Genomic DNA, 55,076 nt, shown 5'->3' with positions numbered 1-55,076 from the left:
CGTCGCGACCGCGATCTTCGTCTTCGTCGCACCCCTGGACTGGACCGTCGTGCTCCTGCTCGGGGCCGGGTCCGTCGGCGGCGGCTACGTCGGGTCGATCATCGGTCGACGCCTGCCCGACCTGGTCCTGCGTGCGCTCGTCGTGGCATCCGGCGTCACCGTGGCCGCCCTGATGCTGCGGGGCTGACCTGCGGCGCGTCGTGGTCCGTCAGGCGCGGGCGCCTGGACCCGGGACCCTCGAGGCGGCCTGTGAGGGACGCTCCTCGGTGTCGGGGGTGGTGGCGACGAAGCGGTAGCCGACGTTGCGCACGGTGCCGATGAGCGTCTCGTGCTCGGTGCCCAGCTTGGCGCGGAGTCGACGCACGTGGACGTCGACCGTGCGCGTGCCGCCGAAGTAGTCGTAGCCCCACACCTCCTGCAGCAGCTGCTGGCGGGTGAACACCCGGCCGGGGTGCTGGGCGAGGAACTTGAGCAGCTCGAACTCCTTGAAGGTGAGGTCGAGCGTGCGGTTCTCGAGCTTGGCGGTGTAGGTGGCCTCGTCGACGACCAGGCCGCTGGAGGCGATGAGGTGGGAGTCGTCGTCGCCGTCCTGGCCGGCGGCCACGCGTCCCATGGCGAGGCGGAGGCGTGCCTCCAGCTCGGCAGGTCCTGCCGTGGTGAGGATGACGTCGTCCATGCCCCAGTCCGAGGCGGCGACCGCGAGGCCGCCCTCGGTGAGGATCAGCACGAGCGGGCACTCGATGCCGGTCGTGCGGATGACTCGGGTGAGGCTGCGCACCTGGGCGAGGTCGTGGCGACCGTCGACGAGGACCGCGTCGGACGGTGGCGCGTCGATCAGCGCGCTCGCCTCGGCGGGGAGGATCTTGACGTGGTGGGGCAGCAGCGCGAGCGCGGGCAGCACCTCCACCGAGGACTGGGTGCTCTTGGTCAGGAGCAAGAGGTGCGACACGAGGTCCCTCCGTCGTTCCGCCGCGGGCGCGGTGCCCGCCGCTCGCAGGTGGTACCGGTCCGGAGCGTCACCCCGAGGGGACCGCCTGCGTCAGTGCTTCTGTGCTGTTGCTGTTGCTGGTGCTGCGTGCGTGCTGGTGGTGCTGGTTATGACAAGAGGCCAGGTGATGTCACCGTGGCCTCGTCGCATGGTCGAGAATAGTGCATGTGTCGGACGAATCACCAGAAGGTGTCGCGGAAGAGAACGACGTCACACTCGCCGCTGCGAGCGGTCGTGACGGCGTCACGGTGCGCTACTGGGCTGCCGCGCGTGCCGCCGCGGGCGTCGAGACGGAGACCGTCGTCGGCGCCACGCTGGCCGAGGTCGAGGCCGCCGTGGTGCGACGACGACCGGGGGACCGGCGCTTCTCCGACGTCCTGGGCATCTGCTCCGTGCTCGTCGGCGAGGTACCGGTCGGGGGTCGCGACCACGCCGACGTCGCGCTCGAGCCGGGGTCGCTGGTCGAGTTCCTGCCCCCCTTCGCCGGTGGCTGAACCGGCCGCGGGGCACCGGCCGGTTTGGCATCATGCTGTGGTGCCCCGCCTCGTGTCGTCGCTGCTGTCGACCGCGCTCGCGGGGCTGCTCGCTCTCGCCGTGACCACGGGCGAGCTGTGGCTGGTCGCCGCCGGCGTCCTGCTCGTCCAGGTCCTGGTGGCCGCGGCCCCACCCTCGGCGGGCCTGGAGCAGGTCCGTTCGGGCTCGTTCGTGCCGGTCGCGGCCGGCAGCCTGGTGGCCACCGGTCTGGCCCTCGACCCGAGCCTGCTCGCCGGGACCTCCGGCACGCGGGCGGCCCGCGACGCGCTCCTGTCGTCCGGCGTCCTCGCGGGCGTCCTCGCCGGGGTGGCGGTCGTGGTGGCCCTCGCCTGGTTCACCCAGATGCTGCGCCGCGACGGCCGGGAGCACCTCGTCCGCTCCGCCGCCGCGACGGTGACGCTCGGCGTCCTGGCCACGCTGGCTGCCGGCTGGGTGGCCGCAGCGCGGGCGTCCCTGTCGACCGACGTGGTCCTCATGGCCGGCGTCGGGCTGTCGGTCGCCGTGCTCGTCTGGGCCGCGCCGGGCGACCGCGTGGTGCTCGCGTCGGTGGCCGTCCTGGCCGGGGCCGGTGCGGGAGCGGCCGTCCCCCTCGTCGTCGACGGGTCCGGCACGTGGGTCCTCGGCACGGCCGTCGGCGCGGGTGCGGCGCTGTGCGCCCTGCTGGGCCAGGTGGTCGGCCGTGCCTGGACCGCCGGTGGGACGACCTCGGGGCCGGAGCTGTGGGTGTTCCCGGCGGCGCTCTCGGTGGCCCTGGCGGCTCCGGTGGCGCACCTGGGCGCCCAGCTCGCGGTCCTCGTGGTCTGATCCGGACGTGGTCCGTCCACGTAGCCTGGGCGGGTGACCGGTGCCCTCGTCCTCGTCGCCGCCCTGGTGGCCACGGCCCTGCTCGCCCTCGTGATGCAGCGGCGCAACGGCCGGTTCACGAGCCGTCCCGCGGCCGCCACGGAGGGCACCGCCGACCCGGTCGAGCCCGGTGGGTCGGGCGAGCTCGCGGACGTCCCGCGCGTCACGGCCGACGAGATCGGTGCGGCGCTGGGCGACCGGCTCACGCTCGTCCAGTTCTCCAGCGCCTTCTGCAGCCCGTGCCGTGCCACCCGGGCCCTGCTCACCGACGTCGTCTCGACCCGGGCCGACGTCGCGCACGTGGAGGTCGACGCGGAGTCCCACCTCGACCTGGTCCGACGGCTGAACATCCTGCGCACGCCCACCGTGCTCGTCGTCGATGCCGACGGCGTGGTGCTGAGCCGCGCGTCCGGTCTCCCGCGTCGGGACCAGGTGGTGGCGGTCCTCGACGCCTGAGGCGCCTCGCGCCGGCGGGACCCACGTCCCTCGGCAGGCTTGTCCATTCTGTGAGACGACTGTCCGTCATGCGAGACAGAAAGCAGGGTTGCAGCCGCTCGCGGCCTACGCTGGTCCCATGACCGGCTCGACGAACCTGACGCGGCGCCTCGCGGTGGACCACTGCCGCACGCGCTCCGCGCTCTGTCGTCCTCGCTGATCGACCGCGAGCACACACCCGCGGTCACGAGCCGACCTGTCCCGGCCGACGTCGACCTCTGCGGTCGCGCGCGCCAACCTCCTCCAGGAGTTCCTGATGTCACGTCCCACGCACGTGGACCCGCGCGGCCAACGCTTCGCCGCGGCGATCACGTCGGTCGTGCTGGCGCTGGCCCTGGTCCTGCCGACCTCGGCCGCCGTCGTCCTGCTCGCCGCACAGGGCCTCGTGTTCGCGATCGGCGCGAGCGGTCACCTGCACCGTTCGCCGTACGCGGTCGCCTTCGCACGGCTCGTCCGACCGCGCATCGGCCCGCCGGCCGAGCCCGAGGACGCCCGCCCTCCGCGGTTCGCGCAGACGGTCGGCCTCGCGTTCGTGGCCGTCGCCCTCGTGGGCTTCGTCTCCGGAGCGGACGCCGTGGGCTACGCGGCCACGGCTCTCGCCCTCGTGGCCGCGCTCCTCAACGCCGCCGTCGGCTTCTGCCTCGGCTGCGAGCTCTACCTGCTCGCGCGTCGCGCCACCGCGTCGCGCCAGCCCGCCTGACCACCACCCACCCCGACCACACAGCCCCATCCCCACGCCCAGTGGGTCAACACACGGAGGTATCACCATGAGCCGCGACACCGCGCTCGTCACCGCAGACTGGGTCGAGGAGCACCTCGACGACCCCAAGGTCGTCCTCATCGAGGTCGACGAGGACGCCGAGGCCTACGACAAGGGCCACATCCCCGGCGCCATCAAGCTGGACTGGAAGAAGGACCTCCAGGACGGCGTGCGCCACGACTTCATCTCCAAGGAGAAGCTCGAGGAGCTGCTCTCGAGGAAGGGCGTCGCCAACGACGACACCGTCGTCTTCTACGGCGGCAACAACAACTGGTTCGCCGCGTACGCCTACTGGTACCTGACCTACTACGGCCACGAGAACCTCCGTCTGCTCGACGGTGGCCGCAAGAAGTGGGAGCTCGACAGCCGCGAGCTGAGCGCCGACGTCCCGGACCGCCCGGCCACCACGTACACCGCACAGGAGCCGGACGAGTCCGTGCGCGCCTACCGCGACGAGGTCATCGAGGCGATCGGCACGAAGAACCTCATCGACGTCCGCAGCCCCGACGAGTTCGCCGGACGCCTGCTCGCCCCGGCGCACCTGCCGCAGGAGGCCGCGCAGATCGCCGGTCACATCCCCACGGCCGGCAACGTCCCGTGGAGCAAGGCCGCCAACGACGACGGCACCTTCAAGAAGGACGAGGAGCTCAAGGAGCTCTACGCCCAGGCCGGCCTCGACGAGGGCAAGGACACCATCGCGTACTGCCGCATCGGTGAGCGCAGCTCGCACACGTGGTTCGTGCTCAACGAGATCCTCGGCTACCCGAACGTCAAGAACTACGACGGCTCGTGGAGCGAGTACGGCTCGTTGCGGGGCGTCCCCGTGGCGATCGGCGACGAGCGCGGGGAGGCCTGACATGTGCGGAGCGATCAAGGGCGGACCCAGCCTCGAGGGTGTCGACGTCGCGAACCAGGCCGTCATCCAGGGCGTCGTCGTCCGCGGTGACGAGCCGGTCGGCAACGCCTACGTGCGTCTTCTCGACCGCACCGGCGAGTTCACCGCCGAGGTCCCGACCTCGGCGACCGGCCAGTTCCGGTTCTTCGCCGGCCCCGGCGAGTGGACGCTGCGCACGCTCGCGCCGCGCTCGGAGGCCGTCGATCTCGCGGTCGCGGCCGCGGTCGGCGTGGTCGCCGACGTGGTCGTCGACATCGACCGGGTGCCCGTGCACGTCTGAGTCACGCACCACGGCTCGACCCGAGAGACCCCGGACCTGCCGGTCCGGGGTTTTTCGCGTCCTCGGGCGTGACCTTCCGGCACCGAGCGTCGTTCTACCGTCGAGCACGCTCCTCCACGGGGCCGCGTGCGCGTGGGATCCGTCACCGCCTGGGAGTGTCATGAAGAAGATCGTCGCGACTCTGGTCGCCTCCGCGCTGGCCGCGTTCGCCCTCGTGGCAGCGGTCCCTCCCGCCTCGGCGGCCGGCCTCGCCTCGGCCGACGCGCCCTACCCGCCCACCGTCTGCGACCTGCAGCTGTCGAAGACGCGGGTCGCCCCCGGTGAGACGTTCACCGCGACGGTCACGGCGGACCAGCCCACGATCATCACGGTCAGCTACGAGGACCAGTCGTTCAGCGAGGACGACACGACGAAGCTCGTGGCGACCTTCACGGCACCGGCCGCCTCCAGCACCCGGAGCACCCAGGTCGTCGCGACGTGCGGCGACCTCGGCGCCGTGAGCGCCGAGGTGCTCGTCGTGGTCGGTGGTGGCGACGACGGCGACGCCGCGGCCGACGCGGACGCCGACGCCGGCGACGCGGCCGGCATCCTGCCCGGCACCGGTGGCACCGACCTCTGGCTGCTGGTGCTCGGTGCACTGCTCGTGCTCGCCGGCATCGGCGCCGTGGTCCAACGCCGCCGCAGCAGCTGACCCGTCGTGGCGTCGCCACGCTTCCTGCCCGAGCGGTACGACCGGGCAGGGTGGGTCCGGCTGGGTCTGGCCGTGACGGGAGCGGTGCTCACGGTCTGCGTCGTGGTCCTGGCCTGGCAGGGGGTGCGCGCAGCGATCCTGCTGTCGCGGGCGAGCGACCAGTCCCAGCTGCTCCTGGCCCAGGTGGCGCAGGGCGACGCGGACGGTGCGCGGCAGACGTCGGCGGTCCTGACCGACGTCGCGGGCCGCGCGCACGCCTCGACGGATGGTCCGTTGTGGGCGGTGTTCTCCCACGTCCCGATCGTCGGTGACGACGTCGACGCCGTGCGCGTGGTCGCGCGCGAGGTCGACCGGGTCGCCACCCAGGCCGTGCCCACTATCGTCGACGTCACCGCCCAGGTGGGGCTCGACGCGTTCTCGCCGCGCGACGGACGGGTCGACATCGCGAACCTCGAGGCCGTGGCACCGCGCCTGGCCGGCCCGCGCGAGGCCCTCGAGCGCGCTGCACGCGGCGTGGGCGAGATCGAGCCGCAGAAGGTCGCGGGCCGGCTCCAGGCGCCGGTCCGCCGCCTGCAGGGCTCCCTGACCAGCGCCGCGTCGGCCGCACGCGTCGCGGACACCGCGGCCGCGCTGCTGCCGGAGATGCTGGGCGGGAGCGAGCGCCGCCGCTACCTCCTGCTCATCCAGAACAACGCCGAGATCCGCTCGCTCGGCGGCATCCCGGGATCGTTCGCCGTCATCGAGGCCGATCGCGGCAAGGTGCGCATGCGCACGCAGGGCTCGGCCATCGACGTGCCACCGAACGACAGGCCGCGTCTGACGGTGCCGGAGGACCAGCTCGGTGCCGTGCCGGTGACCGCCGCGACGGACCTGCGCAACACGACCGCCGTGCCCGACTTCCCCGAGGCCGCGGCCTTCGCGAGCTCCCTCGTGGGCGAGGAGCTCGACACGCGCTTCGACGGCGTCGTGTCCGTCGACCCGGTGACGCTGGGCTACCTCCTGCAGGGGCTCGGGCCGGTGACGCTCGAGGACGGCACGCGGCTCACGGCCGAGAACGCCGTCGACGAGCTGCTCAACGGCGTCTACCGCCGCTACGCCACCGACCTGCTCGGGCAGGACGCCGTGTTCGAGGACGCCGCCCGCCGCATCTTCGACGCGTTCGTGGACGGGCAGGGCGCCACCCAGCCCGTGCTCGAGGCCCTCGTGCAGGCCAGCGTCGACAACCGGGTCCTCGTGTGGTCGGCCGACGAGTCCGAGCAGCGCCGCATCCGTTCCACGGGCGTCGCGGGTGCGCTCCCGCAGACGCGGGACCGGGCCCACGTGGGCGTGTACGTCGACGACAGCAAGGGCGCGAAGCTGCAGTACTACCTCGACGCGTCGTCCACGCTGCGCTCCGTGCGGTGCGTCGACGACCGGGCGCAGGTGCTCACGCTGCGCACCACGCTCACCTCCACGGTCCCCGACACCGCGCTCCCGATCTCCATCACGGGGCTCGAGCTCCCGGGACTGCGTCCGGGGGACCAGCGGCTCTCCGTGCGGGTCGTGGCACCGGCCGGCGGCGTGTTCGAGCGCGTGCGGCTGGCCGACGTCGAGCGGACACCGTCGGGCGGGCGGATCGGCGACCGTCGGGTGACGGTCGTCCCCGTGACCCTGCGACCCGGGGAGTCGGTCGACCTGGAGGTCCAGGTGCGCACGGGCGAGGGGCAGACGAGCGACGCGGTGCTCACGACCACGCCCGGCATCGAGGCCGGCGCGAACGACGTCCGGGTCCGCTCGGCCTGCGGCTGAGCCGGCGCGTCAGCCGATCTGGTCCTCGTCGGCGAGCTGGTCGTCGGGGTACTTCTCCAGGTACTCGTCCATGCGGTCCTCGCGCAGCGCGGTGAACAGCTCGGCGTTCTTGGCCTCGTCGAGCCTGACGATGCTGCCGACGACCGGGATGGTCTCGGTGGTGGCCACCGGAGCCGTGAGGAACGTGACGTCGTCGGACCCGGTGCCGCGCAGCGAGAGCGCGAGCGCACGCATGTCGCCCGGGTCCCAGCCGGCGTCGACGGTGAGGTTCTTGGTGACCGCGGTGAGGGTGCGGGTCAGCTTGATGGGGTTGCTCATGGTGTCGCGCGCGAGCATCTTCTTCATGAGCGACCGCAGGAAGTTCTGCTGGCGGGCGATGCGGTCGAAGTCGCCGCGGAGCAGGCCGTAGCGCGTGCGCACGTAGGCGAGGGCCTTCTTGCCCTCGAGGGTCTGCTCGCCGGCCTCCCACTGGACCTTCTGCTTGGGGTCGTAGAACGGCCGGGGGATGTAGACGGGCACGCCGCCGACGGCCTTGGAGAGGCTCTTGAAGCCGTCCCAGTCGATGATCGCGAGGTGCCGCATGCGCAGGTCGGTGAGGTTCTCGACGGTCGAGATCGCACCGTTCGGGCCGAACTCCGCGAAGGCGTCGTTGATCTTCTGCGTCGACTGCTTGGTGCCGGTCTCGTCGTAGATGTCGGTGTAGGTGTCACGCGGGATCGAGACGAGGTAGACCTTCTTCCGGTCCGACGTGATGTGCGCGATCATCAACGTGTCGCTGCGGTACTTGCCGGCCGGCCACGACCCGGAGGCGGCGTCCTCGGCCAGCGTCGTGTCCTCGGCGCCCTCGACCTTCTTGCCCTTGTCGGAGCCCAGCAGCAGGATGTTGAGCGCCTTGCCCTTGTCGGGATCGGGGCGGTCGGCTTCCTTCAGCTTGTTCTCGACCCGACCGACGTTGCCCAGCTGGGCGTTGAGGTAGTAGGCGTACGCGGTGCCCGTGCCGAGGACGAGGACGAGGGCGCCGACGACACCCACGACCAGCTTGCGGTGCCGGCGGTGGAAGGGGACGCCGCCGGCGCGACGCTTGCCCTTGACTTCGCGGCGCGCTCGCTTCTCGCGACGCGACATGGCACTCCCGTTCGATGTTCTGGTGGGGTCAGGACGACGGCGCCGGGGCACGTTCGCCGACGCCGATTCGAGAATCCTACGTCCTTCACCTGAAAGGACGGTCAGAATGCGAAGGCGCTACAGCTCGAGCAGGACGGTGAACGGCCCGTCGTTGACCGAGCGGACCTGCATGTCGGCACCGAAGCGGCCGGTGGGGACCGTCGTGCCCAGGGCCCGCAGGGCGGCACAGAACTCGTCGTACAGCGGCTCGGCCACGGCGCCCGGTGCGGCGGCCGTCCACGTGGGACGCCGCCCCTTGCGCGCGTCGCCGTAGAGCGTGAACTGGCTGACGACGAGGACCGCGCCGCCGGTGTCGGCGACCGAGACCTCGTCGTGCAGGATGCGCAGGCCGTGCACCTTCCGCGCGAGCGCGTCGGCCTTCTGCACGGTGTCGTCGTGGGTGACGCCGAGCAGCACGAGGAGATGGTCGGCGTCCGCGTCGGTGCCGCCCACGGAGCCGACGACCTCGCCGTCGACGACGACCGAGGCCTCGCTCACCCGCTGGACGACCGCACGCACGTCGGCAGGTTAGCGCGCGTCGATACGATGGACCCCATGGCCTTCGAGATCCCCGCCGACCTCCACCCCGACGTCGCGCCCCTGGCCTGGTTGCTCGGAACCTGGCACGGCAACGGGCGTGGCGACTACCCGACGATCGAGCCCTACTCCTTCGAGCAGGACGTCGTGCTCGCCCACGACACCCGGCCCTTCCTGCACTACTTCAGCCGGTCGTGGGTCACCGACGAGTCCGGCGAGCGCATCGGCCCCGGCGACCTCGAGACCGGCTTCCTGAGGCCTGCCGGTCTCGTGGAGGGCGGCAAGGGCATCAACGTCGAGCTGGTCCTCGCCCACCCCACCGGGTACGCCGAGGTCTGGTACGGCGTCGCCGAGGGACCCCGCATCACGCTCGCGACCGACATCGTCGCCCGCACCCAGTCGGCGGCGGAGTACACCGCCGGCCAGCGCATGTACGGCCTGGTCGACGGCTCGCTCATGTACGCGATCGACAAGGCCGCCGAGGGCCAGACCATGCAGTCGCACCTGTGGGGGAAGCTCGCCCGTGTCTGAGCCGCAGCCCGACCCCGCCGCCGCGGACGACCTCGCCCCGGCGCGGCGCCGCAGCCCCCTGCTCGACCTCGAGGGTGCCGTCGAGGCCGACCGCCCCGACCACGGCGTCGCGGCCCACTACGGCGAGCTCACCGTCGAGCAACGTCGTCTCGAGAAGGGCGACGGCTTCGTCGACCTCTCGCACCGGGACGTGCTGACGGTCACCGGCCCCGACCGGCTCACCTGGCTGCACTCGCTCACGACCCAGCACCTCGAGCGGCTCGAGCCCGGGCTGGCCACCGAGGGGCTCGTGCTCACCCCTCAGGGCCGCATCGAGCACGCGTTCGAGGGCGTCGACGACGGCACCACCTTCTGGGCGCACACCGAGCCCGGCGCCGGCGCGGCGCTCGTCACGTTCCTGGACCGCATGCGGTTCATGACGCGGGTCGAGGTCGCCGACGTCACCGCCACCCACGCCGTCGTGGGGCTGCACGCCGCCGAGCAGGACGGCGGGGGCGCGCGATGGGCCATCGAGCCGCGCGACACGGTGGCCTCGTGGCCCCAGCGGTACGGCCGCCCGGCAGGCACGTGGGCCTGGGAGGCCCTGCGCATCGCATCCGGGACGCCACGCTTTGGCGTCGACACCGACGACCGCACGATCCCCAACGAGGTCGGGCTGCTCGAGCGGGCCGTCCACCTCGACAAGGGTTGCTACCGGGGCCAGGAGACCGTCGCCCGCGTGCACAACCTGGGCCGGCCGCCGCGTCGGCTGGTCCTGCTGCACCTCGACGGCTCGCCCGACCGGCTGCCCGCACCCGGCAGCGCCGTGGAGCGCTCCGACGAGCCGGGCAAGGCGGTCGGCGTGCTCGGGTCGCGCGCCCTGCACCACGAGCTCGGTCCCATCGGTCTGGCCCTCGTCAAGCGCTCGGTCCCGGTCGACGCCGCGCTGGTCGTCGACGGTGTGGCCGCAGGACAGGAGCCCGTGGTCGACCCCGAGGTGGGGCTGCACGTCCGACCGCGGTCGGGCCCCTGAGGTGGGCGCCCGTCCCGAGCGCAGTCGGTGGAGCATCCTCGCGGTGTGCACGGCCAACGTGTGTCGTTCGCCCCTCATGGAGCTGCTCCTGAAGGAACGACTCGACCCGTCCACCTTCGAGGTCGCCAGCGCCGGGGTGATGGGCTGGCGCGACGCGCCCGTCGACAGCATGGTGCGCCTCGAGCTCGCCCGGCTCGAGATCGACGGCTCCGACTTCCGTTCGCAGCCGCTGGAGGTGCGCCACGTCCGGGGCGCCGACCTCGTGCTGACCGCCACCAAGGAGCACCGGTCCGCCGTGCTGGAGCTCGACCCCGGTGCCCTGCGCAAGACCTTCACGCTGCTCGAGTTCGCGGCGCTCGTCGAGGGGCACGAGGCGACGCAGCTGCCCGAGCTCGTCGCCGACGCGGCCCGCCGCCGCAGCACGGGACCGGCGCGCGCCGACGTGCCGGACCCCTTCCGGCGCTCACCGGCGGTGCACCGCAGCACGGCCGACCTGATCGACGACGCGACGGCGTCGATCGCGCGCACGCTGTCGCTGCTGCAGCCGGCCTGACGCCGGCGACATAGTCAGCGCCGACGTCGGCGCGAGGACTTCCCCTGGGCGTACTCGTACCCGTAGCCGTAGCGGCCGGCGGCCCGGCGGGGCGTCATGGAGAGCACGCTGCCGAACAGCTTCGCGCCGACCGTGTCGAGCCGGTCGACCGCGGCTCGCACCTGGTCGTGCCCGGTGCGTCCGTGGCGCACCACGAGCAGCGCGCCGTCGGCGAGCAGCGACAGGATCGCGGCGTCGGCGACCGGCAGGAGGGGCGGTGCGTCGATCAGCACGACGTCGTAGCGCTGGCGCAGGTCGGCGACGAGGCGCTCCATGGCACCGGTCTGCACGATCTCGGCCGGGTTCGGCGGACGGGCGCCGCTCGCGAGGACGTCGAGCCCGGGGACCTCGGTCTCCTGCAAGGCCTCGTCGAGGTCGACACGGCCCACCAGCACCGTCGTCAGGCCGACGGTGCTCTCCAGGCCGAACGACTCCGCGAGCTGGGGCCGGCGCAGGTCGCCCTCGACCAGCGCGACCCGCAGGCCCGACTGCGCGAGGGCGATGGCGAGGTTGCAGGCGGTGGTCGTCTTGCCCTCGGCCTCGACGGCACTGGTGACGGCCACGACGGTGCGGTCGTGGTCGACGTCGACGAACTGCAGGTTGGTGCGCAGGATGCGCACCGCCTCGGCGCGAGGGTGCTGAGGGGACAGCGAGGTGAGCAGGGGGGAGTCGTGCGCGGCCCGGTCGTGCGCGATCGCGCCCAGCACGGGTGAGCCGGTGGCCGCCTCGAGGTCGTCGGTGGTGGCGATGCCCCGGTCGGTCGACTGGCGCCACCGAGCCACGGCGAGGCCGATCAGCAGGCCCGCGAGCAGCCCGCCGAGCAGGTAGGGCCACCGCGTCGGCTCCACGGGCGAGGCGGAGCCCGAGCCCGGGTCGATCACGAGCGTGGTCTCGCGCTGTGCGGCGTCGAGGTCCTCCTGCTTCGTGGCGAGCCAGGTGGTGAACTCCTCGGCGACCTGTCCGGCGGCCTCGCGTGCGTCGGCCAGGCTGTCGTCGCGCACGGTGACCTTCAGGATCGTGCTGTCGCCGACCACGCCGGAGGTGACGTCGTCGCGGGGGATCGGCGTGGTGCCGAGCGCCTCGCCGGCGCGGCCCACGAGCGCGGGTCCGCCCAGGATCCGGCCGTACGACTCGAGCGTCCGGGCCGAGAGCGTGCGGGCGGGCACCTCCTCGGTGCCGACGGGCGGCTCGACGAGGACCTCGGCCGAGGCCTCGTAGCGCGGTGTGATGCCGGACACGAGCAGCTGCCCCGCCACGGCACCGAGCACGCCGAGGACCACGACCAGGATCCACCGCGAGCCGAGGGAACGGCGGGTGGTCGGCGTCGGCATCGCGCACCGTCTCCTTGCTGGCTGGGGGATGGGCGGGCCTGCTGAGGGTCCTTCTCGGGTCGCCGGGATTGGTCTCGGGGGCACCGGTACGGAACACTATCGCTTGCACCCTGCGTCACGACGGGGTTCCCCCGTCTCGCAGTCAGCACCAGGAGTCCCATGAACGACGACGTACCCGCGCCCGCGACCCCCGACGACACCGTCCCCGGCGAGCCTGCTCCCGGCGGCACCGGTCCCGTCGAGGCCGGCCCTGTCGAGGCGAGCCCTGTCGAGACCAGCCCTGCGGACACCGTGGTCGAGTCGGCCCCCGACCAGCCGGTCGCGCCGACTCGGCCGTTCTCCGACCTCGGTCTCGACGACGAGCTCGTGCAGGTCCTCGAGCGCCTCGGCTACGAGACCCCCACCCCGATCCAGGAGGCGGCCGTGCCGGCCCTCCTGGCCGGTCGTGACGTCGTCGGTCTCGCCCAGACCGGTACCGGCAAGACGGCCGCGTTCGCCCTGCCGATCCTGCAGAAGATCGACCCCGACCGTGCTTCCACCCAGGCGCTGGTGCTGGCTCCCACCCGTGAGCTCGCGCTCCAGGTGTGCGAGGCCATGACGTCGTACACGCCCAAGGGGCGTCGGATCCGGGTGCTGCCCGTGTACGGCGGCCAGGGCTACGGCGCCCAGCTGGCGGGCCTCGAGCGCGGCGCCCACGTCGTCGTCGGCACGCCCGGCCGCGTGATGGACCACCTCGACCGCGGCAGCCTCGACCTCACCGGTCTCGACCACCTCGTCCTCGACGAGGCCGACGAGATGCTGGCGATGGGGTTCGCCGAGGACGTGGAGCGGATCCTCGCCGACACCCCCGAGTACAAGCAGGTGGCACTGTTCTCGGCCACGATGCCGCCGGCGATCCGACGCCTGGCCAAGCGCTACCTCCACGACCCGGCCGACATCGCGACGCCGCAGGCGCGCTCCTCCACAAGCACGGTGCGCCAGCGCTGGATCCCGGTCTCGCACCACGCGAAGCTCGACGCGCTCACGCGCCTGCTGGAGGTCGAGAGCGGCGACGGGATGATCATCTTCGTCCGCACCAAGTCGGCCACCGAGGAGCTCGCCGAGCGCCTGCGGACGCGCGGCTTCTCGGCTGCCGCCATCAACGGCGACCTCGCCCAGGCCCAGCGCGAGCGCACGGTCAACGCCCTCAAGTCGGGTGCGCTCGACATCCTGGTGGCCACCGACGTCGCGGCCCGCGGGCTCGACGTCGACCGCATCACCCACGTGGTCAACTACGACATCCCGCACGACCCCGAGGCCTACGTGCACCGGGTCGGCCGCACCGGGCGCGCCGGACGCAGCGGCGAGGCGATCCTCTTCGTCACCCCCCGTGAGCGCCGTCTGCTGTCGGCCATCGAGAAGGTCTCGGGTCGCGCCGTCGAGGAGACGGGCGTGCCGAGCGTCGACGAGGTGAACGCCCGCCGGACGGCCAAGTTCGCCCAGGCCATCACCGACAGCATGGGCTCGCCCCAGTTCCACGCGTTCCGCGGCCTGGTCGAGGACTACGTGCGCGAGCACGACGTCGAGATGCTCGACGTCGCCGCCGCCCTGGCCGTCATGAGCACCGACGACAAGGAGTTCTTCCTGCGCCCCGACCCGCCCAAGGCGGCGCGGCGCGAGCGCCCCGAGCGTCCGGCACGCGACACGAGCGACCGCGGACCGCGTCCCTCGAAGGACGGGTGGACGCCGTACCGGATCGCGGTGGGCAAGCGCCACAAGGTCTCGCCCTCGATGATCGTGGGCGCCCTGGCCAACGAGGGAGGGCTGCGGCGCGCCGACTTCGGGAAGATCACGATCGGCGTCGACCACGCCGTCGTCGAGCTCCCGCAGGACCTGCCGGACGCGGTCTTCGAGGCGCTCTCGGACACCCGGATCTCCGGCCGGCGGATCGACCTGAAGCGCGACGGCGGCCCGCAGGGCCGCAGCCACGGCGGCGGGCGCGACGACCGTGCGGGCGGCTACCGCTCGAAGGGCGGACCGCCCGGCAAGGGCGCGAAGGACAAGTACCGCAAGCCTCGCCACCCCAAGGGCTGACGACGGCCACGGCCTTCCGAGAGGACGAGATGCGACGACTCGAGAACCCTGATCGCGACTACGACTGGGGCTCGCCGGAGGCGATCCCTCGTTTCCTCGGTCGGCCGCCGGCCGGGGGCCCGGTGGCCGAGATCTGGATGGGCACCCATCCGCTCAACCCCTCGCGCGTGCAGGGCGCGAAGGGTCCGGTCTCGTTGCGCGAGGTCGCCGGCGAGCTGCCCTTCATGCTGAAGATCCTCGCCGCGGACCGGCCGCTCTCCATCCAGGTCCACCCCAACGCCGTGATGGCCCAGGAGGGCTACCGGGCCGAGGAGGCGGCCGGCGTCCCGCTCGACGCGCCCCACCGCGTCTACAAGGACCCCCACCCCAAGCCGGAGATGGTCTACGCGCTGACGGCGTTCGACACGCTCGTCGGCTTCCGGCCCACGGCCGAGATCCTGCGCGTCCTGGCCGCCATCGACGTCCCGCGGGTCCAGGACCTCGTCGAGAGCCTGCGTCGTCAGCCCGGGTTCCTCGGCATCGTGCGCGTCGTGGAGGACCTGCTGACCGATCCGCCGTCGCCCGAGGAGGTCGCCGAGGTCGTGACGGCGTGCCGCGACGCGGAGCAGCGCGGCATCGACATCAAGCGTGCCTACGCCACGGCGGTCCTGGTCGGCGAGCACCACCCGGGCGACGTCGGTGTCGTGATGTCGCTGCTGCTCAACCGGCTCACCCTCCAGCCCGGCGAGGCGGCCTACCTCGGTGCGGGCATTATCCACGCCCACCTCAGCGGGCTGTGCGTGGAGGTCATGGTGTCCTCCGACAACGTGCTGCGCGGCGGACTCACCGGCAAGCACCTCGACCCGCAGGGCCTGGTGCGGTGCCTCGACCGCGGCATGTCGCGCCTGGCGCGCGTCGAGGCCGACCAGTTCGGCTTCTCCACCGACGTCTACAGCCCCGGCCTGCGTGAGTTCGCGCTGTCGATCACGCAGTGCTCGTCGGCCGAGCCCGACGGTGCACGCCTGCCCGACGACGGTCGGCGGATCGTGGTCTGCCTCGGGGGCGACGTGGAGGTCGTCAACGAGATCGGGGAGCGGGAGAAGCTCGCCCGCGGCGAGGCCCTCTTCGCCGACGAGTCCGACGGCGTGCTGCACGCGGTGGGCACGGGCGAGGTGGCGCAGGCCTACACGCCGGCTCCCGACCTCCCGCCCGCCGAGCTGACCGACCTCGTCTGAGTCTTCGCTCGCTGCTGCGTTGCTGTGGGTGGGTCGTCGTCGTCCTGCTGCTGCGTTGCTCCGGCTGGGTCGTGCCTTGCGGCTGCGTTGCTGTGGGTGCGAGTGGACCTGCGCTCCGAAAGGGCCTCGACCGGCGGATGGGTTGGGGCTCGGGTGGGCTTTCGGAGCGTGGCTGGGGGTGACGCAGGATTCTGCGTTCGTGCGTGAGGGGGCGAAGGATGCTGCGTTCGCTACGGGATCCGGTGCGGAACGCAGCATCGTTCGGGGTTCTGCGCACGAAGGCAGAATCCTGCGTCCGCCGGGGCGCCGGTGCGCGGCGGATGGGCAGAGATTCTTCCTTTGCGTGGCACGGTCCACGCGAAGGAAGAATCGTGCGTGGATCCCGCGCAGATGGAGAATCGTGGCCGCGCCCCGCAGACCCACCCGAGGCGAGACCCACCGCTCCGGTCGAGGCCCTTTCGGAGGCCGACCCAACTCGCAGCCACAGCGACGCGGCAGCGCGCGAAAGCCCACCCACAGCGACGCACCCGCAGGACGAAGGCCAGCCGCCGCAGTCGCGGCCGACCACTCACCCGCCGCCACACGGATGCAGAGGAAGTCAGACCAGGTCGTCGCGTCCGGCTGCCGGCAGCGCGGCCGGGACCTCCTTGACGCGCTGGGCGTGCTCGAGCGTGGTCACGAGCAGTGCGTCGTCGGTCTGCACCACCACGGCGCCGGGGATGCCGACGACCGCGACCGTGACGCCCGGCCGGGCGCGCACCAGCCCGTCGGAGTCGATCCAGACGGTGTGGTCGTCGCGCGAGGTGCCGTCGCTCGAGGGCGCCTGGTCGTGCCCGAGGTCGTGGAGCGCGGCGAAGTCGCCGATGTCGTCCCAGCCGAACCGTCCGGGGACGGTCGCGATGCCGCCGGTGAGGGAGACCGGCTCGGCGACTGCGTGGTCGATCGCGATCTTGGTGAGGGTCGGCCAGACCTCCTCGAGCACGGTCTGACGGTCGGGGCCGGCCCACGCCGCGGCGATGCGCCGCAGACCGTCGTGCAGGGTGGGCTGGAGGCGAGCCAGGTGGTCCAGGAGCACGTCGGCGCGGGTGACGAACATGCCCGCGTTCCAGCTGAAGGTCCCGGCGCGCAGGTAGGCCTTGGCCGTCTCCTCGTCCGGCTTCTCGACGAAGCGCACGACGGTCCGTGCGGTCGGGGCGCCCTCGACGCTCAGGGGCGCTCCGGACTCCACGTAGCCGAACGCCGTGGACGGTGACCGCGGGGCGATGCCGATGGTGGTGACGTGACCGTCGCGAGCGGTGCGCACCGCCTGGACGACGGCGTCGGCGAAGCGGTCGGCCCCGGAGACCACGTGGTCGGCGGCGAAGGACGCGACCACGGCGTCGGGGTGGTCCTGGTGGACGACGGCCGTGGCCAGGCCGATGGCCGGCATCGAGTCACGCGGGGACGGCTCCACGAAGATGCTCGTCAGCGCGGGCAGCTGCTCGCGGACCGCGTCGGCGTGACGGGGCCCGGTGACCACGTGCACGCGCTCCGGCGGCACGAGCTGCGTCACGCGGTCCCACGTCTGCTGCAGCAGCGTGCGGCCGGAGCCCGTGAGGTCGAGCAGGAACTTGGGCCGGCCGGCGCGCGAGAGGGGCCACAGCCGGGTGCCGGCGCCCCCGGCGGGGATGATGACGTGCAGGTCGGCCAGGTCGGCCGGTCCCAGAGGATCGGGGCTCATGCGGTTCGGGTCTCCTGCCGTGGCGGTGGACTCAGCCCGGCGACGGGACGTCGTCGACCGGTGGGACGTCGACGACCGGCGTCGGCTCGCCGACGTCGACCTTCTTGCCCTCGAGCGACAACGTGGCACGCAGGGCGTTGTGGTCCGTCAGCACCGGTGACGCGTAGCTGCTGCCCGACATCCGCACGAGCTGCTTCCAGGCGAGCACCTGGAACTCCTCGGAGGCGAAGATGTGGTCGACGTGGGCGCCGGAGCGCAGAGGACGCGTGGAGAACGTGTGGCCCGTGTTGAACTCGCGGTTCTCGACCTTCTTCGCGACGTCGACGGTGTCGCGCTGTCCGATGCCTCGCATGATGGAGCCGGGGGAGTCGGCGCCGCGGTGGCGACCGGAGTTGAAGTCTCCGGCGTAGACGATCGGCAGGCCGCCGTCGTTGATGGACCGCATGCGCGAGACCAGCGTGTTCATCTCGCTGCGCCGCTTGCCGTCGTTGCCGTGACCGTTCTCCAGGTGCACGTCGACGACGAAGAACTGGCGGCCGGTCTCCTTGACCGTGAACCGGGCCCACGTGGCGTGTCGACCGTGGCCGACGGGGAAGAAGCCGCCGCTCTCCTGGGTGAACAGGGCCGGTCGGTAGAAGATGTAGCGCGCCTTCGCGCCGCCCGTCGCACGCTGGAAGCCACGCTCGCCGCCGGTGAAGATCGCGTTGGTGGTGCCGCCGACCCGCTTGCCGCCCGCTTCCTGCAGGACGAACAGGTCGAGCTTCTCGGCGTTGAGGAAGGCCGCCATCTGCCGGGCCCGTCCGGCGTAGCCCTTGCACTTCTCCGAGCACACGTTCCAGGTGCCGACGTTGAACCGCACGTCCTCGGGGAGCGTCTCGGTGGCGACCGCAGCCCCGAACTCGCCGACCACGTCGCCGTTGACCGGCCGCGCGCGGAACCAGTACGGGCGACCCGGCTCGAGGGCGTCCGTGACCAGCTCGGGCTCGCTGCCCACGGTGCGCACGGACTGGACCAGCTCACCGAAGTCCTTGTCGGTGGCGACCTCCACGTCGTACTGCCGGGCGTTGACGACCGGCTTCCACTCCAGCCGGGCGCCCGTGGTGCCGGTCTTGTCGACCGCCACCTTCGTCATCTCGCCGGGGGGCAGCACGAAGCGACCGGTGCGCGACCGCACGATCTCGCCGTCCTTGACCGCGTCGACGCGGAAGAAGCGGTCGCCGCCGGGCGTGGTGGGCTGCAGGTCCTCGACCAGCACCTGCTTCTTGGTGGAGGTGACCTTGAGGGCGTCCTTCGTCAGGGCGCGGTCGCTGCCGACGTGGACGACGTACTCGTCGACCTCGTCGGTGGACGCCCACGTGAGCTCGACGCTCGTGGGCGACAGGGTCTCCGCCGCGAGGCGGGTCGGCGGTGCGGTGTCGTCGAGCAGCGTGCGCGACGACCACAACCCACCGGCCAGCACCGCGAGGCCCGCGACCAGGGCCACGAGCAGCCCGACGCGACCGAGGCGGGGCCGACGCCGTCCGCTGCGTCCGCCGCGCGCACCGGGACGTCGCCGGGCGCCGCCGCGCGAGGGCGGGCCCGCAGGACGCGTCGCGACACGACGGCCTGCAGGGATGCGGCGACGGGTGACCAACGGAGAGGCTCCAGCACGAGGATGGCGGCGGACTGACGGACTGCGCGAATTCTAACCGGCTCGGCCGCCTGGGGTGGGCCGGTCCGCAGGTTCGTGCTCAGGAACGCTCGCCGGGCCACCCTCTGCGCCGCTGCCCGGCGGCCGACCTCAGGGCTTCTGGGTCTGCCCGGGGATGCCGAGGTAGGCCGTCAGCGGGTTGTGGTCGCTCGCGAACGGCGTGCGGTACCGGTTCGCCGACGCGAGGTCCACGACCACCTTCCAGGTGCGCGACGTGACGTCCGGGGTCGTGTAGATCGCGTCGACGTGGTCGCCGTTCTTGATCGGCACGACCTGGCCCTGGTTGGAGGAGTTGAACAGGACGTTGTAGGCGTGGCCGTCGGCCCGGTCGCCGTTGTCGGCGGCGCGGGCCCGGTCGAAGGAGTCGACGTGGTCGGCGGCGAGGAACGCCTTGCGCACGCCGTCGTAGCCGCCGGCGTACTTCGCGTTGTTCTTGTTGGAGTTCACGTCGCCGGCGTAGACGACGGGCAGGTCGCGGGTGTTGAGCGCCCCGACCAGCGACAGCATCCTGCGCGTCTGGGCGTACCGGCGGTCGTCGTTCGTCTTGCCCTTGTACGGCTCGAGGTGGGGGTCGACGACGATGAACGGGGTGCCGGAGCTCTTCTCGACGAGCTCGGCCCACACGGCGTAGCGCCTGCGGTCCGCGTCGAGGGTCAGCGTGCCCGAGCGGTTGAGGTTGTAGACCGACGTCTTGTAGAACAGCGACTTGGCCGAGATGTAGGCCGCGCGGCGGAACCCGGGGAGCACCGACCCGAAGTTGGTGTCCTTGTCGCCGGACTCCTGCGTCGAGATGACCGAGGCGCCGGTGCCGAGCACGGCGGCCGCCGCACGCGACTTGCGGCTCTTCCAGCTGCCGATCCCGCTCGAGGAGCGGCACTTGTCCTGGCCGCAGAGGTTGTAGGTGACCACGCGGACGTCGACGTCGGAGGTCGGCAGGATCCGGGTGGTGACGCCCCGGACGGCGCCCTTGACCGGTGCGTTGTCGCCACGGGTCCGCGCGTAGTAGCGGACGCCGGGGGCCAGGCCCGTGAACGTGGTCCGGGTGCCGGCGACCTGCTGCGTGCGGACGCCCGAGCTGAAGTCCTTCTTCGTCGACACGTCCACGACGTAGGTCTCGGCGTTGGTGGCGGCCTTCCAGATCAGCGTGAGGCTGGTGGGGGTGGAGGACTCGAAGGTGATCCAGGCGACGTCGCCGACGGGCAGGTCGAAGCGGGCGCGGGCGCTGTCGGCGCGGGCGTCGCCGCGGTAGGCGCGGACCATGTAGACGTAGTCGGTCCCGAGGTTGGGGGACAGCCCGGTGAGCGTCGCGGTGGTCCCGGTGGTGCGAGGCGTCACCTGCTCGCACGCCGTGGCCTTGACGAAGGTCATGACGCACACGTCGTAGGAGGTGGCGTTCTTGGCCGCCTTCCACGTGATGGTGGCCGAGGAGCTCTTGACCGTGTGCTTGAGGCCGGTGGGCGCCTCCGGCTTGAGGGTCAGCTCGATCGGGGTGCGCGGCGAGGCTGCGGACGCCTTGCCGACGTAGGCGCGCACGTGCACGTGGTAGTCGGTCCCGTCGACGGGGGTGAGCTTCGTGAAGGTGTGCGAGGTCTTCGTGGTGAAGAAGCCCTCGGTGCACGACGTCTGGGCGAGGCTGCGGACGAGGCAGACGGCGTAGCGGTCCGCGTCGGGGATCGCCGTCCACGAGACGGCGGCGGTGTCGGTCCCGGTGGAGACCGACACCTTCGGCGCGGCCGGACGCAGGTCGATCGCGACGCGGGGGCTGGCGGCGGAAGCGCTGCCGTCGTAGGCGCGCACGTGCACGAGGTAGTCGGTCCCGGCGACGGGGGTGAGCTTCGTGAAGGTGTGCGAGGTCTTCGTGGTGAAGAAGCCCTCGGTGCACGAGCTGTCGCCGACGTTGCGGACGAGGCAGACGGCGTAGCGGTCGGCACCCTTCACGGCCGGCCAGCTGACCGTGGCAGCGTCCTGCGTGGTGCTCACGGTGGGACGGGGGGCCGGGACGGCCGCCGCTGCCGGGGTCGTCATGGCACCGGTGAGCAGGGCGATGACGGTGGCGACGACGAGAGCAGGTGCTCCGAAGGCGTGACGCAGGGAAGGCATGCAGTCCTCTTCTGGTGAGGGAAGCCGACGCCCGAGTGCGCCGTACCAGATCAGGGCACTGTAGTGGAAGAACGACACGGGTGGGAAGAAAGTGGCCAATGGGACTGGTGGGATGAGCCGATGGTCGGGAGGGCCGGGCGGGCTCGACCGCGCCGGTGGAGCCCTACGCTGGAGCGATGGACGTCGTCGCCGAGGTCACCCGGTCCGGGCTCGTGGAGAGCCGCCACCGCGGAGCAGCCGTGCGGGTCGGTCCCGACGGCGAGACGGTGTGGTCGCTGGGTGATCCCGGCGTCGTGGTGTTCCCGCGGTCGACGAACAAGCCCTTCCAGGCGACCGGCCTCGTGGAGGCGGGCCTGGACCTCGAGCCCCGCCTGCTGGCGCTCGCGGCCGCGAGCCACTCGGCGGAGCCGTTCCACCTCGAGGGGGTGCGCGAGATCCTCGCGCTGGGCGGCCTCGACGAGTCGGCCCTGCAGACGCCGGCGTCCTACCCGCTGGACCCGCACGAGCACGCAGCCGTCCTGCGTGCCGGCGAGGGACGTCTGCCGATCCGGATGGACTGCTCGGGCAAGCACGCCGCCATGCTGCTCACCTGCGTGGTCCGGGGGTGGTCGACCGAGGACTACCTGGATCCGGACCACCCGGTCCAGCGCGCCGTCACCGAGACCTTCACCGCCCTGGTGGGCCCGCCCGACACGGTCGGGGTCGACGGGTGCGGAGCCCCGCTGCTCGCGACGTCGCTCGAGCGTCTCGCCCGCGGCATCGGTCGGCTCGTCCAGGCGGAGACCGGGACGGCGGCACGACGGGTGGCCGAGGCGATGGTGGCCCACCCCGAGCAGGTCAGCGGGACCCGCCGACCCGACCTGGCGCTGGCCCGCGCCGTGCCGGGATCGCTGGTGAAGTCGGGTGCCGAGAGCGTGGTCGTGGCCGGCCTGGCGGACGGCTCCGCCCTCGCGGTCAAGATCGAGGACGGTGGCGAGCGTCCCCTGTTCGTGGTGCTGCACCGAGCGCTCGAGCTGGCCGGCGTCGAGGCCGACCTGCTGCGCGAACGTCCGGTGGTGCTCGGTGGCGGGCGTGCCGTCGGAGAGGTGCGGCCGGTCCTCTGACCGGTTGTGAGACGGGTCGCATGCAGATCTGCTTGCACTTGCTTGCAAATGCAAGCACACTGGAGACATGGCCAAGCTGGACGTAGGAGGAGCCGTCGAGAACCTCGGCGACTACTTGCGCGAGCAGCGACGCCAGGCGCAGATGTCCCTGCGACAGCTGGCTGAGAAGTCCGAGGTCTCCAACCCGTACCTCAGCCAGATCGAGCGGGGCGTGCGTCGTCCCTCGGCAGAGGTCCTGCAGCAGATCGCGAAGGCGCTGCGCATCTCGGCCGAGTCGCTCTACGTCCGTGCCGGTCTCATCGACATCGACGAGTCCGGCGCGCGGATGGTCGAGGACGCCATCGCCCTCGACGCCCGACTGACCGAGCGGCAGAAGACGGCACTGCTGGACATCTACCGCTCGTTCGTCGGCACCGACGTCGCACCGGACGAGGCACTTGCCGAAACGGTCACCCAGGCCAATCCCGACACCTCTCCCGAGGAGACACCCACATGAGCATCACCGATCAGATCAACGCCCAGATCAAGACCCTGGTCGATGAGGTCAAGAACCTCACCGACACCCTCAAGAAGGTCGAGATCGACGACCTCCGCTCGCAGGCCACCGGCCTCGTCGGCTCCGCCCAGGCCCAGGCGCAGTCCAGCTACGCCGAGCTGCTCCAGAAGGGTGAGGAGTTCGTCGCCCAGGCGCGCGCCCTCAAGCTCGACGACGTGCAGAAGCGCGGCGAGAAGCTGCTCGACGCCCTGCGCAAGGACGCCAAGAAGAACATCAAGGAGGCCCGCAAGGCTGCCGAGGACGTGGCCGACGACGTGCAGAAGCGCGCCGAGGACATCGTCGCCGAGGCCCAGGCCACCGTGTCGAAGGTGACGAAGAAGGCCCCCGCCTCGAAGTCGTCCGCGAAGAAGGCCCCGGCCAAGACGTCGGCCGCCGCCCGCTCGGCCGCCTCCTCGACGACCGCCGCCGCCAAGAAGGCCCCGGCCAAGACCGCCTCCGCCGCGAGCACCACCAAGAAGACCGCGGCGAAGAAGGCTCCGGCCACCACGTCGGCCGCCAAGAAGACGACGGCCAAGAAGAGCACCGCCAAGAAGGCCCCGGCCAAGAAGACGTCGTCCACCGGGACCGCGAAGAAGACGACGGCCAAGAAGGCTCCGGCCACGACGACGTCGTCCTCCGCGACCGCGAAGAAGACGACGGCCAAGAAGTCGCCCGCGAAGAAGACCTCCTCGAGCAGCAGCTCGACGGGCAGCACCACCAGCCAGTCCTGAGCCACGGCTCACCACACGAGCGGCGGGTCCCCGACGAGGGGGCCCGCCGCTTCGTGCGTCCGGTAGGGTCCAGGCGTGTTCGAGGTCGAGTCGGGTCTGATGCTGGTGCTGTCGCTCGCCCTGTTCGCGGTCAAGGCGTTCGCGCTCGTGGACTGCCTCACCCGCGCGCCCGCCCGGTTCGCCGTGGCCGACACGCTCCCGAAGAGCTCGTGGCTCGTGATCCTGGGCCTCACGCTCGCGGCGCACCTGGTGCTCTGGAGCCCGCTGTCGCTGCTCAACCTCGTCGGCACCGTGGCCGCGCTGGTCTACCTCGCGCAGCTGCGCGGCAGCCGCGTCTGACCCGTCCGCGATTAGCGCCTCGGCGCCAGCGTCGCTATGGTCGAAAGGTTGTCCCGTGCACCCATGGGTGCGCAGGACCTGACTGACGATGTCGAACGACTGTGCCGATGACGACTGAGCCGAAGGAAGAGGTGGTGCCCTCGTGAGTACCCTCACTGACCGAGAACATGCATCTGCAGGACGCTGGAGGCGACGGATCGACCCCGTCGTGTTCGGGTTCACCGGCGTGGTGGCGATCGGGTTCGTCGTCTGGGGCCTGGTGAGCACGTCCGGCCTCAAGGCGGCCTCGGACACGTCGCGCTCGTGGGTCATCACGAACACCGGCTGGTTCTTCGTGCTCGTCGCGTCGTTCTTCGTGATCTACGTCCTGTGGCTCGCGGCCTCCAAGTACGGCCGGATCCCGCTCGGTCGCGACGACGAGGGTCCGGAGTTCCGGACCGTCTCCTGGATCGCGATGATGTTCAGCGCCGGCATGGGCATCGGCCTCATGTTCTGGGGCGTGGCCGAGCCGCTGTCGCACTTCGCGTCGCCGCCGCCCGGCACGGGCGAGGCGCAGAGCGACGAGGCCGTCCAGAGCGCCATGGCCTCCACGATGTTCCACTGGGGCCTGCACCCCTGGGCCATCTACGCGGTCGTCGGCATCGCGATCGCCTACGGCACCTTCCGCAAGGGACGCAAGCAGCTGATCTCGTCGGCCTTCGTCCCGCTCTTCGGCCGACGCGCCGAAGGACCGGCCGGCAAGGTGATCGACATCCTGGCGATCTTCGCCACCCTCTTCGGATCCGCCGCCTCGCTGGGCCTCGGCGCCCTGCAGATCGGCGCCGGACTGCAGTTCAACGGGTGGATCGACGAGCCGAGCAAGATCGTGCTCGTCACCGTCATCACCGTGCTGACGATCCTGTTCATCCTCTCGGCCGTCTCCGGCATCGAGCGGGGCATCCAGTGGCTTTCCAACACCAACATGGTGCTGGCGCTCGTGCTGGCCGTGTTCGTGTTCGTGGCCGGGCCGACGCTGTTCATCCTGAACCTCGTGCCGACCGCGCTCGGCGACTACGCCTCGCAGATGACCGAGATGGCCTCGCGCACCGCGGCCAGCGGCGACGACGCCATGGAGGCCTGGCTCTCCGGCTGGACGATCTTCTACTGGGCCTGGTGGGTCTCGTGGACCCCCTTCGTCGGCATGTTCATCGCCCGCATCAGCCGCGGTCGCACGATCCGTGAGTTCGTCACGGGCGTCCTGCTCGTGCCCACGCTGGTCAGCCTCGTGTGGTTCGCGATCTTCGGTGGCGCCGGCATCTTCGAGCAGCGCGACGGCGCGGGCATCGTCGGTGCAGACGGCGCCGTCCAGTCCGACTTCGCCCTGTTCCAGCTGCTGGAGCAGTACCCGGCGGCGAGCATCACCTCGGTGCTGGTCATGGTGCTCGTCGGCATCTTCTTCGTGTCCGGTGCCGATGCGGCGTCGATCGTCATGGGGACGCTGAGCGAGCGCGGCTCCACCGAGCCGAGCAAGCCGTCGGTCATCTTCTGGGGCGCCCTCACCGGCGCCGTCGCGGCGATCATGCTCGTGATCGGGGGCTCCGACGCCCTGACCGGTCTGCAGAACATCACGATCGTCGCGTCCGTGCCGTTCGTGTTCGTCATGGTGGGCCTGTGTCTCGCGCTGTACAAGGACCTCCAGACGGACCCGGTCATCGTGCGCCACCGACTCGGTCTCGAGGCCGTCGAGGAGGCCGTGGCCGTGGGCGTCGAGGAGCACGACGGCGACTTCTCGCTCGTCGTGGAGCCCTCGGAGAGTGGCGACAGCGTGACGGTCAGCCGGCAGGAGCGCCCGGACGACCCCAGCTGACCCGACGAGGACGTCCGCCCCGGTCCGCACGGACCGGGGCGGACCTGCGTCGGGGCGCGGCTAGATCGTGAACCCGGCGAACAGCACCGAGGCCAGCGCCAGTGCGAGCCCGATGTTGACGACCGTCGCGGCGGCGAAGACACCGATCGGACGCCAGCCCGCCTCCTTCAGCGAGGACACCTTGAACTCCAGGCCGATCGAGACGAACGCCAGGATGAGCGCGTAGTCGCGCAGGCCCTTCACGACGGTGTCGAACGCCTCGGCCCGCGCGGCCGACGCCTGCTCCAGGTAGAGCGTCGCGATCACGGACGCGGCGATGAAGCCGAGCACGAACTTCGGGAACCGGTGCCACAGCTCGATGGCGCGGGGGCGCTCACCCTGGGGGTCGCGCTCGACCTTGAACGCGAACCAGGCCGTCAGGCCCACCGCGACGAAGCCGATGAGCGCGTTCTGCGTCAGCTTGACCACCGAGGCGATCTGGAGAGGCTCCTCGCCGGCGATCGCGCCGGCAGCGGTGACGGCCGCCGTCGTGTCGATGTTGCCACCGAGCCAGGCGCCGGTGACGGCGGGCGAGAGGCCGAGGAGGTCGGCGAGCCACGGCAGCACGAAGATCGAGGGCAGTGCGAACAGGATGACGAGGCTGGCCGTGTAGGCCAGCTGCTCCTTGCGGGCCCGCACCGCGCCGGCGGCCGCGATGGCCGCGCTCACCCCGCAGATGGCGACGGCCGACGCGAGGAGGGCACGCAGGCGATCGTCCAGCCCGAGGCGTCCGGCGAACCACCAGGTGAAGGCGAAGACGCCCGTGATGAGCAGCAGGCCCTGGAGGATCGCTGGTCCTGCGGCCCGCGCGATGACCGAGAGCACCACCGTGGCCCCGAGCACGACCAGGCCGGTCTTGATGAAGAACTCCGTGCGGAAGCCGCCCGCGAGGCGGTCGCGCACCCCGAGCGAGGACAGCAGGGCGTTGACGAGCAGGCCCAGCGCGATCGCGTAGACGGGATACTCGATGGCGTCGCCGACGTCGGCGAGCGCGGTGTCGGCGAGCCACGTGGGCACGTTCTCGGTCAGGAGGCGGGCGGCCGCGCCCGTGGCGACGACCACGGCCAGACCCACCAGCACGGCGGGGGAGTGCAGTCGGTCGCCGTACTCCACGACCGACCGGTCGTCGGCGGAGGCGTCGGCGCTCACAGCGGCAACCAGCCCTCGGTGACGACGCCGGCGGCGGTCAGCACGACCAGCGTCAGGCCGACGATCGTCGCGAGCCAGTCCTCGGAGAGGTGGAAGCGGCGCGCGTCATCGACGGCGGGATCGCGGTCGGGGCGGGGCGGGGCAGGGTGGTCCTGGCGGTCGGTCATGCCGACAGCCTCCGTCTCGTCGGCGCCCGGACGCGTCCGGTTCCGGATGGCGGGACCGGACCTTCGGCTGCCGGTCCTCTGCTAGGGACTCAGGTGCCGAACGTCGGGGGTGCCTGGTCGAGCCGGCCAGGGTGCAGCCAGCGCGTGATGATGACGCGGAGCATGCTGAGGGCGTCGTCGGAGCGCTCCTCGCCCTCGTCCTGGACCTCGGCGTGGGTGCGCAGGAGGGCGGCGAGCCACAGGCCCGCCTGGCCGGGGTCCAGCTCGCGGTCGGCGGTCCCGTCGCGCATGGCCCCCACCAGCAGCTCGGTCAGCTCGGCCTGCACGGCGTCGTCGACGTCGGCGCGCGCGTCGGCGATCACGTCGACCCGGTCGAGGAGGGCGTCCCAAGCGCTCATGGGGGCAGCGTAGTCGGCGCCCCGGCGAGCCTCGGAAGGCGTGGCGTCTAGAACATCTGTTCGAACTCGCCTACGATGCTCGGGTGTGGTTCCAGGGTTCGCTGCTCGACGTCGGCGACGAGGCCGTCGTCGGTCCGCTGGGCGCCTCGGTGCAGCGCAGGGAGCTTGCCCACGGCGCATGGGTCGACGTCCGCCCGGGCTGGGTGCAGGGCGCCGACCCGTTGTTCCTGAGCCTGCAGACCGAGGTCCGGTGGCGGGCCGAGAGGCGGGAGATGTACGACGACACGGTCGACGTCCCGCGGCTGCTGGCGCACTACGGATCGGGTGCCGTGCTGCCGCACCCGGCGCTCGACGACGCGCGCGACGCGCTGAACCGGCACTACGGCGCCGAGCTGGGCGAGGACTTCGTGACGGCTGGGCTCTGCTACTACCGCGACGGTCGCGACAGCGTCGCCTGGCACGGCGACCGGATCGGCCGTGGGCGCAGCGAGGACACGATGGTGGCGATCCTGTCGCTCGGCGCTCCGCGTCGGCTCAGCCTGCGCCCGACGGACCACGGCCCGGGCGACACCATCGGCTTCGTCGTGGGCCACGGCGACCTGCTCGTCATGGGCGGCTCGTGCCAGCGCACCTGGGAGCACGCCGTGCTCAAGACCGCCAGGCCGGTGGGCCCGCGGATCAGCGTGCAGTTCCGCCCCCGCGGCGTGCTCTGACGCGGGCGCCGTCGGCGGGCCCCGGATGGGACTGCATCGGTCGGGGGCCCTCGGAGGTAGGTGGCGCGCGCTATTCGCACGGCGAAGGTAGGTGGCGCGCGGATGCAGACCTCCATACCGCGGGCCACCCACCTCTGACGCTCCGATTCCGCGGGCCACCTACCTCGGACCCGGCTGGGGCAGTGGGAGGTAGGTGACGCACGTGAAGCACGTCGTTTCAGGTACGAGACCTACCGCCGACACGCTCGATCAGTGCGTCACCTACCTCTGACGCCCCGGGTCGGTGCGTCACCTACCTCCGACGCCCCAGGACCAGCCCGCAGCATCGGAACTCGGCCGAGCGTGAGCCCGTCCGCCGGTCGAGGCCTTTTCGGAGGCCGAGCCGAGACCCAGCCGAAGGGAGCGCAGCCGCAGGCCGAGACCCAGCCCACGAGGCGCAGCCGCAGGCCGAGACCCAGCCCACGAGGCGCAGCCGCAGGCCGAGACGCAGCCGCAGGACGAAAGGCGTCGCGCACGACGAAGCCCCGGGACCAGCAGGTCCCGGGGCTCGCGGTCGAACGGGGTCAGCGCGCGCGGCGCTGCAGACGCTCGAGGTCGAGGATGACCACGGAGCGGGGCTCCAGGCGCAGCCAGCCGCGCGAGGCGAAGTCGGCGAGGGCCTTGTTGACCGTCTCGCGCGAGGCGCCGACGAGCTGGGCCAGCTCCTCCTGCGTGAGGTCGTGGTTGACGTGCACGCCGTCCTCGGCCTTGCGCCCGAAGCGGCTCGCGAGGTCGAGCAGGGCCTTGGCGACACGACCCGGGACGTCGGAGAACACCAGGTCGCCGACGACCTCGTTGGTGCGACGCAGGCGCCCGGCGAGCTGGTTGAGCAGCGCCATCGCGACCTCGGCGTGGCTCGACAGGACCGGGGTGAGCGCCTCGTGGCTGAGGCTCTGGACCGTCACGTCGGTGACGGAGGTGGCCGTGGCCGAACGCGGTCCGGGGTCGAAGAACGACAGCTCGCCGAACATCTGTCCGGGCCCGAGGATCGCGAGCAGGTTCTCCCGTCCGTCGGGCGACGTGCGCCCGAGCTTGATCTTGCCGTCGGTGACGACGTACAGCTGGTTGCCGTCGTCACCCTCGTTGAAGAGGACCTCGCCACGCTTCAGGCTGAGCGGGGTCATCGAGGCCTCGAGGGCTCCTGCGGCATCGTCGTCGAGACCGGAGAAGAGCGGCGCTTGGCGCAGCACGTCGTCGTTCACAGGCATCCTTATCGGCTGTTGAGTCGGTCACAGTCTGTCCTACCAGGCGCCCGATTGCCACACGCCGGGCCGGTGTCGGTGTCGCCACGTACTCTGGCACCGTGCCGGACGTCGCCCTCGGGGGTTCCCCCAAGCCTCCGACGAGCCTCGTGCGCCGGGCCCGCAAGACCCACCGGGTGCTCGCCGAGACCTATCCGGAGGCAGGCTGCGAGCTCGACTTCGCCACCCCGTTCGAGCTCCTCGTCGCGACCGTGCTGTCGGCTCAGACCACGGATCGGCGGGTCAACGCGGTCACGCCGGTCCTCTTCGCCGCCTACCCCGACGCCACCGCGCTCGCGGCCGCCCCGCGCGAGCACGTCGAGGAGATCATCCGGTCGACGGGCTTCTACCGGGCCAAGACCGACAGCGTCGTCCGGCTCGCCGCGGCCCTGGTCGAGCGGTTCGACGCCGAGGTGCCGCCCCGGCTGCGCGACCTGGTCACGCTGCCCGGGGTGGGACGCAAGACCGCCAACGTGGTGCTGGGCAACGCGTTCGACGTGCCGGGCCTGACCGTCGACACGCACTTCGCGCGGCTCGTGCAGCGCTTCGAGTGGGTCGACCCGGTGACGGCCAAGGACCCGGTCAGGACCGAGCACGCCGTGGCCGCGCTGTTCCCCCGCAAGGACTGGACGATGCTCAGCCACCGCCTCATCTGGCACGGACGCCGCCGCTGCCACGCCCGCAAGCCGGCCTGTGGCGCCTGCCCCGTGGCCCACTGGTGCCCGGCCTTCGGCGCCGGACCCACCGATCCCGTCGAGGCCGAGAAGCTGGTCACCACGCAGGGCCGCGCGTGAGGAGGCTCGCCATCGCCGCCGTCGCGACGGCCTTGCTGCTCACCGCCTGCAGCGACGTCGACACCGGACCGGACAAGCCGACCTTCGGCGGCACGGCCGGTCCCGGCGCCCCCGCCGCAGACCCCGACACCACCGCGGCGCGCGCCGCGGCCCAGGACGCCGGCATCCGCCCGTGCTCCGACCTGCGCCTCGACGACGCCCCCGCCTCCGGTGACGCCGCCCTTCCCGAGCTCGAGCTGGCGTGCCTCGGCGCCGACGGCACGGTCGACCTCTCCCGCCTGCGCGGACCGGCGGTCGTGAACCTGTGGGCCAGCTGGTGCAAGCCCTGCCGCGAGGAGCTCCCGCTGCTCGCCCGGCTCGACGAGCGGACCGGGGACCGGCTCACCGTCGTCGGGATCGACGTGCAGGACAGCGACCCGGAGGCGGCCGTGCGGCTCGCGTCCGACGCCGGCGTCACCTATCCCCAGCTCGTCGACCCGGACTCCACCACGCGCGGTCCGTTGCGCGTCGTCGGCCTGCCGCAGACGGTCTTCGTCGACGCGCAGGGAAGAATGGTCGCCACCGAGCGGGTCCCGTTCACCTCGTACGACGACCTGACCGCCGCCGTCCGTCAGCACCTGGAGGTCCAGCCGTGAGCCCTGAGGCCTCCGCGGGGCGCGCGCCGGCCGACGGCCCCACGCCGTCCGGGCTTCCCGACTGGCTCGTGCCGCTCGCCGACCTGGCCGGCTCGGTGCAGGCCGAGCAGCTGGCACCCCGGTTCCCGCACCCTCCGCCCGACGCCCGACCGGCCGCCGTCCTCATCTGCTTCGCCGACGGTGAGCACGGTCCCGAGCTGCTGCTCACCGAGCGCGCGCCGACGTTGCGCAACCACGCCGGCCAGATCTCCTTCCCGGGCGGGGCGTGCGACCCCGACGACGCCGACGCGGCGGCCACGGCCCTGCGCGAGGCCCAGGAGGAGGTCGGGCTCGACCCCGCCCAGGTCACGGTCTTCGGCACGCTCCCCACGCTCTGGCTGCCGCCCAGCAACTTCGCCGTGACCCCGGTGCTCGGCTACTGGTCGGCGCCGCGTCGGCTCGAGCCGGTCTCGGCGGCCGAGGTGGGGCACGTGATCCACCACCCCCTCCGGCTGCTCGTCGACCCCGACAACCGGTTCAGCGTCGAGCACCCGTCGGGCTGGCGCGGTCCGGCGTTCGAGATCGGCACCGAGATGCCGCTGTGGGGCTTCACCGCCGGCATCATCTCGAGGCTGTTCGAGCGGCTCGGCTGGGCCGAGCCGTGGGACGACACCGTGACCCGCGCCCTGCCCGAGCCGCCGGAGGCGTCGTCATGAGCTCCCTCGACGTCATCATCGCCGTCCTGCTCGTGGCCTACGCGGTCTCGGGGTACGTGCAGGGGTTCGTGGTCAACCTGGTGGCCACCACGGGCCTCGTGGTCGGCGGCGCCGGCGCCATCTGGCTCGTCCCGCGCCTGCTCGACCGGCAGGACCCCTCCCTGACCACCTCGCTGCTGGGCCTCGGCATCGTCATCGGCGCGGCCGCCGTCGGGCAGGCGGTCGGCACGTACGTCGGCACCGACCTGCGCGGCGGCCTCAGGGCCTCGCCCCTGCGCGCGGTCGACGCGGTCGGCGGTGCCGCGCTGAGCATGGTCGCGGTCCTCGTCGCGTCCTGGGCGCTCGGCTACGCGGTCAGCGGCACCTCCATCCCGTACCTGGCCAAGGCGTCGCGCGACTCCACCGTGCTGGCCAAGGTCGACTCCGTCATGCCCGGTGCCGCCACCGACACGCTGCGTGCCTTCAGCCGGACCCTCGACGCGAACCTCTTCCCGCGGTACATCGACCCGTTCGCCGACGAGACCATCACGGCCGTCGGACCGCCCGACGACGCCACGCTCTCGCAGCCGGGGGTGCGCGAGGCGTCGCGCAGCGTGGTCAAGATCCTCGGCTCGGCCGAGTGCGGGCGGGGGATCGAGGGGTCGGGGTTCGTGTACGCCCCGGGTCGCGTCATGACCAACGCCCACGTCGTGGCCGGGGTCGACGACCCGACCGTCACGGTCGAGGGCGAGCGGCGCCTCGACGGGCGCGTCGTCGTCTTCGACCCCGAGCTCGACCTCGCCGTGATCGCCACCGACGACCTCGGCGTGCCCGCCCTCGAGCTCGACACCTCCGGTGTGGCCGGCCAGGAGGCGGCTGTGCTGGGCTACCCCGAGAACGGACCCTTCGACGCGCGGGCGGCCCGGATCCGCTCGCAGCTCACGTTGCGCAGCCCCGACATCTACGACCGCGGACAGGTGCTGCGCGAGGCGTTCTCGGTGCGCAGCCTGGTCCGCTCCGGCAACTCCGGCGGACCGCTCGTGAGCACCGACGGCGCGGTGCTCGGCGTCATCTTCGCGGCCTCGGTGTCCGACAGCTCCACCGGCTACGCCGTCACCGCCGAGCAGGCGCAGGACGACGCACGCGAAGGCATCTCCGCCGACCGGGCCGTCGACACCGGGAGGTGTGCCTGATGCGCGGACTGCTGGCCACGGTGGCCGGGCTCGTGGCCGTGGTGGCGCTCGCCGTCGCCCTCCCGGCGGCCTGGACGAGCACCTACGTCGAGGACCAGGAGGGGTTCGTCTCGCTGTCGCGCGACGTGACCGGGACGGCCGCGGTGCGCGACAGTGCCGCGGCGCTCGTGGCCGACCGGCTCGTGGAGCAGGCCGGCCTGCCCTCGCAGGTGGCCGAGTCCGGACGTCGTCTGCTCGAGGAGGCGGCGGACCGCGCCCTCGCCGACCGCCGCGTCGCCGCCGCCTGGGAGGAGACGCTGCGACGCACGCACGCCGCCCTGCTCGACGACCCGGCCGCCGGCTCGGCCCCCTCGACCGTCCCGCTCGACCTCGCCCCGCTCGCCGCCCTGGTGGCCGACCGCTCCGACGGCCTGGTGCAGGCGCCCGACCAGCTGGTGGTGGAGGTGGCCGGCGGCCCGTCGGGCACCTCGCTGCGTGCCGTCGACGCGAGCCCGCGCCTGGCGCTGGGTGCCGGGGCGGTGGCGGCGGTCGCCGCGGCGGTGGCGCTGCTGGCAGCCCGGCGTCGTTCCGTCGTCCTCGTCTGGCTCGGGGTCGGCGCGGCCGCGGCCGCGGGCGCCGACGCCGCCCTCGCGCGGCTCGTGCGTGACCGCGCGGTCTCCGACGCCGGTGCGAGCGGCCTGCAGGCCGACCTGCTCCGCGCCCTGGCCGACGTCGGCGTGACGTCGTTCGACGGGTGGCTCGTCTGGACCGCCCTCGGCGGGGCCGTGGCGGTCGTGCTCGGCGTGGTCGGCGCGCTCGTGGGGCGGCGCGCGTAGCGGCCGGCTCTAGCGTCGGGCCGCGCCGCTTCCCTGGTGCTGGCCCTTGAGCGCCGCGGGGATCTGCTTGGCGGTGGCGATCGTCTTCTGCGGTGCGCGGATCTTCTTCATGAGCCGCACGCCCACCAGGACCAGGACGCCGGCGAGCAGCACGTAGGCGCCGGCCACGATCAGGAAGCACCACGCGGGGTGCAGGCCGGTCATCGACAGCAGGAACGCGAAGGCGATCGAGACCAGGATGATCACCAGCAGCCCGATGAACCCGGCGACGGCGAAGAGTGCCGCGCCCACGCCGCCGGCCTTCGCGCTGACCACGAGCTCGCTCTTGGCCAGGGCGATCTCGGACTGGACGAGCGCGGAGATGTCACGACTGGCGTCGGCGACGAGCCGACCGATCGTCGGCTCGTCCTGCTGCTCCGGCTGGATCGGTCGCACGGGCTCGCGATGACTCATGACGCCACCCCCGTCGAAGGAGCATGGTACGGGCGTGTCGTCATGACGTGTCGGTGATTCGCTCGCTGGCGCTCGCTCATGGGACGACCCTACCGGCGGTCAGCGGTGTGGCGCGCGGCCACCGGCGGGCCGCGACGACGATCAGGGAGAGGGGTCAGGCACCGAGGAGGCGCAGCAGCACGCCCGTGAGGGAGGCCCCGGCGACCACCGAGGCAGCGAACACGATGTCGATGCGGGATGAGGAGTCCATGGCTCCAGCCTCCCCGGCCCGGATGAGGAACGGCTGAACGGAACCTGACCCGCTGCTGTCGATCCCCCGCCTCCTGCATGACGTACCAGCACGACGCCCCCGCGCCGGGTGGCGTGGGGGCGTCGTGGCGAGCGTGGACCGGGAGGTCAGTCCTCCTGGTTCTTGCTGTCGCCGATGCCGGCGGAGATGAGGTCCATCACCGACGAGTCGGCCAGGGTGGTGGCGTCGCCGACCTCGCGGTTCTCGGCGACGTCGCGCAGCAGGCGGCGCATGATCTTGCCCGACCGGGTCTTGGGCAGCTCGGGCACGACCATGATCTGGCGCGGCTTGGCGATCGGGCCGATCTCCTTGGCCACGTGGTTGCGCAGCTCGGCGACCACGTCCTCGCCCCCGTCACCCGCGGACTCCCGGAGGATGACGAACGCGCACACGGCCTGGCCGGTGGTCTCGTCGGCGGCACCGACCACGGCCGCCTCGGCGACCTTCGGGTGCGAGACGAGCGCCGACTCGATCTCGGTGGTCGAGAGCCGGTGGCCCGAGACGTTCATGACGTCGTCGACCCGGCCGAGCAGCCAGATGGCGCCGTCGTCGTCCTTCTTGGCGCCGTCGCCGGCGAAGTAGTAGCCCTGGGCCTTGAACCGCGACCAGTAGGTCTCCTCGTAGCGGTCGTCGTCGCCCCAGATGGTGCGGAGCATCGACGGCCACGGCTCGGTGATCACCAGGTAGCCGCCCTCGCCGTTGCCGACGGGGTTGCCGGCGTCGTCGACGACCTCGGCGGTGATGCCGGGGAACGCCGTCATCGCCGATCCCGGCTTGGCGGCGGTGACGCCGGGCAGGGGGGTGATCATGTGGGCGCCGGTCTCGGTCTGCCACCACGTGTCGACGATCGGGGTCGCCCCGGCGCCGATGGTGTCGCGGTACCAGACGTAGGCCTCGGGGTTGATCGACTCACCGACCGTGCCGAGGATCCGCAGGCTCGAGAGGTCGTGCTCGGCGGGGATCTGCTCGCCCCACTTCATGCACGTGCGGATCGCGGTGGGCGCGGTGTAGAAGAGGCTGACCTTCTTGTCGGCGATGATCTCCCACCAGCGGCCCTTGTGCGGGGTGTCGGGGGTGCCCTCGTACAGCACCTGCGTGGCGCCGTTCGCCGTCGGGCCGTACGTGATGTAGGAGTGTCCGGTGATCCAGCCGACGTCGGCGGTGCACCAGTACACGTCGTCGCTCTTGTGGTCGAACGTCGCCCAGAACGTGTACGCCGCCTGGGTCAGGTAGCCGGCCGACGTGTGCAGGATGCCCTTGGGCTTGCCCGTGGTGCCCGACGTGTACATGACGAAGAGCGGGTGCTCGCTGTCGAACTCGGTGAAGCGGTGGTCGGTGGACGACTCGTCGACGACCTCGTGCCACCACACGTCGACGTCACCGTTCCACGGGACGTCCTCGCCGGTGCGGCGGACCACGAGCACGTTCTCGACGGGCGAGGCGTCGCCCAGCTTCGCCAGCGCCTCGTCGACGGCAGGCTTGAGCGCGGAGGCCTTGCCGCGGCGGTAGCCGCCGTCGGCGGTGATGACCAGCTTGGCCTCGCAGTCCTCGACCCGGCTCGCGAGCGCGTCGGAGGAGAAGCCGCCGAAGACGACGGTGTGGACGGCGCCGACGCGTGCCGAGGCGAGCATCGCGATGACGGCCTCGGGGATCATCGGCATGTAGATGGCGATCCGGTCGCCGGCCTCGACGCCGAGCTCCTCGATGGCGTTGGCGGCCTTGGACACCTCGTCCTTGAGCTGGGCGTAGGTCAGGTCGCGCGTGTCGCCGGGCTCGCCGACGAAGTGCAGGGCCACCTTCTCGCCGTCGCCGTTCTCGACGTGGCGGTCGACGCAGTTGTACGCCACGTTCAGCTTCCCGCCCACGAACCACTTCGCGAAGGGCGGGTTGCTCCAGTCGAGCACCTCCTCGAAGTCGGTGCCCCACGTGAGGCGGTGCGCGGCGTCGGCCCAGAAGCCGAGGCGGTCGGCGTCGGCGGACTCGTACACGTCGGCCTTCACGTTGGCCTGCGCGGCCAGGTCGGCGGGCGGCTCGAAGACGCGGTCCTCACGGGACAGGTTGCTGATGCCGTGCTCGCTCACAAGGTTCTCCTCGATCAGGGGGTACGTCTGCATGGTGGCTCAGGTGACAGGGTGCTTCAACTGCGGTTGCGCGGGGGTTGCCCGTTCGCCGGCACCGAGGTCGCTGCACCGGTGCCGTGGTGGCGGTGTCGTCGTGCGGGGTCGGGACGCCCCTGGACACGTCCCGACCCCACCCTTGCGCGTGCGGGGGGCCGGCGCGAACCGGGCCCCCGCGACGTCACTTCTCGGCGCCCGCTCCGGTGAGGGACCGGACCTCGAGCTCGGCGAACCGTGCCTCGCTCTCGGTCTCCTTCGAGGTGACCGTGCCCAGCCAGCCCATGAAGAAGCCGAACGGGATCGAGACGATGCCGGGGTTCTGCAGCGGGAACCAGGCGAAGTCCACCGTCGTGAACAGTGCCGTCTCCGAGCCCGACACCACGGGGCTGAAGACGACCAGCCCCACGGCTGACACGAGTCCGCCGTAGATGCTCCACGTCGCTCCGCGGGTGTTGAACCGCTTCCAGAACAGGTTGTAGAGCAGGGCCGGCAGGTTCGCCGAGGCCGCGACCGCGAAGGCCAGCGCCACCAGGAAGGCGACGTTGAGCTTCTGGCCGGGGATGGCCAGGGCGATCGCGACGCCGCCGATGAAGAAGGCCGCGATCCGCGCCACCTTCACCTCCTGCGCCCCGGTGACCTCACCCTTCTTGATCACGTTGGCGTACAGGTCGTGCGCGACCGACGACGCCGACGTCAGCGTCAGGCCGGCGACCACCGCGAGGATCGTCGCGAAGGCGACGGCCGAGATGAGGGCCAGCAGGATGGCGCCACCTGTCGTGCCGGCGCCACCACCGACGGCCTCCGCGAGCAGCGGGGACGCCAGGTTGCCGCCGGACTCGACGATGCGGTCCTTCGCGTCGCCCGTGACGAGCGCCGCGGCACCGAAGCCGAGGACGAGCGTCAGCAGGTAGAAGGTGCCGATGATGCCGATCGCCCAGAGCACCGAGACGCGGGCCTGCTTGGAGGTGGGCACCGTGTAGAAGCGCACCAGGATGTGCGGCAGGCCGGCCGTGCCGAGCACCAGCGCGATGCCGAGCGAGACGAAGTCGATCTTGCTCGTCAGGCTGACGCCGTACTTGAGGCCGGGCTCGAGGAAGGCGCTGCCCTGGCCGCTGTTGTCGGCCGCCTGGCCGAGCAGGTCGGACAGGTTGAAGTTGAACTTCGCGAGCACGAGGGCGGAGATGAGGATCGTGCCGAACATCAGCAGCACGGCCTTGACGATCTGCACCCAGGTGGTGCCCTTCATGCCACCGAACACGACGTACACGATCATCAGCACCCCGACGCCGGCGATGGTGAAGTTCTTCGCCGCCGCGGAGTCGACGCCCAGCAGGAGTGCCACGAGGGCGCCCGCGCCGACCATCTGGGCCAGGAGGTAGAAGATCGACACGACGATCGTCGACGTGGCCGCCGCGGTACGGACGGGCCGCTGCCGCATGCGGTAGGCGAGCTGGTCGGCCATGGTGAAGCGGCCGGAGTTGCGCAGGAGCTCGGCGATGAGCAGCAGCGCCACGAGCCAGGCGACGAGGAACCCGATGGAGTACAGGAAGCCGTCGTAGCCCGAGAGCGCGATGGCGCCGGAGATGCCGAGGAACGAGGCGGCCGACATGTAGTCGCCGCCGATGGCGAAGCCGTTCTGGAGGCCGCTGAAGGACCGTCCACCGGCGTAGTAGTCGGCGGCCGTCTTGGTGTTGCGGCTTGCCCAGAAGGTGATGCCGACGGTCAGGAGGACGACGAGGAGGAACAGCGTCGCCGTGAGGGCCTGGTGGCTGCCGGAGTCCGAGGAGGCGGCGGCGATCAAGGTCTGCGTGCTCACTGGCCGACCTCCTTGTCGAAGCCGACGAGCAGCTCGCCCGCGATGGGATCCATCTCGCGGGCCGAGTAGCGGGCGTACCACCAGGCGATGCCGAAGGTGGTCGCGAACTGCAGCAGGCCGAACAGCAGGGCGATGTTGATGTTGCCGAACACCTTGGTGCCCATGAATCCGGGCGCCCAGTTCGAGCACACGACGTAGAGGAGGTACCAGAGCATGAACGTCACCGTCATCGGGACGACGAACTTCAGGTACCGCCGCCGGAGCTCTGCGAACTCCGGCGTGGAATGGATGCGCTCGTAGGCCGCATGGACCTCGGGCGTGATCTTCTCAGCCACGGGTGGGCACCTCGTCTTCTGCGTGGGGTGGATGTCTGACCGGAGGGAACCGTCGCCGGTGTGACGTGGGTCCCACGGAGCGACGCTAGGGAGCGCGCACACCTGTGCGCCAGGTCACAACGACTCCTGTGCGGTCGGTGCCACGAGGGCTGCGGTGCGCGGCGCGGACGGTGCGACGAGCGGCGGTTCACGCGCGACGAGCGGTGTCGCTCTCTCCCACCCAGGGGTGGATCGTCAGCGAGGTGTCCGTGGTCGAGGATCCACCGATGCAGCCCCTGGTGGTGAGGATCCACCGATGGGGAGGGGTCAGCGCTGGACGTCGATGCGCTCGGGGGTGTGCAGGCGCACCATGGTGCGGGCGACGGTGCTCGGGACGCGGTCGCGCGTGAGCAGCGAGACGCCGATCATGAGACCGAAGCCGACGGGCACGCTCCACATGGCCGGCTGTGCGGCGAGGGTGCCCACCCAGCCGTCGGGACGGGCGGAGATGGCCACCACGGTGCCGAGCAGGGCGCTGAGGCCGCCCCCGGCCATGCCCGCCAGGGCACCCGGCGCCGTGAGCCCGCGCCACCAGATCCCGAGCACGAGCAGCGGGCAGAACGTCGAGGCGGCCAGGGCGAAGGCGAACGTCACCGAGCTCGCGACCGGGATCGGCTCGGCCACGAGGGCGAGGCCCAGCGGCACGAGCACGCAGACGGCCGCCGCGAGGCGCAGCGACGTGATGGGCGAGACCCGCCCGGCCAGCGGGCCGGCCGACGCGAGGCTCTGGCCGACGACGCCGGCGATCGCCATCGTCAGCCCGGAGGACGTGGAGAGGAACGCCGCGAACGCCCCCGCGGTCACGAGGGCCGAGAGCACCTCGCCGAGACCACCGCCGAGCACCCGTCCGGGCAGCTCGAGCACCACGGTGTCCGCCCGCCCGGAGGTCACCAGGTCCGAGGCGTACACCCGGCCGAGGACCCCGTAGACGGTCGGCAGGAGGTAGAAGCCGCCGATCAGTGCCAGCACGATGAGCGTGGTGCGACGCGCCGCATGACCGTCGGGGTTCGTGTAGAAGCGCACCACCACGTGCGGCAGGCCCATCGTGCCGAGGAACGTCGCGATCATCACCGAGTACGTCGTGTAGAGGCCCTGGGCGTCCGTGGTGCCCCACGGCTCGAACCAGGCCTCGGGCGCGACCGGGGACGGGGCGCCGTCGAGCGCCCACGCGCGCAGCAGGAAGACGGCGGGCACGAGGAGGGCGGTCAGCTTGAGCCAGTACTGGAAGGCCTGCACGAAGGTGATGCTCCGCATGCCGCCGGCCACGACGTTGACCACGACGATCGTCGCGACCAGGGCCATCCCCAGCCAGCCGGGTGCGCCGCTGACGGTCCGCAGCGTCAGCCCGGCGCCCTGGAACTGCGGCATCAGGTACAGCCAGCCCACGCCGACCACGAGGAGGGTGGCCGCCCGACGCACCGCCTTCGACTGCAGCCGGACCTGCGCGAAGTCCGGGATCGTGTACGCACCGGAGCGGCGCAGCGGTGCGGCGACGAGCACGAGCAGCAGCAGGTACCCCGCGGTCCAGCCGATCGGGTACCAGAGCACGTCGGGCCCCGAGGCGAGCACGAGCCCGGCGACCCCGAGGAACGAGGCGGCCGAGAGGTACTCGCCGCCGATCGCCGAGCTGTTGAGCGCCGGTGAGACCGAGCGCGACGCCACGTAGAAGTCGCTCGTCGTGCGGCTCACCCGCAGGCCGAAGGCCCCGATGCCGAGCGTGGCGATCGACACGAGCGCCACGGCCGCCACGGCGTAGGACGTGTTCACCGGTGCTCGGCCGCCTCGACGAGGGCGGCGAAGTCGGCCTCGGCGCGCTCGGCCCGCCGCACGTACACCCAGCCGACGAGCAGCAGCGCGGGGTAGACGAGCACGCCGAGGACGATCCACGGCAGCGGCACCGGTCCCACCTGGGTGCGGGCGAGGCCCGGCAGGAGCGTGAAGGCGAGCGGCAGCGACCCGATGCCCACGGCCAGGAGCGTGACGACGGCCAGCGCCGAGCGCAGCTGGGTGCGCACGAGCGAGCGGATGTACACCTCGCCGACGCCGGTCTCCTCGTCGATCTCCTCCCGTGCGCTGCGGCGCACGTGCGCCGGGGCCGTCGACAGCGGGCTCGTGATCCGCACCCGCCCCGACGACGGGGGCTGCTCGGGCGTCGCGTCCACGTCAGCGGCTCCGGTCGTGGATCCGGTCGCGCAGGAGCGGTGTGTGGCGTCGGGAGACCTGCAGCTCGGTGAGCTCGTCGCCGCGGGGCACCACCACGCTGCAGCGGCCGGCCTGCATGCGGACCTCGCGGACGTGTGCGAGGTTCACGGCGATGCTGCGGTGGATGCGCACGAAGCCGGCCTCGGACCAGGCGTCGACGAGGCCGGTCAGGGGGGTGCGCAGCAGGTGGCCGTGGCCGTCGGCGGTGTGCAGGCGCACGTAGTCGCCCTGCGCCTCGACGTGCGTGATGGTGGAGCGCCGCACGAAACGGGTCACGCCACCGAGCTCGACGGGGATCGTCTCGTCGGTCTCGGGTGTCGCCTCCCCGACGTCGACGGCCCGCCGGATGCTCTCGCGCAGACGCTCCTCGCGGATGGGCTTGAGGAGGTAGTCGACGGCGCCCAGCTCGAAGGCGTCGACCGCGTGGTTGTCGTGCGCCGTGACGAACACGATCCGCGGCGGCGTGCGGAACTGCCCGACGATGCGGGCCACGTCGATGCCGGACAGGCCCGGCATCGCGACGTCGAGGAACGCGAGGTCGATCCGGTCGGCCTCGAGCTTGCGCAGGGCCTCGGCCCCGGAGCGGGCCGTCTCGACGACGCCGACGCGGTCGTCGCGCCCGAGCAGGTAGACGAGCTCGTCGAGCACGGGCTGCTCGTCGTCGACGACGAGCGCGCGCAGGCCCGGAGCGGGCTCGGCGTGGCGCGTGCCGGCGACGTCGTCCATCCGGGGAGTGTAGAGCGACATCACGTCCGCGCGTCGGGCGAGAACTTCGGGATCCGCAGCGAGACCTTCGTGCCGAGGCCGGGTGCCGTCTCGACCACGATCCCGTGGTCGTTGCCGTAGACGGCGCGCAGGCGCTGGTCGACGTTGGCCAGCCCGATCGACCCGCCGCTCGCCCGGCCGGCGAGGGCCTCGCGCACCACGTCGGGGTCGCTGCCCACGCCGTCGTCCTCGATCTCGATGAGACAGGCGGTGCCGACGTCGCGCGCGACGACCGTGATGTGTCCGGGGCCGTCCTTCGGCTCGATGCCGTGGCGCACCGCGTTCTCGACGAGGGGCTGCACCGCCAGGAAGGGCAGGGCGACGTTGAGCACCTCGGGCGCCACGCTCGACGTCACGCGCAGGCGGTCCCCGAAGCGGGCGTTCTCCAGCGCCAGGTAGCGCTCGATCGACAGCAGCTCGTCGGCGAGGGTCGTGAAGTCGCCGTGGCGACGGAAGGAGTAGCGCGTAAAGTCCGCGAACTCCAGGAGCAGGCCGCGCGCCCGCTCGGGGTCGGTCCGCACGAAGGAGGCGATCGCGCCGAGGGAGTTGTAGATGAAGTGGGGGGAGATCTGGGCCCGCAGGGCGCGCAGCTCGGCCTCCATGAGCGCGGTCCGCGACGCGGCCAGCTCGCTCAGCTCGAGCTGGCTGGACATCCAGCGGGCCACCTCGGTGGTGGCTCGGACGATGCCGGCGGCGGGGTGGCTCGTGAGCACCACGAGCGTGCCGACGACCAGCTCGTCGACCACGAGCGGGGCGACCACCGCGCGGTCGGAGGCCTGGGTACGGCCCTCGGCCAGCACGGCCTCCACGAGGGGCGCGGCCAGGGCGTGGTCGCCCTCGCCCGAGGAGGCGAGCACGCCGGTGCCGTCGGTCAGTGCGGCGGGAGCCCCGCCCAGCAGGGCCCGGACGTGGGGCAGGGCGCCGGCTGCGCCGTCGGCGTCCAGCCCGGCCCGCAGGGCCGGAGCGGCCAGCGAGGCGGTGTGCAGGGTGGCGTAGGTCGCCAGGTCGTCGGGCCCACCGAGGGCGGCGTCGGGGCGGCGTGACCTGACCCAGACGAGCCCCACGAGCGCCGTCACCATCACGCCGACGACGGCACCGAGCAGCGCATCCATCCCAGGACCGTAGCGCCTGGGTCGCGCAGTGGCGGTCGGTCGCGGTCGGGCTGCGTCGCTGTGGCTGGGCGTCGGGGCGGGGCTGCGTTGCTGTGGCTGGGCGTCGGGGCGGGGCTGCGTTGCTGTGGCTGGGCGTCGGGGCGGGGCTGCGTTGCTGCGGCTGGGTCTCGCGGCGGCCTCCGAAAGGCCTCGACGGAGCGGGAGCGTCGGGCTCGTCCGAGCTCCCCGGCCCCCACTCCGCGTTGTGACGACTTCGCGTCGATCTCGCGGCGATCGATCGACTCCAACGCGTCAGAACGCGCGTTCTGGACAGTTCCGGGGCGTTCGAACCCCTCCGACCGCCCCGGAAGTGTCCGAATCGGGGGCCGCGGCCCGGGAGCCCCGCCGATGCGCTGGGTCCGCTCCGGTCGAGGCCCTTTCGGAGCCCACCGCCACGATGGCGGCAACCGGCGCAGCCCCGACCCCGGGCTCGGCCACCCTCGGCGGGTTTCGGACAGTTTCGGGGCGTTCGAACCCCTCCAACCGCCCCGGAAGTGTCCGAATCAGGGGCCCGTCAGTCGCCGAGGCCGCGCGCGGCGAGGGCGTCGCCGACATCGTGGGCGTGGGCGACCGTGCGCACGGCGAACGGCGCGAGGGTGGCGCGGGGGCTGCGCTCGAGGCCCCGCGCCTTGGCGGCCTCGCGGGTCTCGTCGAACAGCGTCATGACGGTGGGGATGGAGGAGATCGCCAGCGAGAAGGCGAGCGCGACGCGTTCGGGATCGACCCCGAGGGGGCGCAGCACGCCCGCGATGCGCACGATCGCGTCGAGCAGGTCGTCGGTGGCGGTCGTCGCGGTGAAGGTCGTGGCGAGCACGACGAGGGTCAGCGTCGTCGCCACGATCTCGACGGCCACCGGCCAGCCCCGCTGCCACGTCTGGAAGGCCGCCAGGACGGCGAGCACGGCGAGGAGCGGGCGGATCCCCAGGGCCAGCGAGCGCCACGGCACCCCGGCGTGCACGGCCACGCCGGTCGCGAGGCCGAGCGCGACGACCGGTGGCCAGGGCCCGCGCAGGGCCACCACCAGCACGCCGACGACCACGACCCCGAGCAGCTTGCGACCGGTCGGGACCCGGTGCCAGATCGAGTCACCGGGCACGTGCAGCCCGAGGGGGAGGGCCCGCCTCATCGACGCCGCCTCATCGACGCCGCCTCATCGTCGGGCGCTCTCGACGTAGTGCGCCACGGCGGCCTCAGGGTCGGCGTCGACGCTCACGCGCCCGTCCTCGACCACGAGCGCCCGGTCGCAGCGGCGCGCGAGGGCGAGGTCGTGCGTGACGAGGACGAGCTGCTGGGGCATGGAGAGCAGGCGTTCCTCCACCGCGCGGGCGTTGCGCAGGTCCAGCAGGGTGGTCGGCTCGTCGGCGACCACGACGGACGGCTCGCAGGCGAGCACGCCGGCGAGGGCCAGCATCTGCTGCTGACCGCCCGAGAGCGCGTGGACCGACGTGTCGGCGTGCTCGCCCAGGCCGATGTCGGCGAGCACGGCACGGGCGCGGGCCTCGCGCTCGCGCTTGTCGGGGACGTGACGGCGCAACGACAGCGCCACGTCCTCGAGCACGGTCGGCATCACGAGCTGCGCGGACGGCTGCGTGAACACGAAGCCCACGCGGCGACGCACCGCAGGACCGTCGGTGGCCACGTCGAGCCCGTCGACCCGCACGGTGCCGGTCGACGCGGTGACCAGACCGTTCACCAGCCGCGCGAGCGTGGACTTGCCCGAGCCGTTGGCGCCCACGACGACGACCCGCTGCTCGGTGAGGCGCGCGCTGACGTCGCGCAGCAGCGTCACGTGACCGTCGGCGGTGGGGGCCGTGACAGTGACGTCGGTCAGCTCGATCGTCGCCATGGGGTCAGTCTCGCCCAGCCGTCACGGGGTCCTCGCCGGGGTCATCGCCGCGTGAGCAGCTGCGGGAACGCGCGGTGCACGGCGGCGGCCACGACCGCGGCGACGGCGAGCTTGACCAGATCGGCCGGCACGTAGACCGCGGCGCCCTTGAGCGTCGTCCAGAGCGGGGTGTCGGCGTAGAGGGCGATGCCCAGACCGCCGGCGAACCAGCAGATCGCCTCGCCGACCAGCCCCCCGACGGCGACGACGGCGGCCGTCACGGCCACGCCGGCGGCCCGGGCGCGCTCGACCGCGAAGCCGACCGCGAGGGCCACGAACGGGAACGACCACAGGTACCCGGCGGTGACGCCGACGAACGGGGCGAGCCCGGCCTGGCCGCCGGCGAGCACCGGCAGACCGATCGCGCCCAGCGCCAGGTAGAGCGCGATGGCCAGGAACCCGCGCCGTGCGCCGAGCACCCCGCCGGCCAGGAAGACGGCGAACAGCTGCAGGGTGACCGGCACCCCGTTGACGCCGAAGGGCAGGGCGGCCACCACGGCGCACACCGCGGTGAGAGCGGCGAACACCGCCACGAGCGCGAGGTCGGTCGTGCTGAGGCGGCGTGAGCGCGGCGAGGTGGTGCTGGACTCGTGGGTGCTGGTGCTGGGCATCGTGCGTCCTTCGGCCGGTGGTCGGGGGGAGGTGACCAGGAGACTGAACAGCGTTCAGGTGAACGCCGTTCAGGTAGTGTGGCACATCCGCGACCCGACCGGGAGGAGACCACCGTGGCGAACAGCCTCGACGACGTCGTGGCGGGCTCCCTGCGCGTGCTGGACTCCTACGGCCTGGAGTTCTGCACCATGCGCCGGGTGGCCGCCGAGCTCGGCGTGCAGCCCGGTGCGCTCTACCACCACGTGGCCGACAAGCAGACCCTCCTGGGCCTCATGGCCGACCGGATCGTGGCCGACGTGCAGGTCGACGCGGACCTCGCCGCCACGTCGACCCGGCTGCGCGCCGCGATGCTGGCCGTGCGCGACGGTGCCGAGGTGGTGGCCACGACCGCCGCGTTCCGGCTCGGGGTCTTCGCGCTCGAGGAGGCGCTCGCCGCGCACAGCGACCGCGACGTCGCCCGCACCCTGCTGCTCTACGTCGTGGGGCACACCCAGGCCACCCAGCTGCACCGCCAGGCCGCCGCCGTCGGCATCGTCGAGGCCGACCCCGACCTCGACGCCTCGTTCCAGCGCGGGCTCGCCATCATCCTGCGGTGAGCGCACCGCAGGGCCAGTCCCGCCGAAGCGGCCCCGCCCCACGTCGGCGTTGCTAGCCTGCGCCTGTGCGGATCGCCTTCCTGGGGAACGGGATGACGGGCTACCTCGATGCCCAGTACCGAGCCCTCCATGCCCTCGGCCACGACCTGCTCGTGGTGCAGCCCGGTTCGCCCGACGTGGCCGTGGGCGCCATGCGCGACACCGCGTTCGGCGACCTCGGCATCGGCGAGTACGCCGACCACCTGCTGTGGTCGAGCGAGCCGACCCGTGCCGAGCTGGTCGAGCGGGTCTCCCGCTTCGACCCTGACGCGGTCGTGATGAGCGCGTGGAACTTCTCGCGGTCCTACCGCGCGGTGATGCGTGCGGTCCCGTCGTCGGTCGTGCGCATCCTGGTCATGGACAACCTCTGGCGTGGGGCCCCGCGGCAGTGGCTCGGCCGCGCCGTGAGTCGCTGGTACGTGGCGACGGTGGCCGACGTGGCGATGGTGCCGAGCGAGCGCAGCGAGATCTACGCCCGCATGCTGGGCTTCGGCCCGGGCGACGTGATCCGCGGCTCGCTCACGGCCGACGACGCCGTCTTCCACAGCGCCGAGCGCACGGCCGAGGAGATCGGGTCCCGGCGGCGCTTCCTGTGGTGCGGGCGCCTCGTCGACCACAAGGGCGTGGACGTCCTGGCCGGCGCCTACCGTCGCTACCGCGAGCTCACCGACGAGCCCTGGTCGTTGGACGTCGTCGGCATGGGACCCCAGGCAGACCTGCTGGACGACCTCGAGGGTGTCGTCCGGCACGGCTTCCTCGCCCCGCCGGAGGTGGCCGACCTGATGCGTCGCTCCTCGTGCTTCGTGCTGCCGTCGCACATCGAGCCCTACGGCGTGGTCGTCCACGAGGCCGCGGCGTGCGGCCTGCCCGTGCTCACCACCGACTTCGCCGGTGCTGCCGCCGGGTTCGTGCAGGACGGCGCCAACGGCTGGGTGGTCCCGGCGGGCGACGTCGAGGCGTGGGCCCGCGCGATGGTGCGCACGAGCGAGCTCCCCGCCGAGCGGCTCGCCGCGTTCTCGGACGTGAGCAGGTCGCTCGCCCGTCGCACGACCCCGGCCACCTGGGCCGCGAACCTCGCCGAGCAGGTCGAGCGTCGACGAGCGGCCGGCGGGGGTCGGCTCAGCGTGGGGGCTTGATCCAGAGCGCGGTGTCCCACACCCCGTTGGTGGTCCAGAGACGGCGCCATCCACCGGTGCGCTCGGCGAACTCCGCCCAGGGGGTCGTCGCCGGACGGCTCACGTGCCACGGGGAGCGTGTGGTGGACGGTAGGTAGGTCTCGGCGTTGTCGAGCACCAGCAGGCCGCCCGGTCGCAGCAGGGAGAGCGCGCGCAGAGCGCATCGGTCGCGGTACTCGCCGTCGACGAGCACGAGGCCCAGCGACTCCGGCTCCAGCTCGGGCACCGCGCCGACGTAGGCCGCCTCGTGCTCGGGGGTCTCGTAGCCCAGCTCGTCGAACGGCACGAGGTGCAGGTCGACGTTCGTGATCCGCTCCGTGCGCAGCCTCGCCGCGAGGTCGTCGTGCCAGGCCCGTGCCCCCTCGATCGAGGTCACGGAGGCGAGCCGCTGGGCCAGCCAGAGGGTGGTGCCGCCCGAGCCCCACTCGAGGGCGCGGTCGTCGGGGAGCAGCAGCTCGTCCAGCGCCTCCAGGGCGTCGGCCGTGATCCACGGTGGCTTGTCCGCGCGGCGGGCCGCCCACCGCGTGGACAGCGCGTCGGCGACCGTGCGCGGGAGCGTGCGTGGCCGCAGCTGCAGCGTCGGCGCCAGGTGGCCCGGCCGGCCGGCCGCCCACTGCGGGTGGCGACGCCGCCAGACCGATGTCGCCAGGGCGGACGTCACTCTTCCCGGTGGCATGGCAGGAGCATAGGGCAGCGTCAGCAGGTCGGACGTCAGCGGATCGCCTCGACGGCCATCTGCGCGCCGCCCTCCTCCACCCGGTTGTCGAGCCCGTCGAGCTCGGGGTGGTCGCTGCGTCCGAGCTCGGCGCGGGCGACCGACGAGAACCCGGCGCGGGTCAGCTCGGCCGCGAGGGTGGCGTCGTCGTACACGTAGCCCTCGTGGTGGCCGAACGAGGCGATCGGGATCCGGACCCAGTCGAGCGGGTGCTCCACCGTCAGCCCCATCTCCTCGTAGACACGTGCCTCGGCGTCGCCCCGCGGGGACGTGCCCGCGAGGTAGCGGTCGACGTGGGCGCGCAGGTCGGGGGTGACGAAGCGGATGACGCCGCCCGGGCGCAGGCACCGGTGCGCCTCGGCCATGAGGGCGCGGCCGGCCTCGAGCGGCAGGTGCTCGATGACGTTGTCGGAGTAGACGTGGGAGAGGGCGCCGTCCTCGATCGGCCACGGGGCCGTGGCGTCGAGGTAGAGCCGGGTGACCGCGTTGACGTTCGTGACCACCCAGCCCGGCCGGGGCTCGATGCCGCCGATCTCGAGCTTGAACGGACGCGCCGCCGACGCAAGGGCTCGACTCGCCCTCGCGCGGGCGAGCGGGGTGTTGGCGGCCATCACGGCGGGACGGACCACGGATCGGACTCGAGGGTGCACGGATGTCTTCCTAGCGGTCGTGGGAGGTGAGGACGAAGAGACCGTCGACCTGCAGGAGGCGACCGTCCTGGTCGGAGAAACCGGGCTCGAGCTGCTGGAGCCGGTAACCGGCCGAGGCCAGGTCCTGCACGAGCTCGTCGTGCAGCCGCTGGCCGGCGTAGAGCTCGACGAACGACAGCTCCAGCTGCACGGCCCCGAACCGGCCGAGGAGGTGGCCGGCGCCGGCGAGCACCTCGTCCTCGAAGCCTTGCGTGTCGATCTTGAGCAGGGTGCGCGCGGGGTCGATGCCGTGCTCCTGGACGATCGCGGCGACGGTCGTGACGGGCACCGTCTCGCTCGCGACGTAGTCCGACCCGGGTGCCGCGGTGCGGTGCTTGTCGGTCATGGCGCGGATCGAGGAGGAGAAGGAGTTGGCGGAGACGTTGATCCGCGTGCTGCCTGGCTCCGCACCGACCGCCGTGTGGTGCACCGACCACGCCGGGTCCTTGGCCGCCCTGGCGCTGAGCACCGCGTACGCGCCGGCCAACGGCTCGAAGCCGTGGATCGTCCCGCGGAAGCCTGCGCTGCGCAGGAGCGTGGCGAACTGCCCGACGTTGGCTCCGACGTCGAGCACCGTGTCGATGTCGCGCGAGCGGAGGGTCTGGGCGAGGTGCGAGGAGTAGGAGCCGCGACCGATCTGGAGGTCGGCGCGCTGCAGGGCTCGTCGCAGCGCGAGCTTGGCGGTCTCGCGCACGCGGTTGGCGATGGTCTGGTCGGTCACGGGGCTCCCTCGGGCCGGGGTCGGCACCCGTTCAACCGTCGAGCGCTGGGGAGGTTACGTGCGTTCGCGCGGCGGGTGGGGCCAGGCCGCGGCCCGAGCTCGCTCACGTCCGGACGAACACGCCGTCGGCCTGCAGCAGGCGCCCGGACGGGTCGCTGAACCCGGCGTCGATGGCGGCCATGGTGAACCCGTGGTCGTAGGCGAACGAGACGGCCTCGTCGACCAGCATGCCGCCGGAGTACAGCGGCACGAACGACAGCTCGAGCTGGAGCCCGACGGCCCGCTCGAGCATCGTCGGGCCGCCCGCGAGCACCTCGCGCTCGAAGCCCTGGGTGTCCAGCTTGAGGAACGGTCGACGGGCGGGGTCGTCGGCGAGCTCGTCGTCGAGCCGCGCCACCGTGATGGTCTCGGTGGCGACGTAGCCGACCTCGGGTGCCGCGGCCACGTGACGCTCGTCCATCGGCAGCAGCGAGCTGCTGTCGCTGTTGGAGGCGACGTTGATCTCGGCCTCGCCGGGGGAGGAGCCGAGTGCCCGGTTCCGCACGTCCCAGGCGGGGTCGTCGGCGGCGGCCGCCGCGAGGTCGGCGTAGGCGGCGGCGAGCGGCTCGAACGAGACGAGCCGTCCGGTGTACCCGAACGAGCGCACCTCGCGGGCGAACCCACCTCGGGCCGCACCCACGTCGACGACGAGGTCGACACCGGCGGCCGCCAGGATCCTCTGGCGCCGGGCGCCCGGGTGACGACGCAGCGCGAGGCCCCGTCGGGCCAGCGTCTCGACGGCGGTGCTCCTGAGCCAGGACATCGACACTCCTCTCGGAACCGGTCGGGAGGTCCCGGGGACGAATGTAGTCTTGGCGCGCCTCAGGACGACGACAGGAGCGCGCATGGCGGACCACGTGGCGACGCTCGTCGTGGATCCGGACCACACGGGACACCACTTCCAGTCCGTCTCCTTCGTCGTCGAGCAGGCGGTGCTCGGCGGTCCGGTGGTGCTGCTGACGTCGCACGGGGCCCGGGGCACCGAGGAGTTCGCGGCCCACCTCGCGGAGCTGCACGACGCCGGACGGGTCGAGGTCGTGGAGGCGCTCGACGGAGTCCTGCCGGCCACCGATGCCGTCGCGCGGGAGGTGGCCCGGGTCTGCCGCGAGCGCGGCGACGTCGGGCACGTGCTCGTCATGGACGGTGACCAGCCGCTCAAGCGCTGGTGGCTCGTGGCCCCCCGGGCGTTGAAGGACCTGCCGACGCGGCCCCGCGTGACCTTCATGCTCACCCGCTACCCGGCCCGGCTCGCGCTCACCGACCGCACCGGTTGGCGGCTGCGCGTGCCGAAGGCCACCCTGGCGCTCGCCGCCATGGCCCGACGGTGCCTGCACCGCGTCGTCGGGTTCTCCGGGCGCGACGACGTCGGGACCGGCTGGGTGGTCCGACGGATCGGCGATCCCAACGACGGGACCGCGCACGCCTCCGAGCGTGCACGGTGGCGGGCCGAGCTCGACCTGCCGCTCGACGCCCGGCTCGTCGGAGTCTTCGGGTTCGTCAGCGAACGCCGCAACGCGCCGATGATCCTCGACGCCCTCGTGGCGGAGGACCTGGACGCGGTCCTCGTGGTCGCCGGCGCGCTCACGCCGGAGGTCCGTGCCTGGGTCGAGGGTCTGGCGCCCCACCCGCGCGAACGCCTCCTCGTCCGCGACGCCTACCTCGACAACCCGACGCTCGACCGCTACATCGCCGCCATGGACGCGATCCCGCTGCTGCTCACCAACAACGGCCCGAGCGGCATCATGGGCAAGGCCGAGTCGGCCGGGGTCCCCGTGGTCACCGCCGGGTCCGTGGTGCGCGCCCGCGAGGCCCGTGCCCTGGGGGCGGGCGAGGCGTGCGACCTCGAGGTCGCGTCGGTCGGTCGGGCCCTGCGCACCGTGCTCGCACCGGGGTACCGGGTGACGACCAGGGAGAGCGACCTCGTCACGCCCGCCCGATACGCCCGCGCCATGCTCGGTACGTCGGAGCCGCGCGGACGACCGGACGAGAACCCGTGACGACCACCCAGGAGAGTGGGCGCTGGGGGGAGCGGATCGCCTGGCTCGCCGTCGTCAGCGGTGGCTTCGTCGTGCAGCTGCTCATGACGGTCAGCGGCGTGATCTCCGCCCGTCTGCTCGGCGTGGAGGGTCGCGGTGAGGTGGCCCTCGTCGTCGCCCTCTCCGGCACCGGAGCCGCCTTGACGCTCGGTGGGAGCCTGCCCAACGTCGTGATCAAGCGTCTCGCCGACCGAGGTCTCGCCGCACGCGACGGTCTGGGGCACCTCGCCCGGCGGTGGTCGGTCGTGGCCGTGCTCTGCGCCGTGCCCTTCGGCGTGGTGTTCGTGCTGACGCACGGCGACCTCTCCGCCTCGAGCACGTGGTGGCTGGGTGCGGCGGTGGTGCTGCTCGCACTCGAGAACATGGCGTTCCGCATCGTCACCTCGGCGCTGCTGGGGGAGGGCTCGTCGATGGCGCGGGTGGCCGTGGCGACGTTGCTCCCGCAGACCTTCGTCACCGCGAGCCTCGTGGTCGTGCTGACCGTCTCCGGCAGCGCCACGGCGCTCGGGGTGTGCCTGGTGATGGTGGGCTCGTTCGCACTCGGTCTCGTCGTCGGCGTGCGCCTGCTCGCGCCTCGACGCGGAGGGGAGCCGCTCGAGGAGTCCGACCTGTGGCGACTGGCCCGGTCCACGTACGTGGGCACGCTGGGCCCGATCGACGGCCTGGGCCTCGACCGCATCCTCGTGGGCGCGGTCGCCGGCACGGTCTCGCTCGGCCTCTACGCCACCGCCGGGGCCCTCGCCTCGCTCGCGGCCATGCTGGGATCCGGCATCGCCGTGGTGCTCCTGCCCCGCTTCTCCTCAGCCCAGGCCGCGGCCGACGGTGACGGCCGGCTCGTGCGCCGCAGCCTGGCCCTCTGCGTGGGTGTGCTCGTGCCCATCGTCGTCGTGGTCACCGTGCTCGCCGAGCCCGTCATCGAGATCGCCTTCGGCTCCGCGTTCCTCGACGCCGTGCCGATCGCCCACTGGCTCGTCCCCGCGATGGGGCTGCTGGGCCTGCGCCGCGTGCTCATCGCCATCCTGCAGGGGCGGGAGCGCGGCGGCACGGCCTCGCGGATCGAGTTCGCGCTGACCCCCGTCATGGTCGTCGGCGTGGTGCTGGCGGCGGGGTCGGAGTCGGCGACCGCGGTGGCGGTCGTGCTGCTGGGCGTGGCGATCGCGAGCGTGTCGCTGCTGTCGATCGCGGTTTGGCACACAACGCCCCGAACCCACCCTCCGGTGCCCTAGGCTGACGCTCGATGGTCACCGAATCCGGGGTCGCCTCGTCGCCCGACCACCTCAGCTTCTCCCAGCTCGTCTTCTCCGACTACGAGCGCTACCGCCCGGGAGCGCGGGCCTCGTGGCCCGCCGTGATGGTGCGGCTGCCCTCGTTGCCGGGTCTGCTCGCGAGCCTGATCCTGCGGAGCCAGCAGTGCCTCTACCGCGCAGGACGGCGCCGTCTCGCCGACCAGCTCCGCACCCTCGCCAACGTGCTCATCGGTGCCGACCTCGGCGCCGGCATGACGGTCGGTCCTGGCTTCATGATGGCTCACCCGGTGGGCACCACCATCGGCTTCGGGCTGGTCATCGGGCGTGACGTCACCTTCGCCGGCGGGGTCACCTGCGCCGCGCGGTACTACGACGAGCGCGGTGCCGACAACCAGGAGTTCGCGACGATCGGCGACGGCGCGGTCATCGGTGCCAACGCCGTGCTCGTCGGCGGCGTCACCATCGGACGCCGCGCCATGGTCGGAGCCAACTCCGTGGTCCTCTCCGACGTGCCCGACGGGGCCGTCGTCATGGGCTCGCCGGCCCGCCGGGTCGGCTCGCGCGACGTGACGGAAGCAGCCTCATGAGCCAGGGACCCACCTACGAGCCGGCCGCCCACTACGACCACGTCACGGCAGCGTGGCAGCTCCTGCTGGGCGACGAGCTGCACTACGGCGTCTTCGACGACGGCGACGAGCCGCTCGACGTCGCCACCGCGGCGCTCACCCGCCGCATGGTCGAGGCCGCACGCCTCCCGGAGGCCTCCGCCTCCGGCACGACGCTGCGGCTTCTCGACGTCGGCTGCGGGTCGGGTGGTCCGGCGCGCGCCCTCGCGACCGGCTTCGGCGTCGAGGTCGTGGGCATCACCACGAGCGCCGTCGGTGTGGAGACGGCACGGCAGCGCGCCGCCGACCTCGGCGTCGACGGCGTGAGCTTCGAGCAGCGCGACGGGACAGCCAACGAGTTCCCCGACGCGTCGTTCGACGTGGCGTGGGCGCTGGAGTCGGCGCACCTGATGCGTGACCGTCCTGCGCTGCTGTCCGAGTGCGCCCGGGTGGTCCGTCCCGGCGGGCGGGTGGTCCTGTGCGACCTGCTGCGGCACCGCGAGATCCCGTTCGCCGAGGTGCGCGCACGACGCCAGGACTTCGCGACCCTCCGTGAGGCCTTCGGCGACGCGCACTTCGAGCCGCTCGCCTACTACGCCGACGGACTGGCCGCGCTCGGTCTCGAGGTGGAGGTGGCCGACGACCTCACGCAGCCGACCCTCCCCACCTTCGACCGCTGGCGCGCCAACGCCGCGACCCACCACGACGAGGTGGTCGAGCTCATCGGGCACGAGGGGCACGAGGCCTTCGTGCGCTCGTGCGACGTGCTCGAGGAGTTCTGGCGCGACGGCACCTTCGGCTACGGCCTCGTGGCCGCCCGTCGACCCGGCTGAGTCCGTACGTGACGCCCGCCCGGTCACGTCGTTGTGCACGGCGTGGCGGACCAGCCACCTTCCCCGAGACGCAGGAGACAGCATGAGCACCGCGCCCGCTGACGTCGAACGCACGGTCGTCGCGTTCCTCACGAGCCTCGACAAGCTGCCCGACGGCTTCGACGCCACGACGCCGCTCTACGTCGGGGGCGCCGACCTGGACTCCCTCGAGACCGCCGAGCTGTCGGCCACGCTCGAGGACGAGCACGGCAGCGACCCCTACTCCGCGGGTGACATGCCGCAGACGCTCGCCGACATCCAGGCGTTCTACGCCTCGGTCGCCGGCGCCTCCTAGACCGTCGTGCACGAGCTGCTGCGCCGGGTCGCCGACGTCGACCCCGACCGGGTGGCCGTCGTGACCCACGACGGCTCGTGGACGTACGCGCAGCTCCTCGAGGCCGCCGAGCATGCATCGTCGGCACTGGCCGGCCTCGACGGCGACGCGCAGGGCGGCCGCCGGCTCGGCGTCGTCGACTTCGAGGCGGCCGACGTCGTGCCGCTGCTCGCAGCCGCCTCGCTGGTGGGGGCGGAGGTCTGCCTCTATCCGCCGGTGGAGCCCGACGAGGTCGAGGACCTGGCACGTCGGCTCGACCACGAGGTGCTCGTGACCGACCGCGACGACCTCGACGGAGCCGCCGCCACCGTGCTCGACGTCCGCGACCTGCTCGACGGCGGCACCCGCAGGCCCTCCGTCGCGGCAGTCGCGGACGGGGACGCCCGCCCCCACCTCGTCCTCACCACCGGCACCACCGGGGCACCGCGGGGCGTGCGGCACGACTGGGAGCGGCTGCTGCGCGGGGTCCGCCGGGTCGGCCCCGCTCCCGAGCAGCGCTGGCTGCTGGCCTACGGCCTGCACCAGTTCGCCGGGCTGCAGGTCCTTCTGCACGTGCTCGCCGCGGGCGCCACGCTCGTGGCTCCCGCACCGCGCCGCCCCCGCGAGGGCCTGGCCGCCATGCGCGCGCTCGGCGTCACCCACGCCAGCGCCACCCCCACCTACTGGCGCTTCCTGCTGGCCGAGGCGCGCGGGGA

General features: G+C 72.5%; 59 protein-coding genes (2 of these 59 only partly in view). 33 read left to right on the top strand and 26 right to left on the bottom strand.

Going from position 1 to position 55,076, the window contains the following annotated elements; translation table 11 throughout:
* A protein-coding gene (locus NBW76_RS16730; protein ID WP_056552893.1) for a sulfite exporter TauE/SafE family protein crosses the window boundary here: on the top strand, nt 1-187 show its 3' portion. Its footprint begins 581 nt before the window's first position; only the last 187 of its 768 coding nucleotides appear in the window; its start codon lies beyond the left edge, outside the window; the stop codon is at nt 185-187.
* Nucleotides 188-208: 21 nt separating this feature from the next.
* Here NBW76_RS16730 and NBW76_RS16725 read toward each other — a convergent pair whose 3' ends face one another.
* Entirely contained in the window at nt 209-949 is a 741-nt protein-coding gene (locus tag NBW76_RS16725; RefSeq protein WP_055970084.1) for a response regulator transcription factor, read from the bottom strand.
* Between the two features lie 287 nt (nt 950-1,236).
* On the opposite strand from NBW76_RS16725, the gene NBW76_RS16720 reads away from it, so the two are divergent.
* The 8 genes from NBW76_RS16720 (at nt 1,237) to NBW76_RS16685 (ending at nt 7,274) form a co-directional block, all read left to right on the top strand.
* Nucleotides 1,237-1,482 (top strand): MoaD/ThiS family protein, encoded by a 246-nt coding sequence (locus tag NBW76_RS16720; RefSeq protein WP_056552890.1) that lies wholly within the window; start codon nt 1,237-1,239, stop codon nt 1,480-1,482.
* A 40-nt stretch (nt 1,483-1,522) separates the two neighbouring features.
* Nucleotides 1,523-2,326: a hypothetical protein gene (locus NBW76_RS16715; protein ID WP_156364685.1), complete on the top strand. Its 804-nt coding sequence runs from the start codon at nt 1,523-1,525 to the stop codon at nt 2,324-2,326.
* A 33-nt stretch (nt 2,327-2,359) separates the two neighbouring features.
* Nucleotides 2,360-2,821, top strand: a complete 462-nt coding sequence (locus tag NBW76_RS16710; protein ID WP_056552884.1) for a thioredoxin family protein — start codon at nt 2,360-2,362, stop codon at nt 2,819-2,821.
* 295 nt (nt 2,822-3,116) lie between these two features.
* Nucleotides 3,117-3,560: a DUF4395 domain-containing protein gene (locus tag NBW76_RS16705; protein WP_056552881.1), complete on the top strand. Its 444-nt coding sequence runs from the start codon at nt 3,117-3,119 to the stop codon at nt 3,558-3,560.
* A 67-nt stretch (nt 3,561-3,627) separates the two neighbouring features.
* A complete protein-coding gene (locus tag NBW76_RS16700) occupies nt 3,628-4,476 on the top strand; it encodes a sulfurtransferase (protein WP_055970071.1) in 849 nt (282 codons plus the stop codon).
* 1 nt (nt 4,477) lies between these two features.
* Nucleotides 4,478-4,795, top strand: a complete 318-nt coding sequence (locus tag NBW76_RS16695) for a DUF1416 domain-containing protein (protein ID WP_055970068.1) — start codon at nt 4,478-4,480, stop codon at nt 4,793-4,795.
* 160 nt (nt 4,796-4,955) lie between these two features.
* Nucleotides 4,956-5,486, top strand: coding sequence for an LPXTG cell wall anchor domain-containing protein (locus NBW76_RS16690; RefSeq protein WP_055970065.1), 531 nt, complete (start codon nt 4,956-4,958; stop codon nt 5,484-5,486).
* Nucleotides 5,487-5,492: 6 nt separating this feature from the next.
* Nucleotides 5,493-7,274, top strand: a complete 1,782-nt coding sequence (locus NBW76_RS16685) for a DUF4012 domain-containing protein (RefSeq protein ID WP_056552878.1) — start codon at nt 5,493-5,495, stop codon at nt 7,272-7,274.
* Nucleotides 7,275-7,283: 9 nt separating this feature from the next.
* On the opposite strand, the gene NBW76_RS16680 is transcribed toward NBW76_RS16685, so the two are convergent.
* A complete protein-coding gene (locus tag NBW76_RS16680) occupies nt 7,284-8,399 on the bottom strand; it encodes an LCP family protein (RefSeq protein ID WP_055970059.1) in 1,116 nt (371 codons plus the stop codon).
* A 117-nt stretch (nt 8,400-8,516) separates the two neighbouring features.
* Nucleotides 8,517-8,957 (bottom strand): D-aminoacyl-tRNA deacylase, encoded by a 441-nt coding sequence (dtd, locus tag NBW76_RS16675; protein ID WP_056552875.1) that lies wholly within the window; start codon nt 8,955-8,957, stop codon nt 8,517-8,519.
* Nucleotides 8,958-8,993: 36 nt separating this feature from the next.
* Between dtd and NBW76_RS16670 the strand changes: the two genes are divergently transcribed.
* From NBW76_RS16670 to NBW76_RS16660, 3 genes are read left to right on the top strand one after another with little or no spacing between them, the layout of a single operon-like run.
* The gene (locus tag NBW76_RS16670) at nt 8,994-9,506 is read left to right on the top strand and encodes an FABP family protein (protein ID WP_056553017.1); all 513 of its coding nucleotides are present in this window, start codon (nt 8,994-8,996) and stop codon (nt 9,504-9,506) included.
* Entirely contained in the window at nt 9,499-10,518 is a 1,020-nt protein-coding gene (locus NBW76_RS16665; RefSeq protein ID WP_200914343.1) for a folate-binding protein YgfZ, read from the top strand. Before NBW76_RS16670 ends, NBW76_RS16665 begins: the two co-directional genes overlap by 8 nt.
* On the top strand, nt 10,445-11,071 hold the full coding sequence (locus NBW76_RS16660; protein ID WP_371876621.1) for a hypothetical protein: 627 nt from the start codon (nt 10,445-10,447) through the stop codon (nt 11,069-11,071). Before NBW76_RS16665 ends, NBW76_RS16660 begins: the two co-directional genes overlap by 74 nt.
* A 14-nt stretch (nt 11,072-11,085) precedes the next feature.
* On the opposite strand, the gene NBW76_RS16655 is transcribed toward NBW76_RS16660, so the two are convergent.
* Nucleotides 11,086-12,441, bottom strand: a complete 1,356-nt coding sequence (locus NBW76_RS16655; RefSeq protein ID WP_055970049.1) for a CpsD/CapB family tyrosine-protein kinase — start codon at nt 12,439-12,441, stop codon at nt 11,086-11,088.
* A 159-nt stretch (nt 12,442-12,600) separates the two neighbouring features.
* On the opposite strand from NBW76_RS16655, the gene NBW76_RS16650 reads away from it, so the two are divergent.
* Both NBW76_RS16650 and manA read left to right on the top strand, forming a co-directional pair.
* Nucleotides 12,601-14,514, top strand: coding sequence for a DEAD/DEAH box helicase (locus NBW76_RS16650; protein ID WP_082481428.1), 1,914 nt, complete (start codon nt 12,601-12,603; stop codon nt 14,512-14,514).
* Between the two features lie 29 nt (nt 14,515-14,543).
* Entirely contained in the window at nt 14,544-15,728 is a 1,185-nt protein-coding gene (gene manA, locus NBW76_RS16645; protein WP_055970045.1) for a mannose-6-phosphate isomerase, class I, read from the top strand.
* Nucleotides 15,729-16,326: 598 nt separating this feature from the next.
* Here the strand turns inward: manA and NBW76_RS16640 are convergent.
* The 3 genes from NBW76_RS16640 to NBW76_RS16630 form a co-directional block, all read right to left on the bottom strand.
* Nucleotides 16,327-17,448, bottom strand: a complete 1,122-nt coding sequence (locus NBW76_RS16640) for a mannose-1-phosphate guanylyltransferase (protein WP_056552869.1) — start codon at nt 17,446-17,448, stop codon at nt 16,327-16,329.
* 31 nt (nt 17,449-17,479) lie between these two features.
* Nucleotides 17,480-18,931 carry an endonuclease/exonuclease/phosphatase family protein gene (locus NBW76_RS16635; protein ID WP_250246805.1) on the bottom strand — a complete coding sequence of 484 codons (1,452 nt, stop codon included), beginning with the start codon at nt 18,929-18,931 and terminating at the stop codon, nt 17,480-17,482.
* 297 nt (nt 18,932-19,228) lie between these two features.
* Complete coding sequence (locus NBW76_RS16630) at nt 19,229-21,238, bottom strand: hypothetical protein (protein ID WP_250246804.1); 2,010 nt, start codon at nt 21,236-21,238, stop codon at nt 19,229-19,231.
* A 176-nt stretch (nt 21,239-21,414) separates the two neighbouring features.
* Here NBW76_RS16630 and NBW76_RS16625 point away from each other — a divergent pair, with 176 nt between their 5' ends.
* From NBW76_RS16625 to NBW76_RS16605, 5 genes are all read left to right on the top strand, one after another.
* Nucleotides 21,415-22,341, top strand: coding sequence for an asparaginase (locus NBW76_RS16625; protein ID WP_056552861.1), 927 nt, complete (start codon nt 21,415-21,417; stop codon nt 22,339-22,341).
* Nucleotides 22,342-22,408: 67 nt separating this feature from the next.
* Nucleotides 22,409-22,837, top strand: coding sequence for a helix-turn-helix domain-containing protein (locus tag NBW76_RS16620; RefSeq protein WP_055970030.1), 429 nt, complete (start codon nt 22,409-22,411; stop codon nt 22,835-22,837).
* Nucleotides 22,834-23,607 (top strand): hypothetical protein, encoded by a 774-nt coding sequence (locus tag NBW76_RS16615; protein ID WP_082480119.1) that lies wholly within the window; start codon nt 22,834-22,836, stop codon nt 23,605-23,607. The genes NBW76_RS16620 and NBW76_RS16615 overlap by 4 nt, the downstream gene beginning before the upstream one ends.
* 75 nt (nt 23,608-23,682) lie before the next feature.
* Nucleotides 23,683-23,946 carry a DUF2516 family protein gene (locus NBW76_RS16610; RefSeq protein WP_055970024.1) on the top strand — a complete coding sequence of 88 codons (264 nt, stop codon included), beginning with the start codon at nt 23,683-23,685 and terminating at the stop codon, nt 23,944-23,946.
* Between the two features lie 208 nt (nt 23,947-24,154).
* The gene (locus tag NBW76_RS16605; RefSeq protein WP_056552858.1) at nt 24,155-25,792 is read left to right on the top strand and encodes a BCCT family transporter; all 1,638 of its coding nucleotides are present in this window, start codon (nt 24,155-24,157) and stop codon (nt 25,790-25,792) included.
* A gap of 60 nt (nt 25,793-25,852) precedes the next feature.
* On the opposite strand, the gene NBW76_RS16600 is transcribed toward NBW76_RS16605, so the two are convergent.
* From NBW76_RS16600 to NBW76_RS16590, 3 genes are all read right to left on the bottom strand, one after another.
* Nucleotides 25,853-26,980: a YeiH family protein gene (locus NBW76_RS16600; RefSeq protein ID WP_056552855.1), complete on the bottom strand. Its 1,128-nt coding sequence runs from the start codon at nt 26,978-26,980 to the stop codon at nt 25,853-25,855.
* Nucleotides 26,977-27,147 carry a hypothetical protein gene (locus NBW76_RS16595; RefSeq protein WP_164468775.1) on the bottom strand — a complete coding sequence of 57 codons (171 nt, stop codon included), beginning with the start codon at nt 27,145-27,147 and terminating at the stop codon, nt 26,977-26,979. The genes NBW76_RS16600 and NBW76_RS16595 overlap by 4 nt, the downstream gene beginning before the upstream one ends.
* Nucleotides 27,148-27,236: 89 nt before the next feature.
* Nucleotides 27,237-27,545: a hypothetical protein gene (locus NBW76_RS16590; protein WP_056552850.1), complete on the bottom strand. Its 309-nt coding sequence runs from the start codon at nt 27,543-27,545 to the stop codon at nt 27,237-27,239.
* 83 nt (nt 27,546-27,628) lie between these two features.
* Between NBW76_RS16590 and NBW76_RS16585 the strand changes: the two genes are divergently transcribed.
* Nucleotides 27,629-28,258 (top strand): alpha-ketoglutarate-dependent dioxygenase AlkB, encoded by a 630-nt coding sequence (locus NBW76_RS16585; protein ID WP_055970012.1) that lies wholly within the window; start codon nt 27,629-27,631, stop codon nt 28,256-28,258.
* 563 nt (nt 28,259-28,821) lie between these two features.
* Here NBW76_RS16585 and NBW76_RS16580 read toward each other — a convergent pair.
* Entirely contained in the window at nt 28,822-29,505 is a 684-nt protein-coding gene (locus tag NBW76_RS16580) for a Crp/Fnr family transcriptional regulator (RefSeq protein ID WP_200914344.1), read from the bottom strand.
* A 95-nt stretch (nt 29,506-29,600) separates the two neighbouring features.
* Here NBW76_RS16580 and nth point away from each other — a divergent pair, with 95 nt between their 5' ends.
* The 5 genes from nth to NBW76_RS16555 are packed head-to-tail and all read left to right on the top strand — an operon-like array spanning nt 29,601 to nt 33,649.
* Nucleotides 29,601-30,332 carry an endonuclease III gene (gene nth / locus NBW76_RS16575; RefSeq protein ID WP_055970006.1) on the top strand — a complete coding sequence of 244 codons (732 nt, stop codon included), beginning with the start codon at nt 29,601-29,603 and terminating at the stop codon, nt 30,330-30,332.
* Nucleotides 30,329-30,967: a TlpA disulfide reductase family protein gene (locus tag NBW76_RS16570; protein WP_055970003.1), complete on the top strand. Its 639-nt coding sequence runs from the start codon at nt 30,329-30,331 to the stop codon at nt 30,965-30,967. The genes nth and NBW76_RS16570 overlap by 4 nt, the downstream gene beginning before the upstream one ends.
* Nucleotides 30,964-31,662 (top strand): CoA pyrophosphatase, encoded by a 699-nt coding sequence (locus NBW76_RS16565; RefSeq protein WP_055970000.1) that lies wholly within the window; start codon nt 30,964-30,966, stop codon nt 31,660-31,662. Before NBW76_RS16570 ends, NBW76_RS16565 begins: the two co-directional genes overlap by 4 nt.
* Nucleotides 31,659-32,834 (top strand): MarP family serine protease, encoded by a 1,176-nt coding sequence (locus NBW76_RS16560; RefSeq protein WP_055969997.1) that lies wholly within the window; start codon nt 31,659-31,661, stop codon nt 32,832-32,834. The genes NBW76_RS16565 and NBW76_RS16560 overlap by 4 nt, the downstream gene beginning before the upstream one ends.
* Complete coding sequence (locus NBW76_RS16555) at nt 32,834-33,649, top strand: hypothetical protein (protein ID WP_056552847.1); 816 nt, start codon at nt 32,834-32,836, stop codon at nt 33,647-33,649. The genes NBW76_RS16560 and NBW76_RS16555 overlap by 1 nt, the downstream gene beginning before the upstream one ends.
* Nucleotides 33,650-33,658: 9 nt before the next feature.
* On the opposite strand, the gene NBW76_RS16550 is transcribed toward NBW76_RS16555, so the two are convergent.
* From NBW76_RS16550 to NBW76_RS16500, 11 genes are all read right to left on the bottom strand, one after another.
* Nucleotides 33,659-34,102 carry a phage holin family protein gene (locus tag NBW76_RS16550; RefSeq protein ID WP_055969992.1) on the bottom strand — a complete coding sequence of 148 codons (444 nt, stop codon included), beginning with the start codon at nt 34,100-34,102 and terminating at the stop codon, nt 33,659-33,661.
* A 396-nt stretch (nt 34,103-34,498) separates the two neighbouring features.
* A complete protein-coding gene (gene acs / locus NBW76_RS16545) occupies nt 34,499-36,505 on the bottom strand; it encodes an acetate--CoA ligase (RefSeq protein WP_200932648.1) in 2,007 nt (668 codons plus the stop codon).
* A 184-nt stretch (nt 36,506-36,689) separates the two neighbouring features.
* The gene (locus NBW76_RS16540; RefSeq protein ID WP_055969731.1) at nt 36,690-38,324 is read right to left on the bottom strand and encodes a cation acetate symporter; all 1,635 of its coding nucleotides are present in this window, start codon (nt 38,322-38,324) and stop codon (nt 36,690-36,692) included.
* Complete coding sequence (locus NBW76_RS16535; RefSeq protein ID WP_082480128.1) at nt 38,321-38,659, bottom strand: DUF485 domain-containing protein; 339 nt, start codon at nt 38,657-38,659, stop codon at nt 38,321-38,323. Before NBW76_RS16535 ends, NBW76_RS16540 begins: the two co-directional genes overlap by 4 nt.
* Before the next feature lie 306 nt (nt 38,660-38,965).
* Nucleotides 38,966-40,465 carry a cation acetate symporter gene (locus NBW76_RS16530; protein ID WP_055969727.1) on the bottom strand — a complete coding sequence of 500 codons (1,500 nt, stop codon included), beginning with the start codon at nt 40,463-40,465 and terminating at the stop codon, nt 38,966-38,968.
* Complete coding sequence (locus tag NBW76_RS16525; RefSeq protein ID WP_055969724.1) at nt 40,462-40,860, bottom strand: hypothetical protein; 399 nt, start codon at nt 40,858-40,860, stop codon at nt 40,462-40,464. The genes NBW76_RS16530 and NBW76_RS16525 overlap by 4 nt, the downstream gene beginning before the upstream one ends.
* A 1-nt stretch (nt 40,861) precedes the next feature.
* A complete protein-coding gene (locus tag NBW76_RS16520) occupies nt 40,862-41,626 on the bottom strand; it encodes a LytTR family DNA-binding domain-containing protein (RefSeq protein ID WP_055969722.1) in 765 nt (254 codons plus the stop codon).
* A 20-nt stretch (nt 41,627-41,646) separates the two neighbouring features.
* Nucleotides 41,647-42,777 (bottom strand): sensor histidine kinase, encoded by a 1,131-nt coding sequence (locus tag NBW76_RS16515; RefSeq protein ID WP_056552841.1) that lies wholly within the window; start codon nt 42,775-42,777, stop codon nt 41,647-41,649.
* Nucleotides 42,778-43,330: 553 nt separating this feature from the next.
* The gene (locus NBW76_RS16510; protein ID WP_056552839.1) at nt 43,331-43,942 is read right to left on the bottom strand and encodes an energy-coupling factor transporter transmembrane protein EcfT; all 612 of its coding nucleotides are present in this window, start codon (nt 43,940-43,942) and stop codon (nt 43,331-43,333) included.
* Between the two features lie 24 nt (nt 43,943-43,966).
* Entirely contained in the window at nt 43,967-44,662 is a 696-nt protein-coding gene (locus NBW76_RS16505; RefSeq protein ID WP_055969713.1) for an energy-coupling factor ABC transporter ATP-binding protein, read from the bottom strand.
* Nucleotides 44,663-44,703: 41 nt separating this feature from the next.
* Nucleotides 44,704-45,312: a biotin transporter BioY gene (locus NBW76_RS16500; RefSeq protein WP_056552836.1), complete on the bottom strand. Its 609-nt coding sequence runs from the start codon at nt 45,310-45,312 to the stop codon at nt 44,704-44,706.
* Between the two features lie 114 nt (nt 45,313-45,426).
* Here NBW76_RS16500 and NBW76_RS16495 point away from each other — a divergent pair, with 114 nt between their 5' ends.
* Both NBW76_RS16495 and NBW76_RS16490 read left to right on the top strand, forming a co-directional pair.
* Nucleotides 45,427-45,909 (top strand): TetR family transcriptional regulator, encoded by a 483-nt coding sequence (locus tag NBW76_RS16495; RefSeq protein ID WP_055969707.1) that lies wholly within the window; start codon nt 45,427-45,429, stop codon nt 45,907-45,909.
* A 65-nt stretch (nt 45,910-45,974) separates the two neighbouring features.
* Nucleotides 45,975-47,084 carry a glycosyltransferase family 4 protein gene (locus NBW76_RS16490; RefSeq protein WP_055969704.1) on the top strand — a complete coding sequence of 370 codons (1,110 nt, stop codon included), beginning with the start codon at nt 45,975-45,977 and terminating at the stop codon, nt 47,082-47,084.
* Here the strand turns inward: NBW76_RS16490 and NBW76_RS16485 are convergent.
* From NBW76_RS16485 to NBW76_RS16470, 4 genes are all read right to left on the bottom strand, one after another.
* The gene (locus NBW76_RS16485) at nt 47,068-47,799 is read right to left on the bottom strand and encodes a hypothetical protein (RefSeq protein ID WP_156364682.1); all 732 of its coding nucleotides are present in this window, start codon (nt 47,797-47,799) and stop codon (nt 47,068-47,070) included. The two genes, NBW76_RS16490 and NBW76_RS16485, sit on opposite strands and share 17 nt — an antisense overlap.
* 35 nt (nt 47,800-47,834) lie before the next feature.
* Nucleotides 47,835-48,467 carry a methyltransferase domain-containing protein gene (locus NBW76_RS16480; protein ID WP_055969699.1) on the bottom strand — a complete coding sequence of 211 codons (633 nt, stop codon included), beginning with the start codon at nt 48,465-48,467 and terminating at the stop codon, nt 47,835-47,837.
* Between the two features lie 31 nt (nt 48,468-48,498).
* Nucleotides 48,499-49,248: an FkbM family methyltransferase gene (locus NBW76_RS16475; RefSeq protein WP_055969694.1), complete on the bottom strand. Its 750-nt coding sequence runs from the start codon at nt 49,246-49,248 to the stop codon at nt 48,499-48,501.
* A gap of 103 nt (nt 49,249-49,351) precedes the next feature.
* Entirely contained in the window at nt 49,352-50,050 is a 699-nt protein-coding gene (locus NBW76_RS16470; RefSeq protein WP_055969691.1) for an FkbM family methyltransferase, read from the bottom strand.
* 82 nt (nt 50,051-50,132) lie between these two features.
* Between NBW76_RS16470 and NBW76_RS16465 the strand changes: the two genes are divergently transcribed.
* From NBW76_RS16465 to NBW76_RS16440, 6 genes are all read left to right on the top strand, one after another.
* The gene (locus NBW76_RS16465) at nt 50,133-51,284 is read left to right on the top strand and encodes a hypothetical protein (RefSeq protein WP_056552827.1); all 1,152 of its coding nucleotides are present in this window, start codon (nt 50,133-50,135) and stop codon (nt 51,282-51,284) included.
* Complete coding sequence (locus NBW76_RS16460) at nt 51,281-52,549, top strand: lipopolysaccharide biosynthesis protein (protein WP_056552824.1); 1,269 nt, start codon at nt 51,281-51,283, stop codon at nt 52,547-52,549. Before NBW76_RS16465 ends, NBW76_RS16460 begins: the two co-directional genes overlap by 4 nt.
* An 11-nt stretch (nt 52,550-52,560) precedes the next feature.
* Complete coding sequence (locus tag NBW76_RS16905; protein WP_055969682.1) at nt 52,561-53,157, top strand: serine O-acetyltransferase; 597 nt, start codon at nt 52,561-52,563, stop codon at nt 53,155-53,157.
* Entirely contained in the window at nt 53,154-54,008 is an 855-nt protein-coding gene (locus NBW76_RS16450; protein WP_056552822.1) for a cyclopropane-fatty-acyl-phospholipid synthase family protein, read from the top strand. The genes NBW76_RS16905 and NBW76_RS16450 overlap by 4 nt, the downstream gene beginning before the upstream one ends.
* An 82-nt stretch (nt 54,009-54,090) precedes the next feature.
* Nucleotides 54,091-54,342 (top strand): hypothetical protein, encoded by a 252-nt coding sequence (locus tag NBW76_RS16445; protein ID WP_056552819.1) that lies wholly within the window; start codon nt 54,091-54,093, stop codon nt 54,340-54,342.
* Nucleotides 54,343-54,348: 6 nt separating this feature from the next.
* Nucleotides 54,349-55,076: the 5' portion of a class I adenylate-forming enzyme family protein gene (locus NBW76_RS16440; protein ID WP_056552815.1), read on the top strand. 652 nt of this gene lie beyond the right edge of the window; the window shows 728 of its 1,380 coding nt (coding positions 1-728); it begins with the start codon at nt 54,349-54,351; its stop codon lies beyond the right edge, outside the window.

It is taken from the genome of Aeromicrobium sp. Leaf245, assembly GCF_942548115.1.
In the GTDB taxonomy this organism is placed as follows: domain Bacteria; phylum Actinomycetota; class Actinomycetes; order Propionibacteriales; family Nocardioidaceae; genus Aeromicrobium.
Note: the sequence above shows the minus strand (reverse complement) of the source record. Positions and strands in the feature narration are given on the sequence as shown.

What these genes read in the sequence shown, in the direction of transcription:
- NBW76_RS16705 (WP_056552881.1), top strand. Translation starts at nt 3,117, where the DNA reads ATGTCACGTCCCACGCACGTGGACCCGCGCGGCCAACGCTTCGCCGCG.
- NBW76_RS16700 (WP_055970071.1), top strand. Translation starts at nt 3,628, where the DNA reads ATGAGCCGCGACACCGCGCTCGTCACCGCAGACTGGGTCGAGGAGCAC.
- NBW76_RS16695 (WP_055970068.1), top strand. Translation starts at nt 4,478, where the DNA reads ATGTGCGGAGCGATCAAGGGCGGACCCAGCCTCGAGGGTGTCGACGTC.
- NBW76_RS16690 (WP_055970065.1), top strand. Translation starts at nt 4,956, where the DNA reads ATGAAGAAGATCGTCGCGACTCTGGTCGCCTCCGCGCTGGCCGCGTTC.
- NBW76_RS16680 (WP_055970059.1), bottom strand. Translation starts at nt 8,399, where the DNA reads ATGTCGCGTCGCGAGAAGCGAGCGCGCCGCGAAGTCAAGGGCAAGCGT.
- NBW76_RS16670 (WP_056553017.1), top strand. Translation starts at nt 8,994, where the DNA reads ATGGCCTTCGAGATCCCCGCCGACCTCCACCCCGACGTCGCGCCCCTG.
- NBW76_RS16655 (WP_055970049.1), bottom strand. Translation starts at nt 12,441, where the DNA reads ATGCCGACGCCGACCACCCGCCGTTCCCTCGGCTCGCGGTGGATCCTG.
- NBW76_RS16650 (WP_082481428.1), top strand. Translation starts at nt 12,601, where the DNA reads ATGAACGACGACGTACCCGCGCCCGCGACCCCCGACGACACCGTCCCC.
- manA (WP_055970045.1), top strand. Translation starts at nt 14,544, where the DNA reads ATGCGACGACTCGAGAACCCTGATCGCGACTACGACTGGGGCTCGCCG.
- NBW76_RS16640 (WP_056552869.1), bottom strand. Translation starts at nt 17,448, where the DNA reads ATGAGCCCCGATCCTCTGGGACCGGCCGACCTGGCCGACCTGCACGTC.
- NBW76_RS16630 (WP_250246804.1), bottom strand. Translation starts at nt 21,238, where the DNA reads ATGCCTTCCCTGCGTCACGCCTTCGGAGCACCTGCTCTCGTCGTCGCC.
- NBW76_RS16625 (WP_056552861.1), top strand. Translation starts at nt 21,415, where the DNA reads ATGGACGTCGTCGCCGAGGTCACCCGGTCCGGGCTCGTGGAGAGCCGC.
- NBW76_RS16620 (WP_055970030.1), top strand. Translation starts at nt 22,409, where the DNA reads ATGGCCAAGCTGGACGTAGGAGGAGCCGTCGAGAACCTCGGCGACTAC.
- NBW76_RS16615 (WP_082480119.1), top strand. Translation starts at nt 22,834, where the DNA reads ATGAGCATCACCGATCAGATCAACGCCCAGATCAAGACCCTGGTCGAT.
- NBW76_RS16595 (WP_164468775.1), bottom strand. Translation starts at nt 27,147, where the DNA reads ATGACCGACCGCCAGGACCACCCTGCCCCGCCCCGCCCCGACCGCGAT.
- NBW76_RS16590 (WP_056552850.1), bottom strand. Translation starts at nt 27,545, where the DNA reads ATGAGCGCTTGGGACGCCCTCCTCGACCGGGTCGACGTGATCGCCGAC.
- NBW76_RS16580 (WP_200914344.1), bottom strand. Translation starts at nt 29,505, where the DNA reads ATGCCTGTGAACGACGACGTGCTGCGCCAAGCGCCGCTCTTCTCCGGT.
- NBW76_RS16560 (WP_055969997.1), top strand. Translation starts at nt 31,659, where the DNA reads ATGAGCTCCCTCGACGTCATCATCGCCGTCCTGCTCGTGGCCTACGCG.
- NBW76_RS16555 (WP_056552847.1), top strand. Translation starts at nt 32,834, where the DNA reads ATGCGCGGACTGCTGGCCACGGTGGCCGGGCTCGTGGCCGTGGTGGCG.
- NBW76_RS16550 (WP_055969992.1), bottom strand. Translation starts at nt 34,102, where the DNA reads ATGAGTCATCGCGAGCCCGTGCGACCGATCCAGCCGGAGCAGCAGGAC.
- acs (WP_200932648.1), bottom strand. Translation starts at nt 36,505, where the DNA reads ATGCAGACGTACCCCCTGATCGAGGAGAACCTTGTGAGCGAGCACGGC.
- NBW76_RS16520 (WP_055969722.1), bottom strand. Translation starts at nt 41,626, where the DNA reads ATGGACGACGTCGCCGGCACGCGCCACGCCGAGCCCGCTCCGGGCCTG.
- NBW76_RS16515 (WP_056552841.1), bottom strand. Translation starts at nt 42,777, where the DNA reads ATGGATGCGCTGCTCGGTGCCGTCGTCGGCGTGATGGTGACGGCGCTC.
- NBW76_RS16510 (WP_056552839.1), bottom strand. Translation starts at nt 43,942, where the DNA reads ATGAGGCGGGCCCTCCCCCTCGGGCTGCACGTGCCCGGTGACTCGATC.
- NBW76_RS16505 (WP_055969713.1), bottom strand. Translation starts at nt 44,662, where the DNA reads ATGGCGACGATCGAGCTGACCGACGTCACTGTCACGGCCCCCACCGCC.
- NBW76_RS16500 (WP_056552836.1), bottom strand. Translation starts at nt 45,312, where the DNA reads ATGCCCAGCACCAGCACCCACGAGTCCAGCACCACCTCGCCGCGCTCA.
- NBW76_RS16485 (WP_156364682.1), bottom strand. Translation starts at nt 47,799, where the DNA reads ATGCCACCGGGAAGAGTGACGTCCGCCCTGGCGACATCGGTCTGGCGG.
- NBW76_RS16470 (WP_055969691.1), bottom strand. Translation starts at nt 50,050, where the DNA reads ATGTCCTGGCTCAGGAGCACCGCCGTCGAGACGCTGGCCCGACGGGGC.
- NBW76_RS16465 (WP_056552827.1), top strand. Translation starts at nt 50,133, where the DNA reads ATGGCGGACCACGTGGCGACGCTCGTCGTGGATCCGGACCACACGGGA.
- NBW76_RS16905 (WP_055969682.1), top strand. Translation starts at nt 52,561, where the DNA reads ATGGTCACCGAATCCGGGGTCGCCTCGTCGCCCGACCACCTCAGCTTC.
- NBW76_RS16450 (WP_056552822.1), top strand. Translation starts at nt 53,154, where the DNA reads ATGAGCCAGGGACCCACCTACGAGCCGGCCGCCCACTACGACCACGTC.
- NBW76_RS16445 (WP_056552819.1), top strand. Translation starts at nt 54,091, where the DNA reads ATGAGCACCGCGCCCGCTGACGTCGAACGCACGGTCGTCGCGTTCCTC.